The following is a 53,453-nucleotide window of genomic DNA, read 5'->3' as shown; positions in this document are numbered from 1 at the left end:
CTCATGGTTCTCCGCTCGATTGGTTCGTCCCCGACCGAACGGAAGGAGACCGCACGTGGCGGACCTGATACGGGGTGTCACTGGAATGCATTGATAGTCGACCTATTCGGAGCAAGGCCGGTTCCGGTCTCGTGGATCTTGTGACTCGGGAAGAATCAGCCCGGTGAAGTTCGGGGTGCTCGGTCCGGTGCTGGTCGACGGCGTGGAGGTCGCGGCGCCACGGCAGCGCGCCCTGCTGGCGATGCTCGTGCTCGACGCTGGGCGGATCGTGGGGCACGACCAGCTGATCGGCGGCTTGTACGCCGACCCGCCCGCCGGTGCGGCCAACGCGCTGCAGTCGCAGGTCTCGCGGCTGCGCCGGGCCGTGCCGGGACTGGTGATCGAGCACCACCCGGCCGGCTACCGGCTCGTCGCCGAGCCGTCCGCAGTGGATCACCTGCGGTGCGTCGAACTGCTGGAGGCCGGCCGGGCGGCGGACGCGCTGGCGTTGTGGCGCGGACCGGCGCTGGCCGACGTCGACGCGCCGTTCGTGCCGGCGGCGAGGCAGCGGCTGACCGAGGTGCTCCTGCGCTGCGCGTTGTCCGGCGGGACCAGCGAGCAGCTTCGCGGCCTGGTGGCGGAGCATCCGTTGCGGGAGGACGTGCGGGCGGCGTTGATGCGGTCGCTGCACCGCGACGGCCATCAGACCGAGGCCCTGGACGTGTTCGCGCAGGGCCGGGCACTGCTGGCCGACGAGCTCGGTGTCGATCCCTCCCCCGTGCTCGCGTCCGCGCACCTGGAGGTGCTGCGGGCCCAGGCGCCGCATCGGGGTGTGCCCGCGCAGCTCACCAGCTTCGTCGGCCGCGACGAGGACCTGCGGCGCGTGTCGAAGTGGTTGCGCGACAACCGGCTGGTCACGCTGATCGGCCCCGGCGGGACCGGCAAGACGCGGCTCGCCGTCGAGGTCGCGCATCGCGAACCGGGCGAGGTGGCGTTCGTCGACCTCAGCGCCACCGCCGACGTCGCCCGCGCGTTGCTCGACGGTCTCGGGATCCGCGAGGCCGGGTTGCTGTCGGCCGGGCCGCTCAGCGTCGAGGACCGGCTGCACGCGGCGCTGGCGGCGCGGGACGTCGTGCTGGTCGTGGACAACTGCGAACACGTCGTCGACGACGCCGCCCGCGTGCTCGGCGGAATCCTCACCACCTGCCCCGATGTACGGGTGCTCGCGACCAGCCGGGAACCGCTCGGCATCACCGGCGAGACCCTGAGCCCGGTCACCGCGCTGGACGACGAGGCCGCCACCCGCCTGTTCCTCGACCGGGCCCAGGCGGTGAAGCCGGGATTCCACGCCGACTCGGCCGCCATCGCCGAGGTGTGCCGGCGACTGGACGGCATCGCGCTCGCCATCGAACTCGCCGCCGCCCGCGTCCGGTCCCTGCCTCTGAACGAGATCGCCGCCCGGCTCGACGACCGGTTCCGGTTGCTGTCCAAGGGCAGCCGCACCGCCGCGCCCCGGCACCGCACGCTGCACGCCGTTGTGGAGTGGAGCTGGGACCTGCTCACCGACGCCGAACGCGACCTCGCCGCCCGCTTCACCGTGTTCAGCGGCGGCGCGGGCCTCGACACCGTCACCGCCGTGTGCCGATCCGATATGGACACTCTGACGTCGTTGGTGGACAAGTCACTCGTCGAGGTCGCCGACGACCGCTACCGCATGCTCGACACCATCCGCGCGTTCTGCGCCACCCACGCACCCGACCTCGGACGCGAGCACGCGCGGTGGTTCCTCGACCGCGCCCAGCAGGCCGAACCGCACCTGCGCTCCCACGACCAGATCCAGTGGCTCGCCCGGCTCGCCGCCGACCACGACAACCTCGTCGCCGCCGTCACCTGGGCCACCGCCCACGACCTCGGTCTCGCACTGGAACTCGTCGCCGCGCTCGCCACCTACTACTGGTTCCGCGGCCTGCGCACCGAAGCCGCCCAGCAGGCCGACGCCGTGCTGCACGCGTGCGGCGAAACCCCGCCACACGGCCGTGAGCAGGAGTACGCGCTGTGCCTGCTGATCGCGTGGCCGGTCGCGACCGGTGACCAGAGCGCCCGCATCCGCCAGGCCGACGCACTCATGGACAGGCTCCTCGACCCGCCGCGCTACCCGATCATGACCATGATGTGGGGCATGGCGCTGGGCGCGCCGGAGGACGACTCGCAGGTGTGGCACCGCCGCAACCGGCTGCTCGGCCAGGACCCGTGGAGCGCGGCCCTCGCGCTGGTCGGCGACGGTCTCGTGGCCCGCATGGGCGGTGACCCGGCGGCGGGCGCCGAGCTGCTGCACCGAGCCGCGGCGGCGTTCACGCGGGTCGGTGACCGGTGGGGCGCGGCACTGGCGTTCAGCCAGCTCAGCGAGATCGCCCTCGACCAGGGCGACGCCGCGCACGCCCTGATCCACATCGAACGCGGCCGCGGCCTGCTCGACGAGCTCGGCGCCACCGAGGACACCGCCGAAGCCGTCATCGCCCGCGCCCAGGCCACCCTGATGACCGGCGACCTCGACGGCGCGCGAGCCGACTTCGCCCTGGCCCTGTCACTGTCGCGGCGTGCCGGAGCGCTCGTGGTGCAGGCGGGCGCCCACCTCGGCCTGGCCGAACTCGCCCGCGTCACCGGCGACTACGCGACCGCCTACCTGGAGTGCGACCAGGCGTGGGAACGCTGCCCCGGCGGCTGGTACGGGCCTGATCAGATGCGCTGCCACATCGCCGTGCAACGCGGCCGCGTCGCGAAGGCCGAAGGCGATCGGGACGCGGCCCGCCGGCACTTCGAGGAGGCGCTGCGCCGGGCCGTGGGGCAGCGCAACCTCGTAACCGAGACCGCCGTCCGCGCGGAACTCGCCGCCCTGGCCGTGCCCTGAGCCGCCGCCACCACAACCACGCCGGCAGCCGGCGATGCTCGATGAACGTCCACAGGTCGTCCTCGGCCACCTCGTCCGGATGCCGGCGCAGCACCTCCAGGCATTCCCGCGACACCACCCCGTGGATCCGGGCCACGTGCGCCAGCGCCGCCGCGCCCTGACGGCGCACCTCGATGCGGTTGTGGTCCAGCGCGCGAGCGACACGGCGCAAGGCGACCAGCGGGTCCGGATACGACATCGCCAGGCCGATCACCGCGACACCGACCATGTCCTCGCCGCGGTCGAACGCCGCGTCGACCTCCTCAGGACGGCCGATGCCCATCAGCGCGGTGTAGTCGTGCCAGTTCACGCCCTCACCGCGCATCGCCCGGTCCAGCAGGAACCGCTGCCGGCCGTCGGAGCGTTCGCCGGTGCGTTCCCAGTCCGCGGCCAGGTAGCGCCACACCGCGGCGGTGTCGGCGCGCGAGGTCGAGGCCAGGATCCGGCACAGCTCCCGCACGTGCCCGGGTTCGCTGGCCTGCGCGAGCTCGCCCAGCACACCGGGCGGGCAGCCCAGGTCGTGCCACGCCAGCCGTGCCAGCGCCGGCACCTCGTCGACGTCCACCCAGCCGTCGGCCCCGCCCCGCCCGATCTCGGCAGGCGTCAGCGAGGCCCGATACCGGGCGTGTTCGATCGGGATCACTCTCAGACCTGCGGCACCGCGCGCAGCAACGCACGCGTGTAGTCGTGAGACGGGGTGAGCAGGACTTCTTCGGCCGATCCTTGTTCCACGATTGTCCCCTGATGCATCACCGCGACCCGGTCGGCGATCTGCCACGCCAGCCCTAGGTCGTGCGTGATGATCAATGAAGCAAGGCCCAGTTCCCGGCGCAACCGGAGCAACAGCGCCACGATCTCCCCGCGCACCGAGGCGTCCAGGGACGCGACGGGCTCGTCGGCCACCAGCAGACGGGGCTCCAGCACCAGCGCGCCGGCGATCACCGCGCGCTGCCGCTGACCCCCGGACAGCTCGTGCGGCAGCGACTCCAGATACAGGCTCGCCGGACGCAGCTCTGCCCGTTCCACAGCGGCCGTGACCAGGGATTCCTCATCGCCGGGAATGCCGTGCACGCGCAGTCCCTCCGCCACCGCGTCGAAGATCCTGTGACGGGGGTTGAGGGCACTGGAAGGATCTTGAAGCACCAGCTGGACCTGGCGGCGGAAGGCCTTGAGCGCCTTGCCCGTCCGCCCCACCTCGACGCCGTCGAAGATCACCCGACCGGAGGACGGCTTTCGCAGGCCCATTATGGTACGAGCCAGTGTCGTTTTGCCTGATCCGGACTGTCCGACCAGCGCCACGATCTCGCCCCGCCCGATCGTCAGGTCCACCCCGTCGACCGCGCGCGTCCGGCCGTAGTCCACGACCAGATCCCGCACCCGCAGCAACGGCTCCGGTGCCGGGGCGGGCTCGGCCCAGCGGTGCGCCGGGTCGCCGATCACCGGGAACGCCGCCGTCAGCGCCGCGGTGTGCGGGTGCCGGGGGTTCGCGATCACCTCACGGGTGCGGCCGCGTTCGACCAGCTCGCCGCGATGCATCACCGCGAGGTCGTCGCACGTCTGCGCGAGCACCGACAGGTCGTGGCTGATCATCAGCAGCCCGAGGTCCTGCTCGCGGACCAGCCGTGTCATCAGCGCCAGCACCTGGGCCTGCACCACGACGTCGAGCGCGGTGGTCGGTTCGTCCGCGACGACCAGCCGCGGTCCGCACGCCAGCGCCATCGCGATCATGACCCGCTGCTTCTGCCCGCCCGAGAGCTCGTGCGGATACGCCCGCGCCTTCTCCCGGGGCAGTTCGACCTGCTCCAGCAGATCGAGCGCGCTGCCGTTGACGCCGTGCAGGCGCATCGGTTCGGCGATCTGGTCACCGACGCGCCGCACGGGGTTGAGCGAGTGCATCGCGCCCTGGAACACGATCGACGCCGCCGCCCACCGCACCGCCCGCAACCGGCCCCACGACATCGTCGCCACGTCGTCGCCGTCGAGCAGGATCTCGCCGCTCACGCTCGCCGCCTTGGGCAGCAGCCGCAGCACCGACATCGCCACCGTCGACTTGCCCGACCCCGACTCACCCGCGAGCCCGAGCGTCTGACCGGGCGCCAGCGCGAGGTTCACGTCGTTGACGACGCATTTCGGTCCGTAGCGGACGGTGAGGTTCCTCAACTCCAGCAACGGGTTCACCTCTTCGGCGTCACGACGGCTTCGAGGGCGCGCCCGACGAGCGTGAACGCCAGCACCACCACCACGATCGCGAGACCCGGAGGCAGCAGGAACCACCACGCCCGCTGCGGCACCGCCCCGTGCAGCTGCGCCTGGTGCAGCATCGCGCCCCACGAGATCCGCGTCGGATCACCCAGCCCCAGAAACGCCAGCGTCGACTCCGCCACGATCGCCGACGCCACCGCCAGCGTCGCGTTGACCAGCACCAGCGGCACCACCGACGGCAGCACGTGCCGTCCGATCACGTGCGTGTGGCCGCCGCCGAGAGCGCGTGCGCGTTCCACGAACGGACGGGCCTCGATCGTCAGCGTCTGCGCCCGCACCATCCGTGCCGTCGCCGGCCAGCTCGTCAGCCCGATCGCCAGGATGATCGTGCCCAGCCCACGCGGCAGCACCGTCGACAACGCGATCGCCAGCACCAGCGCCGGCAGCACCAGGAAGAAGTCCGTGACCCGCAGCAACGCCCCCGCCAGCAGTCCGCCGAAGTGGCCGCTCAGGATGCCGGCGAGCGTGCCGATGCCGACCGCGAGCACCGCCGCCGTCAGCCCGACGAACAACGACGTCCCCGTGCCCTGCGCCATCAGCAACGCCACCGAGCGTCCGGTGTGGTCGGTACCCAGCCAGTGCCCGGAACCAGGCGGCTGCCACGCGCCGTCCGTCACGCGCGTGACGTCGAGGGCGTCGGCGGGCATCAGCAGCGGTGCGAGCAGGGCGATCAGCGCGGCCACGGCCAGGACCGCCGCACCGGCCACCCCGGCCCGCTGCGCCAGGAACCCCGAGTCGACTTTCCTCATACGACCTTCACCCGTGGATCCAGGACCCCGTGCAGCAGGTCCGCGAGCAGGTTCATCACCACGACCGCGCCCGCCGTCACCACCAGCAACCCCTGCAGCAGCAGGTAGTCCGGCCCGGTCAGCGCGTCGTAGAACAACAACCCCAGACCGGGCCAGGAGAACACCGTCTCCGTCGTGATCGCCCCGGCCACCACCAGCCCGAACCGCAGGAACACCAGCGTGATCGCCGGCAGCACCGCGTTCGGCACGGCATGACGGCGCCGCACCAGGTCGTCACGCAGGCCCTTCGCACGCGCCGTCGTCAGATACGGGGCGTGCATCTCCTCCAGCAGCGACGACCGCATCACCAGCATGTACTCCGCGCACACCACCGCGACCAGAGTGATCGACGGCAGCACCAGGTGATGGCCGACGTCGAGCGCCTGCGACACGAAGTCCGGCGCCGTGTCGGTGTCACGCATGCCCCGCGACGGGAACAGATCCCCCGTCACCATCATCAGCAGCATGCCGAGCCAGAACGTCGGCACCGCCCACAACGTCAGCGACACCCCCGTCGTGACCCGGTCGAAGCCCGAGTCACGACGCCACGCCGCCCGCACCCCGAGCCACAGCCCCAGCCCGACCGCGATCAGCGTCGCCGTGCCGACCAGCAGCAACGTCGGCCCCAGACGTTCTCCGATCACGTCGGCGACAGGCCGGCGGAACGTGAACGACGTCCCCAGATCGCCGTGCAGCAGCGCGGTGAGGTAGTTCCAGAACTGTTCGTGCAGCGGCCGGTCCAGGCCGAACTGCGCGCGCAGTTCGGCCTGCATCGCCGCCGTGGTCGGACGGCCGCGCGTCATGGAGACCACGGGGTCGCCGGGCACCACCCGGAACAGGAAGAATCCCAGCACCGCCACCATCAGCAGGCTGAGCGCGGCACCACCGAACCGACCGGCCAGACGCACCTACTCGCGCTCCCCCGCCGTGGCGCTGCGGCGCCGGGCCATCACGACCACCGCCGCCACCAGCACGGCGATCAGTGCACCGCCCAGCGCCAGCCCGGCCCACCGGCTGCCCTGGGCCTGCACGGCCCGTTCAGCCGGTTCGGCGCCGTAGTAGCCCCACATGCCGTTCTGCGCCATGATCACGCCGCCCTGCGCGGGCTGCGTCGTGAACTTCGCGAAGTGATCGGACCGGTAGCCCTCCAGCGCGTTCTCGTACGCCAGCACCACCGCGGGCACCTGGTCGTAGAAGCGGGCCTGCATCTGCTTGACGATCTCCACGCGCTTGCCCTCGTCGAACTCCGAGAGCTGCCGGGCGTAGAGCTTGTCGTAGGTCTCGTCGCAGAAGTAGGTGTCGGTCGTGCCGCCCTTGCCATCCGCGCCCGGTCGTTGCGCGCAGGTGTGCAGGCTCAGGATGAAGTCCGGGTCGATGTTCGTCGCCCAGCCGGAGAACGCCAGGTCGTAGGTGGCGGCGGTGGTCGCCTCGTTGAGCTGGTTGTCCGACACCAGCCGCACGTCCAGCGGGATGCCGATGTCGCCCATCGACCGCTTGAGGTACTCGCTGGCCTGCTCGTCGTAGGCCCGCCCCGCGCGCCCGATCAGTCTGAGCGGGAAGCGGGTGCCGTCGGCCTTGCGCGGGAAACCGGCGGCGTCGAGTGCCGCGTTGGCCGCGGCCGGGTCGAACCTGCGCTGCTCGGATTCGCTGGGCTGCCAGTGCCACTTGCCGAACACCGGCGGCACCAGGCCCGCGCCCTTCTCCGCGTACCCGAGGTTGACGCGCTGAACGAGGGCGTCGAGGTCCACGGCCTGGGCGATCGCCCGCCGCACCCGCACGTCGCGCAGCGCCGGGTTGCCGTCGCCGATCGGCTCACCGGTGCGGGTCTGCGCACCTGGGTTGATCATCAGCTCGGTGAAGCGGCGGCCCTGCGCCTTGTTGCGGGTCACCCCGGCCTTGCCGGCGAGCGAGTCGAACTGGGCCGGCGCCATCCGGTTGACCAGGTCGACCTCGCCCTTGCCCAGCGCCTGCACCGCGGCGTCGGAGTTCTGGAAGTACACGAAGTGCAGTTCGTCGAACTTCGCCGCGCCGCGCCAGTAGTTCTTGTTGGCCTTGAGCTTGATGAACTGCCCCGGCACGTGCTCGGTCAGCACGAACGGGCCTGAGCCCACGACCGGCATCTGGTCGTTGGCGTAGTCCTTGATGCTGCCGACCTTCTCCCACACGTGCTGGGGCACGATCGGGACGTCCAGCGCCAGCATCGTCACCTGCGGCGTCTTGGTGTGGACGACGACGGTGCGGTCATCGGGCGCGGAGACGTCCTGGAAGTTGCTGACGAAGCTGCCGTTCGCGGTCCTGGCGACCGGGTCGGTCAGCATCAGGTTGTAGGTGAACGCGACGTCGCGCGCGGTGATCGGCTGACCGTCGGACCACTTCTTGCCCTCGGGAATCGTGAAGGTCCAGGTGAGCCTGTCGGGCGAGGTCTCCCATCGGTTCGCCAGGCCGTCGGTCACCGTCTGGTCGGCCGCGGTGTACGCGGTCAGGTAGTCGTACATCAACCGGCCGATCTCCGTGCTCGACTGGAACACCGCGAGGAACGGGTTCATCGAGTCGATCTGCTGCACGATCGCGACCTTCAAGATCACTGGTGCCTGCGCTGTCGCAGGAGGCGCCGCAAGCCCCACAGTCGTTGCCACGGCAAGCAACGCGCACAACTTCACCCGCACGAAAACCCCTCTTCCCCAGCAGCCCACCGCTAACTTACCGAGATGTGCGGATCATGATCTCGGCGGACATGGAAGGCGCGACCGGAGTCACCTGGACCGGGGACGTCACCCCCGGTACCGAGCAGTGGCAACGGTTCCGGCGCCTGTTCACAGCGGACGTCAACGCCTGCGTCAGCGGCCTGGTCGCGGGCGGGGCACGGCAGGTGATCGTCAACGAGGCGCATTCCTCGCAACGCAACCTCCTGCTCGAAGACCTCCACGACCAGGCGAGAATGCTCACCGGCCGGCACAAGCCGCTGTCGATGATGCAAGGTATCGACTCCGATGTGGACGGAGTGGTCTTTCTCGGCTACCACACGGGTGCGGGCTCACGCGGCGTGCTCGCCCACACCTACATGGAGAACTCCATCACAGGCGTGTGGCTCGACGGCGTCCTCGCCTCCGAAGGACGCCTCAACGCCGCACTGGCCGCCGAATACGGCGTTCCCGTGCTGCTCGTGACCGGTGACGACCTGACCTGTGAGGACGCCGCGTCCTATGCGGCCCCGGCGTGGACGGTGGCGGTCAAGGAGTGCGTGTCGCGCTACGCGGCCGTGTGCCTGCCACCGGCGATGACTTCTTCACAGATCACAGAAGCCGCCACCGCCGCGATGGCCTCGGCCGGGCGTTCGGACGCTGTCGTGGCACCGCACCGCATCGAGGTCGAGTTCGACGCCTCGCACCTGGCCGAGGCCGCCGCCGTCGTGCCGACCGTGGACCTGATCGGGGTGCGCCGCGTCGGGTTCGACGCCGCCTCGATGACGGAGGCGATGAAGGCGTTCAAGGTCGTCACCCACATCGCGGGCGCGGCGATCGAGGACGTCTACGGCTGAGTCACAGGCCGGCTCGCGCCAGCACGCGTTCCATCTGTTCACGCGGCAGTCGCGGCGACCCCGCCGCAGCGCGGACGACCCGTTCAGCGGAGTCGTCGAGCAACGCGAGCAACGCCTCCTCGGGCAGGTTGCGGTGCCCGGCGACCGCCTGCCGCACGTTCACGTCAGGATCGGTGGCCAGCCGGACGGCGGTCCCCGCGGGCAGATCGGGGTCGCGGGGCGCCAGGCACCGCATGCGCGGGTCGGGATCGGTGGCGAACCGGCGCAACACCTCCACGGGGAACGTCAGCACGTCCGCGGGCCGCCACGGGGAGTACCTCGTCTTCCCCGGACCGAACTCGCGGTCGACGCGCTCCGCCGTCCGCACGTCCACCAGCTCAGGGGCGCGCTGGGCCATCGCCAGACGGACCTCGTACTCCTCGTCGGCCAGCAGCCGGGCGACCACCTCGGCGGGCAGAGGCCGCGGGCTGGAGGCCGCCGAGGCGCGCAGACACGGGTACGGGGAGTCGACGTGCGGCAACGGATCGGCGCGCACCCACTCCAGCCGAAGCATCCGCAGTTCGCCCAGCGCCACCGTCCAGTCGAACCGCGACCCGTCCCCGTCGACGTCCAGCAGGTCCAGCGACCGGGGCGCGGCGAGGACGTGCGCGTGGATGGCCGACCGCAGCGGTTCGGGGGTGTCCTGCCTCCCGAAGACTGCGAGCCTGACCCGTGCGTTCGGGTCCTCGCCGAGCGCGTCGCGCAGTTCGGGCGGCAGCCGCGGGTGTTTGGCCAGCTCCACCCGCACCTCCACGTCGGGATCCGCGCAGAGCCGGTGCGCCGTCCGCTCGTCGAGGGCCAGGTGCCGGACCACCCCGGCTCTGGTGACCGGATCAGCGAGGAGCGCGGGCATCAGGTCGGGCGGCGGCGCCGGGTGGGGGTGGTGGACCGAGCACGCCGACTCACGGACCTGGTCGTCCGAGTCGGTCAGCAACGTGCGCCGCACGTGCTCGGGTGCGTCGGGCCAGTGTTCACCCAGCGTCGCTCTGACCTTGGCGCTCGGGTCCGCCGCGAGGCGTGCCCGCAGGTCGTCAGGCACGGCCTCGTTCCTGGCCAGGTACTCGCGGACGTGGGGCTCAGGAGCGGCCAGCAGCAACTCGAACACCTCGCGCGAGGCCCGGCTCGACGCCAGAGCGGCCCGCACGGTGTCGTCGGGATGGCGTGCCAGCCGGAGCCGGAACGAGTCGGGCAGGCCGTCGTTGAACGCCAGCGACCACAACAGCCTGGGCCAGTCCGTGGCGATCATCTCGTCGATCAGCTCGGCGGTGAGGTCCGGCCGCGTGCCGATCTCACCCGACCCCTGGCGGTGGGCGATCAGGCGGCGGATCATGCCCTCGGGCAGCGCCGGGTTGAGCGCGAGCCCGTCCAGGGCCATCTGCAGGTGCACCGGTGTCCCCCTCACGATCGGCACATGCCCGTGACAATTCCACACCACGGCGGCGGATACGGTGGCGCTCATGACGCTGGACGTGGCGCAACTGTGCGCGCAGCTGATCCGCTTCGACACCACCAACCGCGGTGGAGGTGACTCCGCCGGTGAACGGGAGGCCGCCGAGTACGTCGCGGCGCTGCTGCAGGACAGCGGCGTGCGGCCGACACTGCTCGAACCGGCCCCGCGGCGCACCAACGTCCTCGCGCGCGTCCCCGGCACCGACCCGTCGCTGCCCGCCGTGCTGGTCCAGTCGCACCTCGACGTCGTGCCCGCCGATCCCGCCGAGTGGAGCTTCGACCCGTTCGCCGGGGAGATCCGCGACGGGTTCGTGCACGGCCGGGGCGCGGTGGACATGAAGGACATGGCCGCCATGACGCTGGCCGTGATCCACCAGTGGCACGAAGAAGGCCGTCGTCCGCGTCGTGACGTGGTGCTGGCGTTCGTGGCCGACGAGGAGGCCCAGGGCGCCTATGGGGCGCATTGGCTCGTGGAGCACCACGCCGCCCATTTCGCGGGTGTCGAGGCGGCGATCAGCGAGTCCGGCGCGTTCTCCTACGACGTCGACGGGGTGCGGCTGTACCCGATCGGGACCGCCGAGCGCGGCACGTCGCACATGAAGCTCACCGCCACCGGCCGCGCCGGGCACGGGTCGCGGCGCAACGACCAGAACGCGGTGACCGCGCTGGTCACGTCACTGGCCCGGATCGCGGCGTTCGAACACCCCGTGCGGCTCACACCGACCGTCGAGGCGTTCCTCGTGGGCGCCGGCAAGGCGCTGGGGGTGGAGGTCGACCTGGACGACGTCGACGGCACCCTCACCCGCCTCGGCCCCGCCGCGAAACTGGCCGAGAACACCGTGCGCTGCTCGGCCACGCCGACGATGCTGCAGGCCGGCTACAAGGTCAACGTCATCCCCGGCACCGCCACCGCGCAGCTCGACGTCCGCACGCTGCCCGGCACCGTCGACGAACTCGCCGCCACCATCGACTCGCTGCTCTCGCCCGGCGTGACCCGCGAGGTCCTCGAGGACCAGCCGCCCGTCGAGGCACCCGTCGACACGGCGTGGTTCACCGCCATGGCCGACGCCCTGCGCGACGAGGACCCCGCCGCGGCCGTCGTGCCGTACTGCCTGGGCGGCGGCACCGACGCCAAGGCGTTCAGCCGGCTCGGCATCGACTGCTACGGCTTCTCGCCGCTGCAACTGCCCGTGGGCTTCGACTACCGCGCGATGGCGCACGGCGTCGACGAACGCGTCCCCGTCGCGGGCCTGGAGTTCGGGGTGCGCGTCCTAGACCGATTCCTGTCGAGCTGACCGCCGCTCGATGAGCTCCTGCACCGCGCTGGGCAGCGTCGTCTCGAAGTCGATCAGCTTCGCCCACGTCGGCGTCACCACGATCCGCACCATGCCGTCGTAGAGCGACCGGACCTCGCGCTCCCACTCCACCCGCTGCTCGGGCGACATGTCGTAGCTGCCGTTCATCTGCAGGTACTCCTCCGGGATGCCCTCGACCTCGTCCAGCTCGACCGTGCCGCGGATCAGCAGGATCTTCGGCGGGTGCACCTCGGTGTCGATCGTCAGCGCCACCACCGGGTTCGCCCGCAGCGCGTGCAGCTTCGGCGCGTTCGTCGAGGTGCACAGCACGATGGTCTTGCCGTTCCAGGCGTGTGCGATCGGCACGGCGCGCGGCGTGCCGTCCTTGGCCACGTACGCCATCCGCAGCATGTCGCGGTGCAGCAACTCCTTGCTGTACGGCCGGTTGAGAACCTCGGTGATCTCGCTCTGCGTCATCGTCGTCATGCCCCGGGGACGGAGCGGTGACGACGTTCTCGACATCTCCGCCGAAGATTTCTTCTAGCGGGGTGGCAGCGGCAGCTCCATCGCGGGCAGGCCGTCGATGCTCGCGTTGTTGTAGGGCTTCTTGTTCGTGTACTCGCGAAACTCCTCATCGGTCTTGCGGCCGAAGTAGTCCGCGTGCAGGTCCCGTTCCGAGCGGTAGTCCATGAACGGCACCGCGAACCCGCAGGTGTCGCTGATCAGCTCCGCCGTCACCACGATCACCGCCCGCAGCGCTGGCCCGTCCGCCTCCCCGAACCCGGCCACCAGCTCGGCGAAGCGCGGGTCGTCGCGGAACACCGGCTCACCCCGGCCGTGCACGCGCACGATGTTCGGCGGCCCCTCGAACGCACACCACATCAGCGTGACCCGGCCGTTCTCCCGCAGATGCGCGATCGTCTCGGCGTGGCTGCCACCGAAGTCGAGGTAGGCCACCGTGCGGTCGTCGAGGATCCGCAACGTCCCCTGCCGGCCCTTGGGCGAGAGGTTGACGTGCCCGTCACCCGCCAGCGGAGCACTCGCCACGAAGAACACCTTCTGGTTCTCGATGAACTCCTGCAGCCGCGGCTCGATCCGCTCGTATTCCTTGCCCATGCGAAGCAGTATCGATCGCCTCGCGGAACCTGTCAGCCACCTTTCCCAGGTGATGAACGAGCTCCGGCGGCCCGGCGCGTGGACCGTCGTCGTCGCCACCCCGGCCAGGGATGCCGGGCACTCGACCGCGGCGGCCACGCCTGCCGGCAGGCCGAGTGTCACCGACCGATCACGCCTGGCCCGAGGCCTTGCGCGCTTCCAGTTCCACGCGGTCCCAGTGGGCTTGCCAGTCCTGCTCAGGCAGGTTCGAGTTGTTCGCCCGCAGCCCGGCGACCCCGTCGAGTCCCTCGCGCAGGATGTCCGCGTGCCCGGCGTGCCGGTTGACCTCGGCGATCTCGTGGATGAGCAGCAGGTGCAGCGTCACGTACTTGCGCTCCTCCGGCCACCACGGCACCACACCGGGCGCGTCCAGCGGCAGCTCCTCGATGCTGGTGTCGGCGAAGGCCGTCGCCCGCGCGAACAACGCCAGCACGTCCTCACGCGACTCCTGCGCGGTGGCGAACATGTCCGAGTTCGGATCGGCGTCGACGTCGAACGGCAGCTTCTCGGGGAACGGCCGGCCCAGGCAGTCGCCGAAGTAGCCCGCCTCGACCCCGGCCAGGTGTTTGACCAGGCCCAGCAGGTTCGTGCCCGTCGGCGTCAACGGGCGGCGCGCGTCGTACTCCGACAGGCCGTCGAGCTTCCACAGCAACGCCTCGCGTGCGACCTTCAGATAGCGGTGCAGGTCGGCTTTCGGATCAGAGGCCATGCCCGTCACCCTGGCAGAACCCGGTCCGCGGTGGCGGCGATTTCCTCCAGCCGGGCGCGGTGCCCCGCCCACCACCCGGCGGGCAGGGCGTCCGCCGTCGACCACCGCGGCGGATCGGGGAACGGCCGGTCGAACACGCGCCCGAAGTAGTTGAGCTCCACCCCGGCCGCGTGCTTCACCAGCCCCAGCAGGTTCGTGCCCGTCGGCGTCAACGGCCGCCGCGCGTCGTACTCCGACAGGCCGTCGAGCTTCCACAACAACGCGTTGCGCGCCGCGGCCAGATAGCGGTGCAGCAGTGCCTTCTCGTCCACATCACCCATCTCACCAGGTAACCCCATACGGATGGCGGGATGACAGCGTGCCTTCACACGCACTACACATTGCGGAGCCATGTCCCTGCCGTGGTACGAAAGGGTTGCCCTGCATGCGAAAGAGCCATCTCAGACCCCTGATCGGGGTCACCGTCGCCGCGAGCGTCGTGTTCGCCATGGGAGGCGTGCCCACCGGCGCGGCCCCCGGTGCCGAGGAAACGTCGACGAACTACCAGGTCAGCAACGTTCGCAGCGCTGAGCAGCGCAGCAAGCTCGCCAAGTCCGGTGCCGCGATCGACTCGGTCGAGGAGCACGGCATCGTCGTGATTACCGCGACCGCGCGCGAGGCGAAGAACCTGAAGGCACAGGGGTTCGAGGTCACCGAGCTGCCCAAGCGGATGGAGGCGAACGCGGCGGTCGGGCCGTTCGACTTCCCCGCGGCGGACTCGAACTACCACAACTACGCCGAGATGACGACGGAGATCAACAACGCCGTCGCCGCGTACCCGAACCTGATCAGCAAGCAGGTCATCGGCAAGTCCTACGAGAACCGCGACATCGTCGCCCTCAAGATCAGCGACAACGTCGGCGTCGACGAGAACGAGCCGGAGGTGCTGTTCACGCACCACCAGCACGCCCGTGAGCACCTCACCGTCGAGATGGCGCTGTACCTGGTCAACCAGTTCACGACCCAGTACGCGTCCGACGCGCGCATCAAGGGCCTCGTGGACACCCGCGAGATCTGGATCATCCCGGACGTCAACCCCGACGGCGGCGAGTACGACATCGCGACCGGCAGCTACCGGTCGTGGCGCAAGAACCGGCAGCCCAACGCCGGTTCGTCCAACGTCGGCACCGACCTCAACCGCAACTGGGACTACAAGTGGGGCTGCTGCGGCGGTTCCAGCGGCAGCACCGGTTCCGAGACCTACCGCGGCCCGAGCGCGGCGTCCGCGCCTGAGGTCAAGGTCGTGTCCGACTTCGTGCGCGGCCGCAACGTCGGTGGCAAGCAGCAGATCGGCGCGTCCATCGACTTCCACACCTACAGCGAGCTCATCCTGTGGCCGTGGGGCTGGACCTACGACGACGTCGCGCCCGGCCTGACCCAGGACCAGCGCGACACGTTCGCCACCATCGGCCAGTCGATGGCGCAGAGCAACGGCTACACGCCCGAGCAGTCCAGCGACCTGTACATCACCGACGGGTCGATTCCCGACTGGCTGTGGGGCACGCAGGGCATCTTCGCCTACACCTTCGAGATGTACCCCGGCAGCTCCGGCGGTGGCGGCTTCTACCCGCCCGACGAGGTGATCCCGGCGCAGACCTCCCGCAACAAGGAGGCCGTGCTGCAGCTGCTGGAACGCGCCGACTGCCCGTACGAGGCCATCGGCAAGGAAGCGCAGTACTGCGGCGTCACCCCGCCGGACCCCGGTGGCAAGTTCTTCGAGAACACCGCCGACTTCCAGATCGGGGACAACACCACGATCAACTCCCCGATCACGGTGTCCGGGGTGACCGGCAACGCGCCGTCGACCCTCAAGGTCGCCGTCGACATCAAGCACACCTACCAGGGCGACCTGAAGGTGGACCTGGTGGCGCCGGACGGCACCGTCTACGTCCTGCACAACCGCTCCGGCGGCGGCACGGACAACATCAACACCACCTACACCGTCAACGCCTCCAGCGAGGTCGCCAACGGCACCTGGCAGCTGCGGGTCAACGACAACGCCAACCAGGACACCGGGTTCCTCGACAAGTGGAGCCTGCAGTTCTAGGTCGGTGAGTCAGGGCGCCGGTACGCCGGCGCCCTGACTCTCGTAGTTCTTCACGTGCATCGAGTCGTGCATCCGCATGCCCTTGGAGTTCAGCTTCGCCACCGGCCGCACCACCCACGACGGCAACGACGTCAGCAGCTGCGCGCCTCGCACGAGCGCCGACACACCCAGCCGGGTGGACGGGATCAGCGTCTTCGCCACACCGAGCGCGAACGCCCTGCTGCGGTGCACGATGTCGCGCATCTCGTGCTCATACCGCGCGAACGCCGCCTCGTGGTCCGAACCCGCGCAGAGTTCGCCCGCCAGCACGTACGCGCCCAGCACCGCGAGGCTCGTGCTGCCACCGATCGCCGGACCGGGGCAGTAGGCCGCGTCGCCGACCAGCGCCACCCGCCCGCGTGACCACGTGTCCTCGCGCAGCTGGGTGATCGAGTCGAAGTAGAACGCCCCGTCGCCGTCCAGGTGTTCCAGCCACGAGTCGACCTCGGGATGCAGCGAGGCGAACGCCCCGCGCAGCAGTTCCTTCTGCCGCGCCACGTCCCGGTGGTGGTAGGAGAGCTCGGGCGAGCGGAACAGGAACACCGCGCGTGCGTCGTCCAGGTGCCGTGCTCCGTACACCGCGACCGAACGCCCAGGTCCGATGTGCCCGGTCATCTCACCCGGCACGCCCAAGTCCTTCGGCACGGACAACACGGCCAGATACGCGCCCACGAACGTCTTGTCGACCTCACCGAACACGAGGCGCCGCACGTTCGAATGCAGCCCGTCCGCCCCGATGACCAGGTCGAACCGCCGCGCCGCACCGGCCTCGAAGCTCACCTCGTCGCCGATGGACGTGATCGAGTCGCCGAACACGTACTCGACGTCGGCGCGCGTGGCGTCGTAGTAGATCTCGCTCAGGTCGTCGCGCATGACCTCGACATGCCGGTCCGACGCGGCCGCGAACAGCTTCGTCACATCGGCGCTGATCGGCTTGCGCGTGCCTTCCCGCAGGTACGTCAGCCGCGTGGTCCCGGTCGCCAGCGCCTCGATGCGCGGCAGCACCCCCATGCGTTCGGAGATGTCCATCGCCGGCTTGAACAGGTCCACCGCGTGCCCGCCGGTCTTGCGCAGCACCGGCGACCGCTCGACCACCGTCACGTCGTGTCCGTACCGCGTGAGCCAGTAGGCCAGCACTGGACCGGCGACGCTGGCCCCGGAAACGAGAACTCGCACGTCACACCACCTTACTTAACGGTCGGTAAGTGAACTGCCGCGAGCCTACACCCGCGACTTACCGATCGTTAAGTAAGATTCGGCGCGTGGCCAAGTCCGACACCAAGCAGCGGATCCTGCAGACCGCGCGGGAGCTGTTCGCCTCCCAGGGCGTGCAGCAGACCAGCCTGCAGGAGATCGCCGACCGCCTCGGCATCACCAAACCCGCGCTCTACTACCACTTCGCCTCACGCGAAGAACTCATCCGCAGCATCGTCACCCCGCTGCTCGACGACGGCGAGGGGTTCCTCGCGCGCATGGAGGAACGCGCCGAGGTAGAGCCGTGGGAACTGGTGGAGGGTTTCTTCGACTTCCACCACCGCCACCGCAAGGACATGATGCTGCTGCTCACCGAGCTGACCACGCTCGCGGAGCTGGGCCTGATCGACGTCGTGCTGTCCTGGCGCGCCCGCCTCACCTGCCTCGTGTTCGGGCCGGACGCGACGCTGGAACAGCAGACCAGGGCGGTGCTGGCGTTCGGCGGCATGCAGGACTGCACCATGCAGTTCCCCGACACCCCCGTCGACGAACTGCGCGCGGCGACCGTGACGGCCGCACGCGCGGCCCTGGGCGTCTAGACCTTCTCCGCCGCGGCGACGACCTCGCGTTCCTCGTCGCGGTTCGCACGGTACTGCTGGATCGAGTAGGCCACCGCGGCCGCCCACACCACGTAGATCAGGCCGTAGATCGGCCACTTCACCGCGTCGCTCGCGTCGATCCAGTCGCTGCGCAGCACCGTGCGGACGTTGGTCAGGATGATCACGCCACCGACCGCCGACCCCAGCACGCGCGGCGGGATGTGCCGCACCAGCCAGGCCGCGACCGGCGCGGCGACCAGGCCACCGGCCAGCAGCGCGAGCACCCAGGTGAAGTCGACGCCCTCGTTGCCGATGCCCACGAAGAACCCGGCGCTCGCGGCCACCGCGACGAGGAACTCGCTGGTGTCGATCGACCCGATCGTCCTGCGCGGCTCCAACCGGCCGCTGGCGAGGATCGCGGGCGTGCCCACCGGCCCCCAGCCACCGCCCCCGGTCGCGTCCACGAACCCGGCGACCAGACCCAGCGGTGCCAGGAACCTCTTGCGCAGCGGCTTGCCCAGGTTCGTGCGCGGCAGGCCGAACGTGGTGAACCGGATCAGCACGTACAGGCCCAGCGCCAGCAGCACGAGCGACATGACCGGCGCGGCCACCTCGGTGGACAGGCTCGACAGGAACGTCGCACCGGCGAACGCGCCCACGGCACCCGGGACGCCGATCTTCGCGACGACCTTCCAGTCCACGTTGCCGAACCGCCAGTGCGAGAACCCGGACGCCAGCGTCGTGCCGATCTCGGCCAGGTGCACCGTCGCCGACGCCGCGGCGGGGTTGGTGCCGATCGCGAGCAACAGGGTCGTCGAGGTCACGCCGTACGCCATGCCGAGGCTGCCGTCGACGAGCTGCGCGCCGAGGCCCACCAGCGCGAGCAGGATCAGTTGTCGCATGCCGGCCGTCCAATCCGTCGGGTGATGACCATGATCCGGACCAGAGCAAGATCAACCAACGATGTCCACGTGCCGGAACCCTTGGCGACCAACGGGGTTGCCCATTCGCCCCGACGTAGTCAAAAGACGCCGTTCGGTCGCTGTCGGCCGGCGTTCAGGTGGACGAACATCACGCGATGGCCCTTCGCCGCGCATGGGTGCTCCCGTTGACACCCATCGCCGTCGTACCGCTGATCTCGGCCGCCGCCGGACGCGTCTCCGGTGAACCCGCCGAACGACCGGGGTACTGGCAGTTGCAGCTGCGCGAGGGAGCGCGATCACGTCCCCTGCACGCCGCCATAGGATTCGGCTACACCTTCGTTTTTCACCGCCGTGACGCTGCTGCTCGCAGTGGTGTCCGCGCGGCTCGTTGACTAGATGAGAACGGACTCTCGAAACCGCTCTTGGCTCGGCTGAGCGCGGGGTAGGGTCCGGACACCGATTAACCGCCGGGAGAGACATGCGCGCCGTCGAGATCAGACCTGGGGTCCGGATCCGCTGGGTCGAAGTGCCGGGCGCCTCGCCCGCACGCGTCTACCTGCACGGACTGGGCGCCTCGTCGGCTCCGTACTACGCCGAAGCCGTCGCGCACCCGCTGCTGGCCGGGCGCCGCAGCCTGATGATGGACCTGCTCGGGTTCGGCATCAGCGACCGGCCCAGCGGCTTCGCCTACTCGCTGGAGGGCCACGCCGACGCCCTCGCCGTGGCACTGGCCAAGATCGGGCTGCGCCGCAGCGAGATCATCGGCCACAGCATGGGCGGCGCCGTCGCCATCGTGCTCGCCGCGCGCCATCCCGAGATGGTGCGCTCGCTCGTGCTCGTCGACCCCCACATCGACCCGCACACCCCGTCGCTCGGCGCGCCCGGCAGCCGGGGCATCGCCGCCTACGGGGAGGCCGACTTCCTGAGCCACGGCTTCGACCGCGTGCTGCGCGACGTCGGCCCGCACTGGGCCGCCACCATGCGCATGGCCGGCCGCGAAGCCCTCTACCGCAGCGCCGTCGACCTCGTCCGCGGCACCTCGCCGACGATGCGCAAGTTGTTGCTGGAACTGGAGATCCCGCGCGTCTTCCTGCACCCCGAGGACGCACCGCCCAGCGGCGGCCGCGAACTCGCCGCGTCCGGTGTCCAGCTCGTCTCCGTGCCGAACACCGGCCACAACATCATGATCGACAACGTCGAGGGCTTCGCGCGCGCCGTCGCCCAGCAGCGGCTGTCGGTCTAGTCCAGCTCACGGGCGATCGCGCCGGACAGCAGTTCCCGCGCGCGGTCCAGGGTCAGCGAGCCGCTGTGCCAGCGCTCGCTCAGGCCCTCGACGAGCGCGGTCAGCCGTTCGGCGGCCGCCGCGGCGTCGAGGCCGGGATTCGCCTGGCGCAGCAGGGTTTCGACGTCGGAGTTCCACGCCTCGGTGGCCGTGCGCAACGTCGCGCGCAGCTCCTCGTGGAACGCCGCGCTGGCCCGCAGCTCACCCCACGCGACGCTCGTCTCCCGCACGTGCGCGTCGTCCTGCAGCTCGTCCAACAGCATCCGCTCGACCTGGGTACGTGGATCGCCGGACTCCGCGCCACCGGTGTAGGACCGCGCCCGCTCGTTCACGTGCTCCAGCGCCGCCCGCAGAATCCCCGCACGGTCCTTGAAGTGGTAGTAGATCAACGCCGTGGACACCCCGGCCTCGGCCGCGAGCTTCTCGACGCGCAACCCGCGCACGCCGTCCTGAGCGATCACCCGCACCGCGGCCTCGAGCATCCCGGTCCTGCGCTCCGACAAGACGATGTCCTTCCTAACGGGGTTCCTGCTGCGTGGTGCAGTGGATGCCACCACCGCCCGACGCGATGCCGTCGATGTTGATCTGCACCACCGTACGTCCGGGGAACAGCCGCTCCAGCGTCGCCTTCGCCGCCGCGTCCGCCCGCAGGTCACCGAACTCCGGCCCGATCACCGCGCCGTTGCAGACGTAGAAGTTGACGTACCCGGCCGCGAAGTCCTCGTCGCGCACCCGCACCGTCTCCGGCCCCTCCAGCACCTCGACCCGCAACGGCCTGCCCGCGGCGTCGGTCGCGGCGCGCAGGATCTCCAGGTGGCGGCGCGTCACGTCGTGGTCGAACGACTCGGGGTTGTTGTCCAGCCCCGCGACCACCACACCGGGACCGGCGAAGCGCGCGTAGAAGTCCGTGTGGCCGTCGGTGATGTCCCGCCCGGCGATGCCCGGCAGCCAGATCACCTTCCTGATCCCGAGCAGATGCGCGAGCTCCTGCTCGACGTCGGACTTCGTCCAGCCCCGGTTGCGGTTGCCGTTGAGCACGCAGCTCTCGGTGATGATCGCCGTGCCCTCACCGTCGACCTCCAGCGCGCCGCCCTCCAGCACGAGATCCGTGCTGATCCGCTGCGCACCGGCCTGACCTGCGACGAACCCCGCGACCCTCGCGTCGCGGCGGTGCTCCTGCTTGCCGCCCCAGCCGTTGAAGTTGAAGTCGACCGCACCACCGCCGCGCACGAACACCGGGCCGGTGTCGCGCATCCACAGGTCGTCCAGCTCCGCGGTCACCAGCTCGACCCCCGGCAGCAGCGACCGGGCGAGGTCGAGGTCCTCGACGCGCACCAGCATCGACACCGGCTCGAACCGGGCGATCGTCGTCGCGATCGTGGCCTGGTCACGACGCACCTGGGGCAGCAGGTCGCCGCCCCAGATCCGCTCGCTGGCCGCGAACGCCGTCCACGTCCGCCGATGTGGCTGCCCTTCCTCGGGCATCACCCACGACTTCTCGCCCGTGGTGGCACCGCCGGTCTCGCTCGCACAGCCGGCGAGCAGACCGCTGATGGCCGCTGCCGCCGACTGCACGAAGTCGCGCCTGTTCATACCTCCACGGTAATCCTGACTGAAATTTCAGTCAACTCGTTCGAGCTGGTCAGGTCGTTGTCGGAATCAGCATCGACGGCTCGAATAGGCGCTCCAGCCGTCCTCCCCGAGCGAGACGACACCGAGCGCACGCGTGCAACTGGCGATCGTGGCGGTGGCCTTGGACCACACCTCGCGCTGGTCGATCCGGCCGATCACCTTGCCGTGGTTCGTGCCGTCGTCTGTCGTGACCGCGGTCGTGACGTGGAAGAGGTCGTACTTCGCGGCCCAGTCCGCCCACACGAAGACGTAGCCCCAGTTCTTGCCGCAGCCCGCGAACTGCTTGACCGACGCGGCGGTCTGCCCGCCCATCTGCACGTACGCGGTCGACCCGATCTGCTGGGCCGACGCACACCCCGGCGGTGTCTCGGCGTGCGCGACTCCGGGCGCGAGCAGGCCCGCGACGGCGGCCGCGATGATCAGCAATGCCTTTTTCATGAACGGCACGTTCGCAGCGGCCGCTGACACCGCCCTGACAGGTCAGCGGCGCCGGGCCGGCTCCGCGGACCAGTGCGACGGCCGGGTCAGCGGAGCCGGCAGCTTCGTCCTCGCATTGCCGCGAGCGGCGTTGACCTGTGGCTGGGTCAGGAACAGACACGTGCTCAGATCCGCACCCGACAGGTCCGCACCCCGCAGGTCGGCACCGATCATGTCCGCCCGCGACAGGTCCGAGTTCGTCAGATCCGCGCCGATCAGGTACGCGCCGCGGAAGTCCGCGCTGCTCAGGTTCTTGTTACGCAGCCGCGCGCCGATCAGGTCAGCGCCCCGGTACGACTTGGCGCTGGACCGCAGCCGTTCGCTGGTGCGCAGCAGCAGGACGTTCACCTTCGCCCGGATCTCCGCGACGTCGAGCGCCAGGACGTCGTCCGGTGCGGCGACGGTGTGCCGTTCGACCTCGGCGAACGCGGCGGCCAGGTCGTCGTGCGGGTCGAGGCGACCGGCCTCGGCGAGGTACCAGAGCAGTTCGTGCAGCTGCCGGACCACGGGAAACACCGCGAACATCTTCTCTCGTCCGGCGGTGCGCCAGTCGACGCCGCCGAACACCGTCTGCGACACCCGCTGACCCGCACCGAAGCAGTCGTAGACCGTGCAGCCGGCGTAACCCTTGGGCCGCAACTGGTCGTGGATGCCGCACCGGTGATCGGCCAGCAGGTTCCGGCACGGCGTGCCCGCGTCCTTGGTGGCCGCGAAGTCCGCCGACTTCGCGAACGGCAGCGCGACGCAGCACAACCCGAAGCAGTTGGCGCAGTCGCCTTTCAGTTCTTCCATCGCCGGGTCAGCCTACTGGGTCGCCGTTGAGCAGCCGGACCTCCGCGGTGACGGCCACCGCGTCCGCCGGACGCGTGCCCCGGTCGCGGTAGCGGAACAGCAGCCGCCGGATCGACGCGCCGATCTCCGTCATCTCCTGCGGCGTCACGTGGATGAGGGCGCTGAACGACTCGTCCGGCGCCGGCTCGTCCCCGTTCTCCCACCGCAGCTGCCACGGACGCGCCTTGCCACCCTGGTGCGGCGCCTCCTCGATCAACCCCAGCTCGGCGAGCCGCCGCAGGTGAAACGAGCACAACCCCGAACTCTGCCCGAGCAGCGCGGCGGCCTGGGTGGAGGTCAGCGTGCCGTGCTCGGCCAGCAGGTCCAGCAACGCGATGCGCACGGGATGGTCCGGAAGCGGCCGTCGAGACATGGACGCACCCTACCGATAACTTTGCAAAGACTGCTACTTTGCAAAGCATGTCCGAGATCCACCGAGGCGCACCGCGCCGCATCACCGTCGTCGGCGAAGAGATCCTGACCCGCCGCTGTCACGAGGCCACCGAGTTCGGCACACCCGAACTCGCCCGGCTGATCGAGGACATGTTCGCCACCAACCACGTCGCGGAGGGCGCCGCCATCGCCGCGAACCAGGTCGGCGTCGACCTGCAGCTGTTCGTGTGGGACATGCGCGACGAATGGGGCACCCACCACACCGGCCACATCCTCAACCCCGTGCTGGACGACCTCCCCGCCGACCAGCGCACGTTGCTCGAGGAACCCGAAGGCTGCCTGTCCGTGCCGGGCCCGTACCGCGTGGTCGCCCGCCCCGACCGCGCCGTCGTGCGCGGCCAGGACCAGGACGGCAACCCGATCGTCGTCGATGGCAGGGGCTACTTCGCCCGCTGCCTGCAACACGAGACCGACCACCTGCACGGCAGGCTCTACCTGGACCGCCTCACCCAGCGCGAACGCAAGTCCGCACTCCGCGAGATGGCCGCCTCTCAGGACGAGGTCTTCGCCCGCCGCGCCGCCCGCAACTCCTCCGCCGCCTCGTCCAGCTGACGCTCAGCCCGTTCGGCCCGCGTCAACGTCTGAGCACGCGCGTCCTCCACGACGGCGAGCGTCTGCCGCACCGCCGCCACCTGATCCGCGCTCTCCTGCCTGACCTGCGCGAACCGCGTCTCGAACTCCGCGCGTGACCGCTCCAGTTCCGTGCGGGCGTCCACTGCGGCCTGCTCGGCCCGTTCCGCGCGCACCACCGCCTGGTCACGAGCCTTGGCGGCCCGGCTGACGGTCTCCGCGGCCTCGGCGCGCGCCTTCTCGACCTGCGCCGCCGCGTCACTGCGAACCTGCTCGGCTGCCTTCACCTCGGCCTGGGCCCGCTCGGCCACCACCTGCGCTTCCGCACGAGCCCGGTCGATCTCGGCCTGCGCCTCGGCACGGGCTCGCGCGATGTCCGCCTGGGCTTCGGCACGTGCCTGTTCGATCTCCTTGGCCGCCTGCCGCCGAGCCTGCTCGGCGTGCTTCACCGCGTCAGCCTTGGCCTGCTCCGCCTCGCCCCGGATCTCCTCGATCAGGGCCGCCGCCTGCACCCGGACCTCGGCGATCGCCGCCTCGGCCCGCTCGCCGGCAGCTCGCGCGGCCTCCCGGGCCTCGTCTCGTTCGGTCACCGCCGTGTCCACGGCGTCGTCGGCTTCCTCCGCCGCCCGCACCGCCTGCTCGGTGGTCTCCTCGGCCACCTTGCGCGCCTTCTCGGCGTCGTGCCGGCGACGTTCGGCGGAGGCCAGTTCGGACCGCGCCTCCGCGACCCTTCGCGCGGCCTCGGCTTCGGCGGCCTGGATCTGGCTCTCGGCGACGCTGGGGTCCGCCATGGCGTTCAGCTCGCCGACGGCCCGTCCGAGGGTCTGCGTCATCTGCTCCGACAGCACCCGGAACCGGTCGAGAAGCTCTTCAGCCCTGATCTTGGCGGTACCCGAGACCCTGGGGAGATTCGTCACGGTGACGACCTCCAAGTTTTGCTCGGGGGTTTCCGCCAGCCGCTGCCGCTCCCTCCACGCCCTCCAGCGCGTGTGCTCCGGCAGGTCGCAGTACTCCGAGGGCCTGCCGGGCCCGCCACCTCGAAAAACGGGGCGCTCACAGCCGGGGAAGTTACAGCTCGTCTCCACGGCGATATCGTAGCAGAATTACGTGTGCAGTTACGTTATTCAACGCAACGCTACTCAATGGGGCCCGAAAAGTCTGGCCGCCGATAAGTGAACATTATCGGCGGCCAGAGATGGCGCGGTTGGTGCGGACGCTCCACGGAGGCTCGGCTCCAACCGGGGATGCGGAGGTACGCATCCGCCGACGAAGACATGTACCTCGATCCCAGGCGACCCGCAGGAATGGGAGGCGCGTTTCGGCGGCCAGCACGGCATCGTGCCAGCTTCTCCCCCGTGCGATCACGACCACGTAATTCCTGGTCACGCGGACTGTTGCCAGTCGTCCGGAGATGCTTGACACGGCCACCAGACACCTGGTCGAATCAAATCGAATCAAATCAAGTCGTTTTGAATCAACGACGTTTTGAACGGGGTTGACTGCCAGATGGACGTGGTGGCGGAGAGCACCGACTCAACGTCGACCGGACGGGTGCGGCTTGCCGCGGAACTGCGCGAGCTGCGTGGCCTCTACGGCATCTCGGGTCGTGAACTCGGCCGACGCATCGAGATGAGCCAGTCGAAAGTGTCCAGGATCGAGGCGGGAACCGTGCTCCCCTCGCTCCCCGAAGTGGCCGCGTGGGGCGCAGCGCTGGAGGCGTCCATCGAAATGAGGGAGCAGCTTGACGCGTTGACGAGGATTGCCCACCGCGAGGCGAGGCAATGGCCTGCCCTCCTACGGGACCGCGCCCACCTGCAGGACGAGGTCCGCGCACGGGAGGCCATGGCGGCCTGGGTACGCACCTACCAGCACTCGGTGGTGCCTGGTCTGCTCCAGACCGCCGACTACGCGAGGCGAGTCTTCTCCCTGTTCCAGGTGACGTACTCCGACGAGGACCTGAATGCCGCCGTCGCCGCCCGTCTGCTGCGACAACAGGCGCTCTTCGAACCCGAACGCCGTTTCGAATTCCTGATCACCGAGTCTGCGCTGCGCTGGCGACCGGGTCCGGCCTGGCTGCTGCTCGCACAGCTCGAACGCCTCGTCTCAATCAGCACGCTCGCCACCGTGTCGCTCGGCTTGATCCCACTCGGTGCCGAAGCGTCGACGACCCTGTCCCACGGATTCGTCCTCTACGACGGACGTGGCGAGAACCGCGAGACCTCCGTGGAGGTCGAGATGATCCACGGCCCTGTCGACGTGATGGACGTCAACAGCATTGAGCTGTACGAAAACCACTGGTCGCGGCTGGAGCACATGGCGGTCTTCGACGACCGAGCCCGCTCGTTGCTGCTCACTGTCGCTGAAGACATCCGCTCGTCCGCCGGGTGAGTGCGAGCGCCGCGGTGGCGCTCGCACCCACCCGGTCCGTCACCTGACTCCGAACTCGCCGGCCATCACGCCGTACAGGAAAGCGATCCACTCAAGGGAGGTGAACCACAACTCCGGTCCACTGGGGTTCTTCGAGTCTCGAACGAGCACGCCGTTCGAGATCATCGCCACCTCGACGCACGCGGTGCCGCCCTCGCTGAACGAGCTCTTCTTCCAGTTCCTGCCCGTGGTGTCCACGATTGCTTCTCCTGTTCCGCTCCGGCGCTTCCGTCGCATGAACAGAGATTGGGTCGCTGACCTGGCCAAACAGCTGGCTGCGCCGCTTAAAGCGACTGGCAGTAGAACTGCGCATCACTGGCAGGACTGCTGCACGGACGCAGATCCATCCCGAGAACTTCGAATCGAAAGGGACAAAATGACTAGTCCGCCAGTCGAGTTCCGGCTGTGGGGTCAGGTGGCGGTGCACCTCGACGGTGAACGCGTGCTCCTCGGCACCGAGAAGGAGCAGTGCCTGCTCGTCGCGCTCGCGATGAAGAGCGCCCCGGTGCAGCGAGACGCGCTGCCCGAGTGGCTGTGGGACGACCCGCCGGACGGCGCGGCGTCGGAGATAGATCGCTACATGACACGGCTGCGCAAACGGCTGATCATCGCTGGAGCTGGCGACTTGCTGGAAAGCAAGAACAGGATCTGCCGGTTGAACGTCATGGACACGCAGGTCGACGTGCGCCGCTTCGAGGCGTTGGTCGCCAAGGCTCGGACCGTCGTTGATGGCCAGGCGACCGCTTTGCTCGCGGAAGCGCTCGAGCTGGCCGAAGGAGTGCCATTGGCCGGGCTGCGGAGCCGAAGGATTGACGCCTACCGGGCGACTCTGCTCGAACGACGCCTTGCCACCCAGATCCGCCTCGCCGAGATCGAGATCCGGCTCGGGCGGTACCGCGAGTGCATACCCGGCCTGTTCGAGCTCTTTCTGGAGCACCCCGCCAACGCCGAGGTCACGCGACTCATGATGTCGTCACTGCATTTCGCCGGGCGTACGCAGAATGCGCTCGACGCCTTCGCCACACACCGCAAGCAAGTCGTCGAGAACGGGGGTCTCGAGGTGGATGCGGAGTTGAAGAAGCTGCAACGGCTGATTATGGACAACTCCGAGAGCTTGCGCCGCCCGGATCACGTCGTGCCGTTGCTTCCCGCACGAGAGACCCATCGAGCGCTCGTCGTGGTGCTGCGCCCCGATGACGCCGACCTGACAGCGCTGGAAACCGCGATCTCCCGGTCGTTCCGCAGGGATGGCGTCGACGTCTGCGTTGCAGACGACCAGTTGGTGTGCGTGGTGTCGGCCGACATTCCGCACACCGAAGTGGTCAACTCGTGGCTCGACCGGCTCGCCGCCGGGGTACGGGTCCCGGTGCGAGTGGGCGTCTCCGTTGAGGACGAGGACCTGGCCACCGAGTTGGCCGGTTCCGAGTACGCCAGGCGGGTGCTGGCCGCAGCCCGCGGCAAAAACCTCGTCGTGGTCGTGTCGGACGAACTGCACGAGTCGGTTGTGCGCCGCCGGGGAGCTCCGAACGAGCTGCGCTCCTACCGGCAGGTCGATGAACACCCAGGCGGCTGGGTGCGAGTGCCCGGCTTCTCGATGCCGCCGCGACCGATCCAGGTCGAGGAACGACGTGGCAAACCTCGCTCAGGAGACGTGTTCAAGGGGCCCATCGTGTACGTCCAAGACCACGCACAGATCGGTGAGCAGTTCAACGCGGCTGTGATCAACATGGGCACGAGGCGTCACGATGAGCGGTGAGGGTGCGGGCGGCGGAACCGACAAGCCGGCGGAGTCCGGCGCACCAGGAGCCGGACCGGCTAAGGGCGGCGAGCGAGGTGCCGGTCCCGCCAAAGGCGGAGAGAAGCCCGCGGCGGCCAAGGACAGCGCGGGCAACGGCAAGTCCACCTCGGAGAGCAGCGACCCGGACGCGCCGTACGGTTCGGACCACCGTGCGTTCGGCGAGGCGTACGACGAAGGCCGCTTCCTCACAACCGACGGCCCGATGGCGTTCATCCGGAACTCCGTGGCGGACCAGATTCACGTCGGAGACCAGCACCACCACTACTCGGTGGGTGGAGGTGGCGCGCGCCGGTCCGGTTCGGTGCACGAGGACGAGTTGGAGGCGGTGTGCGCCCGCTACGTCCCGGTGATCAGGTACGACGACATGAGGTCGACGTTGGAAGACCGCCGGGTCCTGGCGCTCTGCGGCGAACCAGGCACGGGCCGTTTCACCACGGCGGTACGCCTCCTCGCCGACGTGGGATGCGAAGTGATCTCGCGGTTCGACGCCGGACAGGACCTCGTCGCGTTGACGGCGAACGACTTCGAGTGCCGGCACGGCTATGTGCTGGAGCTTCTCGGCGCCGCAGGTAGCGCGACGAACGAGACCCAGCTCGACAAGCTGCGCGACCTGGTCGAGAAGAGCAGCAGCAACGTCGTCCTCATTATCGAACGTGACGAGCTCCAAGGCCGCCACCTGGGCAACTATGCCGTGCTGTACAGCCCGCCGGAGTCCTACCGGATTCTGGAGAGCCACCTCACGGAGGAAGTGCGCCAGGACGCCCAAGATGCGCAGACGCTGTTGCGTGAACTCAGTGAGTCTGTTCGTCTGCGCCGGGCGCTCGGCCGCGCACCGCGCCCGGTGGAGGTTGCTCAGATGGCCCGCCTTCTCGCCGAGTATGGCAGGGGCACCATCGGACTGGACGAGGTCGAGGCCCAGGCGGCCCAACTGGTGCAGCGACAGGTCGTGGAGTGGTTCGCCGCGCTCCCAGGGCTTCGCCCGGCCGAACTGGCCGACGCGCTGCGCCTGGCGGCGTTCCGCATTGCGCTCGCGGTGCTGAACAGGTCGCCATACAACATGGTCGCGGAGGCCGGCCGCCAGCTCGCCGACCTGTTCGCCAAGGATGTGAAGGGGGTGTCCACGACCGAGTCCTCGCTGTTCGCCGACGACCGCCAGAGCCGGCTGCCGAAATCGCGAGCCGAGGTGGTGGAGGGCTCGATGTCGGTGGGCCTGGAGCGCGTTCCGGTCGGGCTCGTGACGTACTCGGACGATCGTCTGCCGGTGTTGCTGCTCAGCTACGTCTGGAAGAACCACCATGGTCTGCGCAAAGTCATGGTCCAGTGGCTCAAGTCACTGAGCAAGGACGGTCGCCCGATGATCTGGGTGCGTGCCGCGCAGGCGACCGGGCTGTTCTGCTCGTTGGACTTCCATTCCACCTTCGAGGACATGATCCGCCCCGGCGCCGCGGCGATGGGCAAGCGCAGGAACCAGCGCAGGCTCTTCGCGGCCGTCGCGCTTGACCAAGCCGCTCGCGACGAACGGTTCGTGGACGCGATCGACGAGCGGCTCAAGTTCTGGCGTCGGCACGGCACCGTCGCCGAACGCTGGACCGCCGCCGCGGCGCTGGGCTACGACCTCGGGCGGCGCTCGATCGACTCGACCTTCGAGGAACTGCGCGTTCTGGGAACGCCGTCCGAGCAGCAGTCGGCTCTGGACGAGTGGACGGACTCCAGCCTGGTGCAGACGTCCGGTTACAGCGTTGCGAACCTGTTCGCGTTCGGCGAGGTGGAGCCCGTGCTGGGCAAGCTCGCCGAGTGGACTTCCAGCGAACGGCAGAGCGTCCGCAAGCTCGCCTGGTGGGCGATGCTCTACCTGATTCACATGCACGGCTTCTCCCTCGACCATCTGGGAATGTCGGCGGGACGAGTCGAACGCCCGACACCGAGGACGCGGGAGCACTGGCCGCTGCTGCTGGCGTTGCAGGACGAGCAACCGCACCTGGCAGGCCCGATCGCCGACCTGCTGCGGTGGGGCCTGCGGGGCCGGCGCGGTGACTTCGTGGCCAGGTACCTGTTCGGACCGTGGATCCGGGCAGCGGAGAAGGACGGTGAATGTCTGCGCGCGCTGATCTCCTTCGTGCCTCACCTGGTGCATGACGAGTTCGACGTCCGCCGACTCAACTACCTGGTCAACCGCCTGCGGCACGACTGGAGCGACCCGCTCAAGGACGACGCCGCCCGGCTGCTCGAATCCGCCATCCGCGCCCCCGCGTTCAGAGAGGAAGCGTCATGATCAAGCCGGATCCGAAGCCGGACTCCGAAGAGGTTCCCGCGCAGACCGAGCATCGGCCTCCGGTCGCCGAGCAGACCAAGGATCGCGAACGGCCGCCCGTTCCCGTCGCCGGTCCGGATTTCGGTAGCCCCGTCGTGGACGAGCTGCACGTCAGGCGGTTCGAACTGCTGTACCGGCGACTGCCGGTCGGAGCACAGGTCGCCCGTGTTTTCGTCACGCGTTCGGGCGCCTGTCTCACCTATCCGGCCACAGAACAGCCCACCACCGGGGAGTTGGTGTGGAAGAACATCCGCACGGTCTACGAGGTCGATCTCGGCGTACACGTGTCCACGGTCGAGGCTCTCCTGCCCAGCCGCGGCGACAAGATCTACTTCAAGGCGACCATCGACCTGGAGTGGAAGGTGATCAACCCGACGGAGGTCGTCCGGACCGGGGTCACCGACGTGCGTAAGGTCCTGTCCCCGCGCCTGCTCGCCCGGCTTCGGGCGGTGACGCGCCGGTTCGGAATCTCTGACGCTGCCGAGGCCGAGAACGACGCCAACAGGGAACTGAACGACGACTCTCTCGGCATGGACCGCGGCCTCTGGGTGCGGCCCCATATCCGCCTGGCCATGGACGACACGAGCCTCGAACAGTCGGACATCCAGCGGAAGGTCGACCACTTCCGGACGATCATCGCCTTGGGCGACTTCGACCAGTTCGCGTTGCAGCTCACCCTGAAGCCCGAGGATATCGGCTCGGTGGTCAAGGTCCTCGTCGACGAGCGGGACAGCCGCCTCCGGGCGACCTTCGACTTCATGAACCGCCTGCTCGAGTCCGACGCGCTCGACCGCTGGCAGATCGACGACCAGGTGCGGACCGCGCTGCAGATGGCGCAGGAGTCGATCTTCAGGGTGCTCACCGGCAGCGGGCAGCAACCGCGTCTTGTCCCCCCTTCTGAGACGATCGGGGAACCTCTGAGCAGCGTCAACGGCAGCGCGAGCCGATCATGACCCTCGCCGCGCGGATCGTCGGCCCGCTCGTTCCTCCGGGCCTGTTGTTCGTCGCGGCAGCGGTGGTATGTGCCTGCCTGGCCACACGCTGGGTGGCGCCGTTGCTGCTGCGTTTGGCGGCGTCGGCGCTGCGCACCGCCATCGCGATGATAGCCGTGCTGCTGATCTTCCCCGAGTACCGCTGGAGTGTCCGAAGCCGCCGCGCCGAGAAGCCGCCGTCGTCGTTCGCCTACACCTACGGAGACGTCGTCGGGCGGACCACGTTCTGGATCAACCGGCTGTTGTCGGCCGTGTTGCACACTGCGGCAGAGGCGGTAAAGGCGCTGCCCCCGCCGCTGGTTGGGGTCCTGAGCGGGTTGTTCGCGTTGGCGTTGTCGCTCGATCTCGTCATGCCCTGGTGACAGGGAACCGTGAGCGCGGCACTCGTTTGCCCAGCAGCCGACACAGATCTGCGGGTGCCTCCGCGAGGGAGATTCGTTCCTGAGCTAAAAGGCGCCCGTACGCTCTCCCGTGTCAGGCCGCAGCTAAGTGTCTACGCCGACGAACCGTCGCGCCCGTGGACCGGACCGAGAGCGCGATCGTGCTGTCGCGACTGCTGACACGGCCACGTCTGTAGCGAACGTTCAGTCACTCCGGCCAAGACGAAGATTGGCCTCGTCGGCGGCCGCGGTCATCCTCGCCAGGAACGTCGCGACGGTGCGGAGTTCGGCCGGCGGTGTCGTGTGGAGGACGTTCGCGATCTCGGTGCCGGCCAGGCCGAGGAACTCGCGGGCGCGCTGCCGGGAGGCGGGCGTGGGGCGGAGGGTGACGCGGCGGCGGTCGGTGCTCTCTCGCGTGCGGTGGACGTGGCCCGCGGCTTCGAGCCGGTTCAGCAGGATGGTGGTCGCGCCCGTCGTCATGCCGATCTGCCGGGACAACTGCGCCGGGGAGAGCGGGGTGCCCGTCTCGGCCGTCCAGATGATCTGGCCCAGCGCGTTGGCGTCGGCTCCCGGCAGTCGCATCCAGGTGGCGAGGTGCTGGTTGAGCTCACCGAAGTCGATCACCCAGTCGCGCAGGCGGTGCATCACCTCGATCTGCGCCGGCGTCCAGTCCGCGGTCAGCGGGTCGCTCTCTGTCATGCACACGCCTTCGCTCCGAAGTAGCTTTGTGACAAAGCTACTGGCAGGGGAGTTTCAGATGGCTGCACGACACGCGGTGATCTCCGGTGCGAGCATCGCCGGCCTCTCGGCCGCGTTCTGGTTGCGGCGCACGGGATGGCAGGTGACCGTGCTGGAACGCGCCGAGGCGTTCCGCGACGGCGGGCAGAACGTCGACGTCCGCGGCGTCGGACGCGAGGTGCTCGCCCGGATGGGGCTGGCCGAGGCCGTGAAGGCGCAGAACACCACCGAGACGGGCACGGTCTTCGTCGGCACGGACGGCCGCGTGCTCGCCGAGCTGCCCTCGAACGGCCCGGACAGCGCCACCGCCGAGTTCGAGGTCCTTCGCGGCGACTTCGCCCGCACGATCCTGGAGCACCTGCCGGAAGGAGTCGAGATCACCTACGGCGACGTCATCACCGAGGTCGCCGACGACACCGACGCGGTCACCGTCACCACCGCCTCGGGACGCGTCCTGAGCGCTGACCTGCTGGTTCTCGCCGAGGGAGTCCGCTCGGCCACCCGCGACAAGCTCTTCGGCGACCTGGTCGACCGCCGCGACCTCGGCATCTCCATGGTCTTCGGCACGATCCCCCGCACGCCCTCCGACGACAGCCGGTGGCGCTGGTACACCACCACGGGAGGACGTCAGGTCCACCTGCGCCCCGACAACCACGGCACCACCCGTGCCATGCTCGCCCACGCCCGAGCCGCCGACGTCACCCGGCTCGATCGCGCGGACGCACTGGCCGAGTTCCGGCGCCACTTCGCCGACGCGGGCTGGGAGGCCCGTCGCGTGCTCGACGGGTTCGACACCTCCGCCGACGTCTACGTCGACCACCTCACCCAGATCCGCATGGCCGTATGGCACCGCGGGCGGGTGTGCCTCGCGGGCGACGCTGCCTGGTGCGTGACCCCGATGGGCGGCGGCGGTGCCTCGCTCGCGCTCGTGAGCGGATACGTCCTGGCAGCGTGCCTGTCCACCTCGGGTGACCGGTTCGAGGAAGGGCTCGCGGCCTACGAGAAGTGGATGCGGCCGCTCGTCGACGACGTCCAGAACCTGCCGCGCTGGATCGTTCCTATCGCGTACCCCCGCACCCGGCTCGGGCTGGCCCTGCGCCGCCTGGCCGACAAGGCCATGACCTCGTCGCTGCTGTCTCCGCTGACGGCGAAGTTCACCCAGGTCGCCGACACGACCAGGGCTCTTCCTCTCATCGGGGCGGCGCACTCCTAGGACTCGGCCGGACACGTGTGATCACTATCGTCGAAGCGTGCTCTTCCCACTGGAACCCACGCCGATCCACGTGTCCGACGAGGTCCTCGACGACCTGCGCGCCCGTCTGGCACTGACCCGTTCACCGCTGGACGAGGGCAACGAGGACTGGTCCTACGGCGTCCCGGCGAGCTACCTGCGCGAACTGGTCGACCACTGGCGTGACGGGTTCGACTGGCGCAGGGCCGAGGCCGCCATCAACACCTACGAGCACTACGAGGTGACGGTCGCCGGCGTCCCGATCCACTTCATGCGCAAGCCCGGCCGCGGCGCGCGCCCGATTCCGTTGATCCTCACCCACGGCTGGCCGTGGACGTTCTGGCACTGGTCGAAGGTGATCGACCCGCTCGCCGACCACTTCGAGGTCATCGTGCCGTCGTTGCCGGGCTTCGGTTTCCCCGGCCCGCTCACCGGCTTCCCGGACGTCAACTTCTGGAAGGTCGCCGACCTCTGGCACACCCTGATGACCGAGACCCTCGGTCACGAGAAGTACGCGGCCGGCGGCTGCGACATCGGCGGCATCATCTCCAGCCAACTCGGCCACAAATACGCCGACTCGCTGCACGGCATCCACATCGGCTCAGGCCTGCCACTCGACTTCTTCACCGGCGACCGCGCCTGGGACTTCGCCCGCAACCGCCCCCTGCCCGACGACCCGGCCGCCCGCGCCCGCACCATCGAACTCGACCACCGCTGGGCACCCCACCTCACCGCGCACATGCTCGACGGCGCCACCCTCGCCCACGGCCTGAGCGACTCACCAGCCGGACTGCTCGCCTGGCTGCTGGAACGCTGGAACTCGTGGAGCGACAACGGCGGCGACGTCGAGTCGGTGTTCACCAAGGACGACCTGCTCACCCACGCCACGATCTTCTGGGCGAACAACTCCATCGCCACGTCCATGCGCTACTACGCCAACGCCAACCGCTACCCGTGGACGCCGTCGCACGACCGCATGCCGGTCGTGCAGGCTCCGACCGGCCTCACCTTCGTCACCTACGAGAACCCGCCCGGCATCCACACCGCCGACGAACGCGTCCAGGCGTTCAAGTCCGGACCGTTGGCCGGCTACTTCAACCACGTCAACGTGAACGCCCACGAGCACGGCGGCCACTTCATCCCGTGGGAGAACCCGGACGCGTGGGTGAGCGACCTGCGTCGCACGTTCAGCGCGCTACGGGGAAGTTGAAGTAGGTGTCGGGGAACGGCTCGTCGTTGAGCGTGAAGTGCCACCACTCCTCGGCCAGGTTGCGGAACCCGGCACCGAGCATCGCCGCCTTCAGCAGCTGCCGGTTCTCCCGCGCCTGCCCGGTCACGCGCGGGTCGTCGGTGTGCGAGAGCGTGTCGAAGCAGTCGTAACCGGTGGCCATGTCGACGGTGTTGTCGGGGAACCGGTCCGGCGCCGCGCAGTCCACCAGCCGCTCGCCCGGCACGTACGGACGCTGGTGCCGTGCAGGGAGCTTCACGATCGTCAGGTCGAGCGTCGACCCGCGGCTGTGGCCCGACTTCTCGGCGATGTAGCCGTCCTCGAACAACCGCGTCTTGTCGACGCGCGGGTAGAACTCGGGCTTCATGCGCTGGTCGGCGAGGTCGCGGGCCCACCGCACGAAGTGGTCGACGGCGCGTTGCGGGCGGTAGCAGTCGTAGACCTTGAGCGTGTAGCCCTGTTTGAGCATCCCGCGCTGCACGGTCCGCAACGCCTTCGCGGCCTGCTTCGTGAGGATGCACAGGGGCGCGCGGTAGCCGTCGATGCGGGTGCCGACGAAGTTGTGCGCGGTGTAGTACCGGATGTCGTGCTGGATGGTCGGGTCGACGTCGCGCAGCACGACGAACCCGCTGGTGGCGTGGGCGGGCGTCGCGACGGCGATGGTCAGCAGCAGGGAGAGCAGCAGGGCTCGCATGGAGTTCATCCAAGCAGTGCGCTAGGCCGTAGGCCACGCCCGAAGCACCGAATCAAGGGCGTCCAGCGCGCGCAGCCACGACGCCTCGACCCCGCGCGGATGGCTGTGGAACGCTCCGGCGCGTTCCAGCGACACGTACCCGTGGAACGTGCTGTGCAGCAGCCGGATGGCATCGGTCTGGTCGGGTTCCCACAGGTCGTAGCCCCGCAGGATCGCTCGGGTCATCTCGGAGTGCTTGCCGGCCGCGCTGGTCGCCGCCGTGTCCGGGTCGAGCGCCATCTGCGTCGCCGAGTAGCGGCCGGGGTGTTCGTGGGCGTAGCGGCGGTAGGCGTTGGCGAACGCGACCAGGGCGTCCTTGCCCGAGCGGCCCGCGATCGACTCGGCCACCTGGTCGGCGAGTTCGGCCAGTGCCAGGACGGCCAGGCGGACGCGCAGGTCCTGGGCGTTGCGGATGTGCGAGTAGAGCGAGGCGTCCTTCACGCCGAAGTGGCGGGCCAGGGCGGACACCGTCACGTTCTCGAAGCCGACCTCGTCCGCCAGGTCCGCCGCCGCCTGCGTGAGGCGGTCGGCCGTGAGCCCCGCACGTGCCATCCGTCACCCTTCCTAGGGTCCATAATGATTTGCCTAGGACCTCTAGGTAAGCCTAGCGTCCCTGCTATGAAGCCGTTGACCGAACACGACATACGCGCGTCCTTCGTCAATTCCACCAAGGGCGAGGCGAAGCGCATGCACGTACCCAGGGATCTGGGCGAACGGCCGTGGGACGACCTGGACTTTCTGGGGTGGACCGACCCGGCCGCGCCCGACCGCTCGTATCTCGTGATCGAGCTGGACGGGCGGCTCACCGGCATCGCGCTGCGGCGGGCGCAGCAGGCCGGGCGGGCTCGCAAGACGATGTGCTCGTGGTGCCTGACCACGCATTCCGGCGACGGCGTGTCGCTGATGTCCGCGCGCAAGGCCGGCAAGTCCGGGCAACTGGGCAACACGGTCGGCGTCTACGTCTGCGCCGACCTGCGGTGTTCGCTGTACCTGCGCGGGAAGAAGAGCGCGGGGCCCGGCTCGCGGTTCAAGGAGTCGATCACGGTCGACGAACAGGCCGAACGGATGGTGTCCGGGGTCCGCGCGTTCCTCGATCGAGTGAACTCGTAGGTGTCAGAGTTCGAGGACGAGCTCCGCACTGCAGGCGCGGGCGCAGGGCCACGGGTCGCCGCATTCGGTGCAGCCGGTCGTCGCGGGCAGGTGCGTGTCGAGCACCTGGACCGCCCTCGTTCGGTAGCGCTCCAGGTCGGAGTCCCAGTTGTGGCGGGAGCCCGCGGTCGCACTCGTCATGGTCATCAGTCCTCGGGTTGAGCTGGTGGACACAGCATGCACCTGTGACGGCGCTCACGGGCGGCAATTTCGCCAAACACGACGAACGGATTCGAACGACGAATCTGAGTGGCGTCGAGGAGCATCATGTCCGCATGGACATATCGGCGTCGCTGGCCGCGGCCGGGCGTGGTGACCAGGCGGCGTGGGACGCCCTGGTCAGGCAGTTCAGCGGCCTGCTGTGGTCGATCGCCCGCAGCTACCGGCTGGGCGACGCCGACGCGGCGGACGCGGTGCAGTGCACCTGGATCAAGCTCGTCGAACACCTCGACCGCATCGCTGAGCCCGAACGACTCGCCGGGTGGCTCTCGACGACGGCGCGGCACGAGTGCCTGCAGTTGCTGCGACGCGCCGGGCGCCTGCCCGAACCGGCCGAGGAGATCGCCGACTCCCCCGACCCCGCGCCGGCCGTCGACCACGCCCTGCTCGCCGGTGAACGCAACGCCGCGCTCTGGCAGGTCTTCGAGCAACTGCCCGACCGCTGCCGCCGCCTGCTGCGGGTGTTGATGGCCTCGCCGCCGCCCGCCTACACCGAGGTCGCGCTGGCGCTGGACATGCCGGTCGGCAGCATCGGGCCGATCCGCCAGCGCTGCCTGGGTCGCTTGAAAGTGCTGGTCAGGGGCAACGAGCTGCTGGAGGGCCGGTCATGAACGACGACGACTTCCTCGACGTCCTGCGCGCCGCCGCCGACGAGTTCGATCCGGTCCCCGCGGGCGTGCTGCGCGACGGCAGCGCCGCCCTGGCGTTGCGGACACTGGACGCCGAACTCGCCGAGCTGGTCGAGTCCGAGGCACTGGTGCGCGGCGACGGACCGTTGTCGCTCGCGTTCGAGTCCGACCGGGTCACGGTCAGCCTGGAGATCATCGACGACGTGGTGCGCGGGTTCGTCACCGGCGCCGAGGGCGAGGCGGTGGTGGAGACGCCCCGGTCGCGCCGGGCGGTGCCGATCACCGACGGCTGGTTCATGGTGACCGAGGTGCCGCCGGGCCTGGTCCGCATCCGGGTGACGGCGCTCGACGGCACGGCCGTCGTCACGCAGTGGGCTCGCGGTTGACCTGCGTTTCCACCCGGCCCGCTCCCTCTTCCCCGACCCGAAAGAGAGTGCGACACCTCCATGACCTGCTTCATTCTCCCCGCGCACCTGCTGATCGAACTCGCGGAAGCCGGCAACGTCGACTTCCGCGACGCCGTCAGAACCCTGCTCGCCTCCGCGACCATGCGCGCCCGGCGCGCCGCGCTCATGGAGGCAGTGCAGTTCCTCGACCTCGACGCCGCCCAGTTGCGCCCGGCCGACGAGTTCAAGGCGGTCTACGACGTCCAGGGCGGCGACGAACGCGCACTGCCCGGCGTCCTGCGTCGCAAGGAGGGCGACGGCGCGATCAACGACGCCGCCGTCAACGACGCGTTCGACAACGCCGACCGGACCTACGACTTCTACCGCGACGTCCTGGACCGCCACAGCGTCGACGGCAACGGCCTCAAGCTCGTCTCATCCGTCCACTTCGGACGCGATTTCGACAACGCCTTCTGGGACGGCACCCAGATGGTCTACGGCGACGGCAGCGGCCAGGTCTTCCAGTTCGGAGCCCTCGCCCGCGACATCAGCGTCGTGGCTCACGAGATCACGCACGGCGTCGTCGAGTACACGGCCGGCCTGCGCTACCGGACGCAGTCCGGCGCTCTCAACGAGTCGATGGCCGACGTCTTCGGTTCCCTGGTCAAGCAGCACACGCTGGGCCAGTCCGCCGACCAGGCCGACTGGCTGATCGGCGGGGGCATCCTCGGAACGCAGCTCCAGGGCGTCGCGCTGCGGTCGATGAAGGACCCCGGGCACGCCCACCAGCTCGACCGCCAGCCCGCGCACATGCGCTCCTACGTCGACCTTCCCGATGACGGCAACCCGCGCAACGACAACGGCGGCGTGCACATCAACTCCGGCATCCCCAACAAGGCCTTCCACCTCACGGCCACGCGGCTCGGCGGCAACGCCTGGGACCGCGCGGGCAAGGTCTGGTACGACGCGCTCGCCACGAAGCTCGGCGCGGACTCGGACTTCGCCGACGCCGCCGCGGCCACCACCGCGAGCGCGCAGGCGTTGTTCGGCAGCGACGTGGCGAACGTCGTGCGGGAGGCGTGGAACGACGTCGGCGTGCGCTGAACCGGTTACGCCGCCTGCGTGATCGCGGCGCCACCGACTTCTTCGAGGATTCGAGGAGCAGGGGGCGACTCCGTCACCTCGCCGTGGGATGACTCCTGGCCAGGCGGAGGAGCGGTGCCCATTGGTGAGCCGTGAGCGGGAGTTCGACGGACGGGGACTTGCTGTCCCGGATGCCGGCGCCACGGCCCACTTCCACGCAGTTCATGTCGGGAGTGCTGTAACTACTCTTCCGCCACCTGGTCACCGCAAGCCTCCCCGCCGATGATGTCGGTGATCAGCTTCCTGGTTTGTGCCTCGTCCAACGCCGTCCGTCCGAGTGACTTCAGCACGTCTTCGTAGAGACCGACCGAAGGCTGATCTTCCAGGAACACGGTAGCGCCCTCGCTCTCCACGAAAACGATCGGCGGGATCTTCTTGAAGGTCAGCACGTCGAACGACCCAGCGAGTCCGGCATGTGGGCCGAGCGCCGTTGGAATCACACGAAGCGTGAGATAGGGCCTGACTGACACACGAAGCAAATGGTGAAGCTGATCCGCCATGACGTCTGGACCTCCCACCGGAAGCCGAAGCGCCTGCTCGTGCAGATAGATCGTGACCGACCGACCGCCGTCAAGAGCGGCGTCCTGGCGTGCGATCCGATTGCTGATCACAGCGGGGCGTTCCTCGATAGACAACCGCGTCGATGCGTTGACTATGCGTGTGATGTAGTCGGGCGCCTGCACCAGGCTGTGCACGACGTTCATCGACCAGCCCGTCACGCTTGTCGCTATCTTCTCGTGTTCGCGCAGTGTGCGCGCTCGGTCCGTGACGCCGGATTTGGCGGGCTGCAACCAGTCCCGTTGGTGCGTTTCGTGGTGCAGGGCCATCAGGTGGTCGAACTCGTCGGGCGGCGTGCGCAGAAGACCCAGCAGCTTGGCCAGGTCGACGTCGCTCACGCCTTCCTTGCCGTTGACCAGTTCCGAGACTTTGGCTTCCTGCCAGCCCAGCAATTCGGCGGCGGCCCGGTTGGTGAGGTCGGCCGCCCGCAGCAGCGCCCGGATCGCGTCACCGAACTCGCGGCCGCGCACCGTTGATCTCCGCAAAGGCATGCAGGGACGGTAGAGGCGGCGTTCCGTTTGGCTCCACTCATTCGCCGCAGGTCAACCTGAAAGCATGCTGTTTGGACATCTTCCAAAGTCATGGGCGTGGTTGGGTGGGCGCATGATCGGCGTTCTCGGCAACGGATCCGCACCTCGGCTCGTCGTGTTCGACCTCGACGGAACCCTGTATCCGAAAGAGGCGTACGCGGAGCAGGTGCTGGCCGTGATCGGCCGGATGTTCGTGGAGTTGCAGGGCGCTTCCGAAGCGCACGCGGAGGCGAAGGTGGCCGAACTGCGGGAGGCGATGCGGACGAACTGGTCCGGTACGTCGACGACGTCGTTCGTGCGGGCCAACGGGTTCGACGTCGCGCAGTGGCTGGAGTACCGCGAGACGCATCTGTCCATCGCGGACGGACTGCGCCGCGACGACGGTGTCGTCCGGGAGCTCGGCAGGCTGCGCAAGGTGGTGCCGATCGTGTTGCTCACCAACAACACGAGGGGGTCCATGGAGGCCATTCTCGGCAAGGTCGGCATCGGGACCGAGGGGTTCACGGAGGTGTTCAGCTCCGAGGACTCGCGTGACACGCCGAAGCCCGATCCCCGCGCGTTCCAGGTGGTGCTCGACCGCCTCGGGGTGCCGGCGGAGGGGACGTGGAGCGTCGGGGACCGGGTGGACATCGACATCGCCCCGTTGCAGCGGCTCGGTGGCTCGGGCATCGCCGTCGACGGGCCCGCCGACCTGGGTGCGGCCGTCGATCACCTCATCGGGCTGGTGCGCCGGGCTTGATGGTGCCGTCGGGGAGGAACCAGCGCGAGTCGCGGGTGGTCGTGGAAGTTGATTTCGGCCTGCAGGCCGCAGATCGTGGCCTAGGTCGGCGCGACGGCGCGGCGCACGCTGTCGCGCAGGAAGTCCCGTCGCCGGTCGTGGGTCTCGGCGGGTTCGTCGCTCGAGGCCGCGTAGACGTTGCTGACCGGTGACCACGCCATCGACATGGCGATGACCATGGCCATGAGGTCGAAGGGGTCGCCGTCCCGGATCAGTCCTGCCCGCTGCGCGTCGGTGATGGCCTTGAGCTTGTTCTGGTCGAGGCGATCGGTGTCGGCGACGAGGTGGCCGGTGGGGCGTCGTTCCAGGCGGGCCCAGGTCGCGAGCCGGATGAGGTCGGGGCGCTCGAGGTATTCGTCGTAGAGGCGCACGGCCCAGTCCGCCAGGTCGGCGGCGTCGATGGGCACGACGTTGACGATCCGCTCCAACGAGCCGAAGAAGATCGCGTCGAACAGCCCTTCCTTGTTGCCGAAGTAGGCGTAGAGCTGGGCCTTGTTGGTGCGCGCCGCGGCGACGACGCGTTCGATGCGGGCTCCGGCGATGCCGTGCTCGGCGAACTCGCGGGTGGCCACGTCGATGATGCGTTGCCGCGTGGCCGCGCCACGGGCGGTCAGCTGCTGGTCGGACATGACCGAACTGTATCGACAGAACAGTCGGTTTACTTTGCCGCCCCTCCGGGGGTAGCGTGAAATAGACCGAACAGTCTGTTTAAGGAGAGTCATGCGCAGCACCACCGGCTGGCAGGCCGACGGCCCCACCAAGCTGCACGAGGTGCCGATCTCCCGGCGTGCCCTGCGGCGAGACGACATCGCGATGCGGGTGGACTTCTGCGGCGTCTGCCACACAGACCTGCACGCCGTACGCGGGCACAACGGCGAGGACGTGCTCGTGCCGGGCCACGAGTTCACCGGCGTGGTGATCGAGACCGGTCCGGACGTGACGGCGTTCCAGGTCGGCGATTCCGTCGCCGTCGGCAACATCGTCGACTCCTGCGGCGTGTGCACGATGTGCACGGCGGGTCAGGAGAACTTCTGCCGTGAGTTCCCCACGCTCACCTACGGCGGCACCGATCGCCACGACGGGACGACGACGTTGGGCGGTTTCTCCCGCGAGTACGTCGTCCGCGACCGGTTCGTCCATCCCCTGCCGTCCGGGTTGGACCCGGCGGCCGCGGCGCCGCTGCTGTGCGCCGGGATCACCGTGTGGGAACCGCTGCGCGCCCTGGGCGTCGGTCCGGGGAAGCGCGTCGCGGTGGCCGGTCTGGGCGGGCTGGGCCACCTCGCGGTCAAGTTCGCCGCAGCCCTGGGTGCCGAGGTGTCGGTCGTGAGCCGGTCGGCGGACCGCGCGAGCGACGCGATCCGACTGGGCGCCCGTGACGTCGTCGTCTCCACCGACCCGGACAGCGCGGCAGCGTCGCGCGACCGGTTCGACGTGCTGATCGACACCATCCCCGTGGCCCACGACCTCGCCCCCTACCTCAGGCTGGTGGCCGTGGACGGAACGCTGAGCCAGGTCGGCTACCTCGGCGCCGTCACCGTGGAGACGATGGACCTGCTCGTCGGCCGCAAGAAGCTGAGCTCCGGAGGCAGCGGCGGCCTTCCCGCCACCACCGCCATGCTGGAGTTCTGCGCCGCCCACGGCATCGTCGCCGACGTCGAGACGCTCCCGTCGGCCCGTGTGACCGAGGCGCTCGACCGGCTCGAACGCGGGGACGTCCGCTACCGCTTCGTCCTGGACCTGTCCGACCTCGACCGGAAGTGACCGGCACGAGTTCGCTGCCGTCTTGGGCCTAAGCACCTGGACAGAAGTTCTGTCTCCGAGCGGCCTCGCACGCGAGGTTGATGAGGGCTTGGTTGTCGCGTGGCGGCGAGGTTGGTGCCGAGCACGCGCCGGAACTCATCGAGATGCTGCCGCTCGCGTGGAAGTCGAGCGGTGCCAACTCCTCTGGCACGGGCTCTCCGGCGATCACCAGCCTGTCCGATTCGTGCAACTTCTCCCCCCATGCGCACGAGCCTAGGCCGGGAATCGCTACTCTGGATCACGTGCCCGGCACCCCCAGCTCGCGAACCCGCGCGTACCTCGCGCGGGTTTTCGCCGTGCTGGCGCTGGTGGCCGGGGTCGCGATGATGCAGGGCACCCCGTGTGAGACGGAGTTCGCCTGGACCGCGCAGTGCCCCACGTCGAGCACGCACGTTGTCGTCCACTCCGACCTGGCCGACGACGGCGGGCTGATCGAGGGCATCCTCGTCGCGGGCGCCTGCCTGGTGGTGGCGCTCGCCGTGCTGATCGGGTTCGCCGTGGCGCGGCGGTCCGGCTCGTTCCAGATGCTCACAGCGCGCCTGCCTGCTGTTCTCTCTCCCCCTTCACGTCGGCTGGAAGTGCGGCTGGCGCAGCTCTGCGTGCTGCGCGCCTAGATCGAACCCGTTCGCCGGTTCGGTCCATCCCGCCTTCGTGGAGGTTTCTTCGTCATGTCCAAGAACGCTCGTCTGTCCCTGATCATCGTCGCCGTCGTGGCGGTCGTGGTCGCCGGTTTCTTCCTCTTCAGCCGCAACGACACGACCGCGGCGCCGCAGTCCGCCGACGGCAGGGTGACCGTCGTCGAGTACCTCGACCTCGAGTGTCCGTCGTGCCGCGCCGCCTACCCCGGCGTGGAGAGGTTGAAGACCGAGTACGGCGACCGCGTGACGTTCGACGTGCGGCACTTCCCGATTCCCAGCCACCGCAACGCCGAGCTCGCGGCCGTCGCGGTCGAGGCGGCGGGGGCGCAGGGCAAGCGGGACGACATGTTCCGGCTGATGTTCGACTCGCAGCAGGAGTGGGGCGGGCAGCAGACGTCGCAGCGCGCGGTGTTCAGCGGGTTCGCCCAGCAGCTCGGGCTCGACGCGACCGCCTTCGAGAAGGCGCTCGACGACCAGGCGCTGCGCGACCGCGTCCTCGCCCAGCGCACCGAAGGCAGCAAGGCGGGCGTGACCGGCACGCCGACGTTCTTCGTCAACGGCACCAAGTTCACCGGCGCGCCCACCTACGACGGCCTCAAGGCAGCGATCGAGAAGGTGCGCTCGTGAACCGGATCGTCGCCTGGGTGCTGGCGGTCGGCGGGTTCCTCGGGCTCGTCGCGTCGTTCGTGCTCACGATCGAGAAGATCGCGCTGCTCAAGGACCCGTTCTACGTGCCGACGTGCAGCATCAACCCGGTGCTGAGCTGCGGCTCGATCATGAAGACCGCGCAGGCCGAGGTGTTCGGGTTCCCCAACCCGCTGATCGGCGTCGCGGGCTTCGCGGTGGTGACGACGCTCGGCGTGCTGCTGGTCGCCGGGGTGTCGTTGCCGTCGTGGGTGTGGATCGGGTTGCAGGTCGGGGTCACGTTCGGCGTGCTGTTCGTGCACTGGCTGATGTTCCAGTCGCTGTACGAGATCGGCGCGCTGTGCCCGTACTGCATGGTCGTGTGGGCGGTGATGATCCCGATCTTCTGGTACACGACGCTCCGCAACATCCGGCCGTCGTTCCAGTTCCACAGCGTCGTGCTGATCCTGTGGTACCTGGTGATCGCGGCCGGAGTGTTGCAGGCGTTCTGGTTCTACTGGTCGTCCCTGTTCTGAGAAGCACCGGGAACGTCAGCCGTGGGCGGGAAGGCCGCCCACGGCGCTGAGGACGGTGCCGTTGACGTAGCTGGCCTGCTGGGACGCCATGAAGGCGACAGCCTCGGCGATCTCCTCGGGGTCGGCGAGGCGTTGGAGCGCGACGGACTGTCCGACGGACTCGAAGGCCTCGCCGAAGCCGGCCGTGCCCTCGGTGCGGGTGGGGCCGGCGGCAACGGCGTTGACCCGGACACCGGCGGGCCCGAACTCAGCTGCCCAGACTCGGGTGAGGGATTCGAGTGCCGCTTTGGTGGCGCCGTAGACGCCGCTGCCCGCACCGGGGGTCGTGGCGGCGCCGCTGCTGATGTTGACGATCGCTCCGCGGCCGCGTTCGACCATGCCGGGCGCGAGCGCCTGGACGAGGAGATAGGGGGCGCGGAGGTTGACGGCGACGTGGACGTCGAAGGTGGCCTGATCGGTGTCGGCGGTGCGGGCGAAGCGGAAGATGCCCGCGTTGTTGACCAGGACGTCGACGTCTCCGGCGCGTTCGGCCAGCGCGGTCACCTCGGTGGGGTCGGACAGGTCTGCGGGCTCGAAGCGGACGCGGACGCCGAGGGCTTCGATCTGCTGGAGGACGCGGGCGGCACGTTCCCGGTCGCGGCCGTGCACGATGACGTCGGCGCCGCGGCCGGCCAGCGCGAGTGCGGTGGCGCGGCCGATGCCCGCCGTGGCGCCGGTGACCAGAGCGGTCTGGTGGACGAGGTCCTTGCTCATGTTCGGGCTTCTTTCTCCGCGGTGCCGTGGGCCTGACAGCAGCTTCAGGCCGTTCGCCCGGATCCGCGAAGAATCTTGCCGCGGTGGCAAGGTTGGGGGCATGGATGACGAGACCTCGTCGACGATGGCGGCCGTCGGACCTCGCCTGAAGGGGCTTCGCACCCAGCGCGGTCTCTCGCTGACCGCCCTCGCGCAGACCTCGGGAATCTCCCTGAGCACGCTCTCCCGCCTGGAGTCGGGCCACCGCCGCCCCACCCTGGAACTGCTGCTCCCGCTCGCGCGCGTGCTGCGCGTGGACATCGGCGAGCTGATCGGAGCGCCCCCGACCGGCGACCCCCGCGTGCGCCTCACACCCGTCACCCGGCACGGCATGACGATGCTGCCCCTCGCCCGGCGCGCGGGCAGCCCGCAGGCCTACAAGCTGATCTTCTCGCCGAGGACGCGCTCCCCGGAACCTGAGCGGTCCAGTCACGAGGGCTACGAGTGGATCTACGTGCTCGACGGGCGCCTGCGGCTGCTCCTGGGCGACAACGACCTGGTCCTGGGGCCCGGCGAAGCGGCGGAGTTCGACACCCGGACCCCTCACTGGTTCGGCAACGCCGACGAGCATCCCGTCGAACTCCTGAGCCTGCTGGGCCGGCAGGGAGAGCGGGCCCAGCTGCGGGCCCGGACCCTGCCGCGTGACTAGCTACCCGCTACAACCCAGTCGCCGAAAGGCGCGTCCGGGCCGACTGCCGTCTGCACGCGGTACCGCAGGCGCATGTCGGCCCCGAGGACGAACACGCGCACGAGTCCTTGTGCGTCCACCACAGCTGATGGACCGACTTCGACGTAACCGCCGAGGTCGGTCCACGGCGTGAAGTTCCCGGCCGCGTCCTGACGCACCATGCTCAGGCCGTAGTCGTTGTTGCGTGCGAAGGCCAGCGTTCGTCCGCCGGAGGTCACCGCGGCGATCGGGCCGAGGCCGCCCATGCCGCCGATGTTCGCCTGTGTGGTCTCCCAGGTGCCGTTGGGCGTCTGTTCCCGCAGCGTGCCGACAGAGCCGTCGTTGGTGCGGCGGCTGAAGACCCGGACCCGGTTCGCGTCCAGCGCCACGCCGACGGAGGCGGAGCTCTCCGCTCCGGTGGTGAGCGCCTGGTAGATCGTGGAGCCACCGACGTTCTGGTACCAGTGGAACGTCCGGCCGTTGCCGTCGCCGAACACGTGCATGCGCCCGCCCGGCGCCGTGATGGCGGAGAGCTGGGACATCGCCTTGCCGTTGCCGCCGGTCGCGGTGGCCCACGTGCTGCTGAAGCCGGTGCCCTCCTGCCACTTGTTGCCGAGCGTGCCGGACCTGTTGACCACGAACAGTTCCAGCAGGCCGTTCGACACGGCCAGCACCGGTGTCTGGTAGGCGGGCGAGGCGTTGTTGGGGTTGCCGAGCGAGGTCCACGCGCCGAAGCTCTGCGCGCCGGCCGCGGTCTGCGTGCACGTGCGGATCGCGGCCGTGTCCAGGTCGAGGACCGCGAGCTGCAGGCGGTTGTCGCCGCGCATGGCCACCGCGACGCCCGGTGCGAACGAGCCGTTGAGCAGGGCGGTGGGGCCGACCCACGCGCCGCCGTTCGGCTGGCGCCACCACATCAGCGAGTCGCCCGCGACGATGAACGCGTGCACGGTGCCGGCACTGTCCATCGTGGACCACTGCGGCGCGACGGGCCAGCGTTCGTAGGAGCGCGACATGTGCACGTCGAACGTGTTGCCGGTCAACGGGTCCATTGCCTTGTACTTGTTGTACGCGGCGGTCTTCGGGGTGCGCAGCGCGGCAGGCACGTTCGCCGGAGCCTGACGGGTGTTGTAGCAGCGGTAGCGGACCAGCAACGCGAACGCACGCCCGGTTGGGCCCATGTAGGACTTCACGGCCTTTTGCGCGAACTTCGCCGCGTAGACGTGGTCGAGGTGTTCCGGCATGCCGTTGGCGTAGCGGACGTCGTCGGGGAACGGGTCCTGACAGCGCACGACCGTCGCCTGGTACTGCTGCAGGAGTCCTAGCAGGACGTTCACCACGTCGGCGTGCTTGTAGGTCTGCACGCGGTTGGCCGGGCTGCCGGTGGGGACGATCGTGCTGGTGCTGTACGAGGTGTTGGTCCAGAGGTTCTGGATCGCGTCCAGGTGCAGGTCGTCGCCGCCGTCGGGCAGGTTCAGGTAGATCAGCTGCACGGTCGGCTTGCCGTCGAGGGTGTTGACCTCGACCGTCTTGCCCGCGACGACCAGCGCGGTGCGCGTCCACTGGCTCGCCACCCCCGCCAGCGACGCGTAGGCGTTGCGCTGGCCCTTGTGCAGCTCCGCGGACAGCTGCTCGCGGGTCAGGTCGTCGGTGCCGTTGAACTCGTCGGCGGTGAGGATGATCGTCCTCACCGGACACCCGGACAGGATGGCGGGCTGGATGTCCGGGTTGATGAACAGCAGGTCGTCGTCGGAGTGCGCGACGATGTTCACGAAGCTCGCACCCGTCGGCGCGGCGGCGTGCGCGGTGCCGGTGTTGACACCGACCGCCGTCAACGCGGCCGCGGCGCCGCCGGCCTTGAGAACCGTACGTCTGCTGATCTTCGGCATGAACGACCTCCCGGTGTACCGATGCCCGGACTTCGGTCGCCAATGAATCTTTGTTACACGTGGGTCGTGCGCAGCAATTCGCGCAATCCATCGATGCCGGTGAAGTGGTGCCCGCGCATCCCGGTCAGCTCGGCGGCCCGCACGTTCTCCAGCCGGTCGTCCACGAACAGGATGTCGTCGTCGCCCAGCGCGTCACGGCACCACTCGAAGGCCGCGCGTTCCGGCTTGGCGTGCCCGATGCGGCACGAGAACGCGCGCACCTCGAACAGGTCCAGCCACGCGTGGGTGTGCTCGAAGTTCCGCGCGTGGTCCTCGGGGATGTTGGACAGCAACGCGATGCGCTGATCCGCGTTGTGCATTTCGTGCAGCAGCGCGACCATCTCGTAGTCGACGCGGCTCCAGCTCGCGACGTCCTTCTCCACGAGCGGCGGATGGCCGACGAGCGCCCAGTACTCCTCCGCCGTCACGTCGCCGCGGTCGTAGCCGGGCCGGTGTGCCCAATAGGCGTCCCAGAAGTCCGCGTCGGTGCTCATCGTGGCCATGACCTCGGGCGACTGGTCGCGGGCGATCACGCCGAACATGTCGAACAGCACGATCATGCCGTCACCACCGTGACGCCCGCGGCGGTCAGGCCGTCGTCGCCGTCCGCGTCGGTGACCACGGCGTGCAGCGCGGACACCGGGGCGACGTGGGCGAGGGCGGTGCGGGTCAGTTTCGAGGCGTCGACGGCGGCGATCACGCGCCGGGCCGAGGTGATGGCGGCTCGTTTCACCGAGGCGTCCTCCAGGTCGAAGGCGGTCATGCCGTGTGCGGCGGACAGGCCGCAGCAGCCGATCACCGCGGTGTCGAAGCGCAATGCCTGGAGCGAGGCCAAGGTCAGCGGGCCGGTCAGGGCGAGCTCGCCGGGGCGGGGACGGCCGCCGGGCACGAGCAGCGTGAGCGTCGACGACGAAGACAGCGCGTTCACGGCGTGAAGCGACAACGGCATGACGGTCACGCGCCGGTCGTGCAGCAGGCGGGCCACCTCGAGGCAGGTGGTACCGCTGTCCAGCACGACGGACTCGCCGTCCGCGATCAGACCGGCCACGGCGGCGGCGATGCGGCGCTTGGCGTCCATGTTCTCGTCCGAGCGCAGGGCGAACGGCGGTTCCTCACCGCGCAGCAACAGGCTCCTGGCGCCGCCGCGATAGCGTTCTAGAACGCCCTGAGCTGCGAGGACCTCCAGGTCGCGGCGGATGGTCATCTCGGAGGCACCGGTCATCGTCGCCAGGTCCGCCACCCCGAGGGAGCCGGCGTCGCGGACCGCCTCGGTGATCTGCTTCAGTCGGGACACGGCCGTGATTGAACACGAGTGATGTTCGAAACTCAATCTTTCGAACAGACGAACCGTTCGTTAGCTTGTGCATGTGAACGCTCTCAGGGCCGCGCGGGTGGCCACCTTCACGTACTTCGGGCTCAACGGGTTCCTGCTCGGTCTGTGGCTCGTGCACATCCCCACGGTCGAGGACCGCACAGGCATCGACCACGCCGAACTCGGACGGTTGCTGCTCCTGCTCGGTCTGGGCGCGTTCATCGGCATGCGGCTCGGTGGCAAGTTCACCGACCGCGTGGGCGTGAAACTGGTCGTGCCCGCCGCGGGCGTGTTCTGCAGCGTCACGGCCTTCCTGCCCGGTGTGGCCGTCAACCAGTGGACGCTCGGTGCGGCGCTGCTCATCTTCGGTCTCGGCAACGGGCTGATCGACGTCAGCATGAACGCGCACGCCGTGGTGGTGGAACGGCACTACAAGCGCCCGGTCATGTCGGCGTTCCACGCGACGTGGTCCCTCGGCGGTGTCGCCGCCGCGTTGACCGGCGCACGTACGTTGAGCTGGGAACTCTCCCCCGCCACGACCCTCGGTGCCGCCGCCGTGCTCGGCGTCGTCGTCAGCCTGGTGACCGCGAGGCTGCTGCTCGACGAGAAGGAGGAGCAGCACGCCGCCGCGCAGACCGGCAAGCGCACGGTGCCGCGCCGGATCTGGATCATGGCCGTGCTCGCCCTGCTGGTGATGCTGAGCGAGGGCGCGGCCAACGACTGGAGCGTGCTGCACCTGCAGGACATCCTCGACGCCCCACCGCAGATCGCGGCGCTCGCCTACGGAGCGTTCGCCACGACGATGACCGTCGGACGGCTGCTCGCCGACCGGATCACCGCGAAGGTCGGCCCGGTCGCGGTGCTGCGCTGGGGCTCGGTGATCGGCGCTGCGGGCATCGCGACCGCGGCGCTCTCGCCGTGGATCTGGCTCGCGCTGGTGGGCTGGGCGATCGCCGGCATCGGCCTGTCGGGCACGGTGCCGCAGCTCTTCAGCGCCGCCGGGCACGCCGAACCCGGTGCGGCGGGCGCCAACGTCTCGCGCGTGGCCGGGCTCGGCTACCTCGGCGTGCTGGCCGGACCGGCGGTGATCGGCTGGCTGACCCACGTCGTGCCGCTCAACATCGCGTTCCTGCTGCCGGTGGCGTTGTGCCTGGTCGCGGCAGCCTCAGCGAACGTTCTGCGCACCGATTCCGCCGAGGAGAAGGTCTCGGCGTAAGAATGCCCGCATGGATCTTGCCGAACTGGATCTCACCACCGCACATCTGGCCGACGCCTGCATCCGGGCGAACATCCCGGTCCGCACCGTCACCCTGACGCCGGTCATCCCCGGCTCCAGGACCTGTGGCCGCGTGCTGCCCGCCCGGCACGCCGGCAGCGTCGACATCTTCCTGGAGGCCATCGAGCGCAGCGAGCCCGGCGACGTGCTCGTCGTCGACAACGACGGCCGCGCCGACGAGGCCTGCGTGGGCGACCTGATCGTCCTCGAGGCGCAGCAGGCCGGGCTCGCGGGCGTGGTCATCTGGGGACTGCACCGCGACACGCAGGACATTCGCGCGATCGGGCTGCCGGTGTTCAGCCTCGGCGCGAACCCCACGGGACCGTTGAGTCTGCGCGACCGTGCGCCCGAGGCTCTCTCGACGGCCGAGATCGACCAGTGGACCGTCACCTCCGACGACATCGTGTTCGGGGACGACGACGGCGTGCTGTTCGTGCCGGCCTCGGACGCGGAGTCGCTCATCGCGAAGGCGCGCGGCATCCGGGACGTCGAACGAGCGCAGGCGGACCGCGTGCGGCAGGGTGAGTCCCTGCGCAGCCAGCTGCGGTTCAGCGAGTACCTGGCGAGCGGCCGCACGTTCCGCGAGCACCTGCGCGAGATCGGCGGCGCAGTCGAGGAGTGAGGCCATGATCCCCGGGACATCGATTGTGGGCAGATACAGGGCTCGTGCCGACGCGTTCGAGGCGAAGGTCGCGAACGTGCGCTCGGACCAGTGGGTCAACCAGTCCCCGTGTGCACAGTGGACGGCGCTTGAGGTCGTGGACCACGTCATCGAGATGCACGGCGTGATGCTCGGCCATCCGATCCCACGCACCGAAGACCCGCTCACGGACTTCCGCGAGGCCCGCCGCCACCTCCAGGAAGCGCTGGAGTCGGACCGGGCGCACAGCGAGGTCTCCACGCCCGCGGGCCCGATGACGCTGGAAGACCACGTCGACCAGGTCGTGAGCGACGACCTGGTGCTGCACGGCTGGGACCTCGCCCGCGCCACCGGCCAGGACGAGACCATCCCCGCGACCGACGTGGAACGCCTCTGGGCCACCGCGACCGCCGTGCCCGCCGACCTGATGGAACGCTTCCGCACACCCGGCGCGTTCGGTCCCGGCATCGAGGTCTACGGCGCCGAGATCGAGGTGCCGCAGGACGCTCCGCTGCAGGACAGGCTGCTCGGGTATGTGGGCCGGGACCCCATGTCGAAAAATCTCTGAGCACTTCGACGAGTCCGTGTAGGGCAGCCGCTGAGAGGAACGGACATGGACTGGACCCTGGAAGTCATCGTCGTACCGGTGTCGGATCTCGACCGGTCGAAGCAGTTCTACTCCGAGCAGCTCGGATTCAAGGTCGATCACGACACGACGTTCAACGAGGACACGCGGGTCCTGCAGCTCACCCCGCCCGGCTCCGGCTGCTCGATCGTCATGGGCAAGGGCATCGTCAAGGGTGAGCCGGGGACGCTGAAGGGCGTGCAGCTCGTCGTGTCGGACCTGGAGAAGGCCCGCGCGCAGCTCGTCGAACGCGGCGTCGAGGTCGGCGAGATCGTGCGGATGAACGAGGCAGATGGAGGGTCGTTCATCTTCTTCGACGACCCGGACGGCAACAGCTGGGCCGTGCAGGAGATCAAGGCCCGCGCTACCGGTGGGGAGTGGAAGTGAAGTACATGCTGGTCAGCTACGGCGGCAGCCAGGAGGACTGGGAAGGCCTGGCCGCGTGGTCCGACGAGGACATGCACCGCATGATCGCCTACATGCGCGACCTGGACGCCGAACTGCGCGCCTCCGGTGAGCTGCTGCAGTCCGAGGGACTGAGCGGCCCGGCGCGGGCGTTCGTGGTGCGCGGCGGCGACGACGGACCGGTCGTGGTCGACGGACCGTTCGCCGAGTCCAAGGAGGTCATCGCCGGGTACTGGGTGGTCGACGTCGACAGCCGGGAACGGCTGCTGGAGATCGCCCGCAAGGCCTCGGCGTGCCCGGGGCCGGGCGGGAAGATCCTGAACCAGCCGATCGAGGTGCACCCGATCATGAGCGCACCCGACGTGGACCCGGACACCCTGGCGCCGTACCAGAAGTAGCGGTGAGGGGCCGAGCGAACCCGGCCCCTCACACGGTCACTTCAGGTCGTACGCGCGGATGATCGTCTGCTGGACGTCACCGCCCGCGTCCGCCGCCCGAGCCTTGAACGACACGTTCTTGGCGCCGTGCGGGTGGATCAGCGTGACCTGCCAGCCGGCGTGCGTCTTGCGCAGCGGCACCGGCTTCCAGGTCTTGCCCTCGTCGTAGGACACCTGCACCGCGGGGTCCTTGATGTTCGTGACGGGGCCCGTTCCGTTGCGCTCCACCGTGATCGGCACGGTGACGACGCGTCCGGCGCGGTTGTTCGCGTCGAGCTGCGGCGCGAACCGGACCGCGA

General features: G+C 69.4%; 60 protein-coding genes and 1 pseudogene (2 of these 61 cut by a window edge). 30 read left to right on the top strand and 31 right to left on the bottom strand.

Annotated features, from left to right (window positions below):
* Nucleotides 1-5, bottom strand: partial view of a choice-of-anchor P family protein gene (locus ACIRG5_RS22440; RefSeq protein ID WP_402907426.1) — the beginning only. Its footprint begins 2,119 nt before the window's first position; the window shows 5 of its 2,124 coding nt (coding positions 1-5); its start codon is at nucleotides 3-5; its stop codon lies off the left edge, out of view.
* 158 nt (nucleotides 6-163) lie between these two features.
* On the opposite strand from ACIRG5_RS22440, the gene ACIRG5_RS22435 reads away from it, so the two are divergent.
* Nucleotides 164-2,887 (top strand): BTAD domain-containing putative transcriptional regulator, encoded by a 2,724-nt coding sequence (locus ACIRG5_RS22435; RefSeq protein WP_402907423.1) that lies wholly within the window; start codon nucleotides 164-166, stop codon nucleotides 2,885-2,887.
* 684 nt (nucleotides 2,888-3,571) lie between these two features.
* Here ACIRG5_RS22435 and ACIRG5_RS22430 read toward each other — a convergent pair.
* Genes ACIRG5_RS22430 through ACIRG5_RS22415 form a run of 4 tightly spaced genes read right to left on the bottom strand, consistent with a single transcriptional unit; the run spans nucleotide 3,572 to nucleotide 8,561 of the window.
* Entirely contained in the window at nucleotides 3,572-5,104 is a 1,533-nt protein-coding gene (locus ACIRG5_RS22430; protein ID WP_402907420.1) for an ATP-binding cassette domain-containing protein, read from the bottom strand.
* The gene (locus tag ACIRG5_RS22425; protein WP_402907417.1) at nucleotides 5,101-5,937 is read right to left on the bottom strand and encodes an ABC transporter permease; all 837 of its coding nucleotides are present in this window, start codon (nucleotides 5,935-5,937) and stop codon (nucleotides 5,101-5,103) included. Before ACIRG5_RS22425 ends, ACIRG5_RS22430 begins: the two co-directional genes overlap by 4 nt.
* Complete coding sequence (locus tag ACIRG5_RS22420; RefSeq protein WP_402908168.1) at nucleotides 5,934-6,839, bottom strand: ABC transporter permease; 906 nt, start codon at nucleotides 6,837-6,839, stop codon at nucleotides 5,934-5,936. The genes ACIRG5_RS22425 and ACIRG5_RS22420 overlap by 4 nt, the downstream gene beginning before the upstream one ends.
* Nucleotides 6,840-6,884: 45 nt before the next feature.
* Complete coding sequence (locus tag ACIRG5_RS22415; protein ID WP_402907414.1) at nucleotides 6,885-8,561, bottom strand: ABC transporter substrate-binding protein; 1,677 nt, start codon at nucleotides 8,559-8,561, stop codon at nucleotides 6,885-6,887.
* Nucleotides 8,562-8,686: 125 nt separating this feature from the next.
* Here ACIRG5_RS22415 and ACIRG5_RS22410 point away from each other — a divergent pair, with 125 nt between their 5' ends.
* Nucleotides 8,687-9,514, top strand: coding sequence for a M55 family metallopeptidase (locus tag ACIRG5_RS22410; protein ID WP_402907411.1), 828 nt, complete (start codon nucleotides 8,687-8,689; stop codon nucleotides 9,512-9,514).
* 1 nt (nucleotide 9,515) lies between these two features.
* Here the strand turns inward: ACIRG5_RS22410 and ACIRG5_RS22405 are convergent, their stop codons facing one another.
* Nucleotides 9,516-11,012: a hypothetical protein gene (locus ACIRG5_RS22405; protein WP_402907409.1), complete on the bottom strand. Its 1,497-nt coding sequence runs from the start codon at nucleotides 11,010-11,012 to the stop codon at nucleotides 9,516-9,518.
* Here ACIRG5_RS22405 and ACIRG5_RS22400 point away from each other — a divergent pair.
* Entirely contained in the window at nucleotides 11,011-12,297 is a 1,287-nt protein-coding gene (locus ACIRG5_RS22400) for a M20/M25/M40 family metallo-hydrolase (protein WP_402907407.1), read from the top strand. The genes ACIRG5_RS22405 and ACIRG5_RS22400 overlap by 2 nt on opposite strands.
* Here ACIRG5_RS22400 and ACIRG5_RS22395 read toward each other — a convergent pair.
* From ACIRG5_RS22395 to ACIRG5_RS22380, 4 genes are all read right to left on the bottom strand, one after another.
* Complete coding sequence (locus ACIRG5_RS22395; RefSeq protein WP_402907404.1) at nucleotides 12,274-12,774, bottom strand: pyridoxamine 5'-phosphate oxidase family protein; 501 nt, start codon at nucleotides 12,772-12,774, stop codon at nucleotides 12,274-12,276. The two genes, ACIRG5_RS22400 and ACIRG5_RS22395, sit on opposite strands and share 24 nt — an antisense overlap.
* 63 nt (nucleotides 12,775-12,837) lie before the next feature.
* On the bottom strand, nucleotides 12,838-13,413 hold the full coding sequence (locus tag ACIRG5_RS22390) for a pyridoxamine 5'-phosphate oxidase family protein (protein WP_402907401.1): 576 nt from the start codon (nucleotides 13,411-13,413) through the stop codon (nucleotides 12,838-12,840).
* A gap of 169 nt (nucleotides 13,414-13,582) precedes the next feature.
* The gene (locus ACIRG5_RS22385) at nucleotides 13,583-14,161 is read right to left on the bottom strand and encodes a DinB family protein (RefSeq protein WP_402907399.1); all 579 of its coding nucleotides are present in this window, start codon (nucleotides 14,159-14,161) and stop codon (nucleotides 13,583-13,585) included.
* Nucleotides 14,162-14,166: 5 nt separating this feature from the next.
* Nucleotides 14,167-14,481, bottom strand: coding sequence for a DUF664 domain-containing protein (locus ACIRG5_RS22380; protein ID WP_402907396.1), 315 nt, complete (start codon nucleotides 14,479-14,481; stop codon nucleotides 14,167-14,169).
* 131 nt (nucleotides 14,482-14,612) lie between these two features.
* Here ACIRG5_RS22380 and ACIRG5_RS22375 point away from each other — a divergent pair.
* Nucleotides 14,613-15,839: pseudogene (locus ACIRG5_RS22375) on the top strand (M14 family metallopeptidase); the annotation flags it as partial.
* Nucleotides 15,816-16,247 carry a proprotein convertase P-domain-containing protein gene (locus ACIRG5_RS22370; protein WP_402908166.1) on the top strand — a complete coding sequence of 144 codons (432 nt, stop codon included), beginning with the start codon at nucleotides 15,816-15,818 and terminating at the stop codon, nucleotides 16,245-16,247. The pseudogene ACIRG5_RS22375 and the gene ACIRG5_RS22370, both read left to right, overlap by 24 nt.
* A gap of 9 nt (nucleotides 16,248-16,256) precedes the next feature.
* On the opposite strand, the gene ACIRG5_RS22365 is transcribed toward ACIRG5_RS22370, so the two are convergent.
* On the bottom strand, nucleotides 16,257-17,462 hold the full coding sequence (locus tag ACIRG5_RS22365; RefSeq protein WP_402907393.1) for an FAD-dependent monooxygenase: 1,206 nt from the start codon (nucleotides 17,460-17,462) through the stop codon (nucleotides 16,257-16,259).
* Nucleotides 17,463-17,548: 86 nt separating this feature from the next.
* Between ACIRG5_RS22365 and ACIRG5_RS22360 the strand changes: the two genes are divergently transcribed.
* On the top strand, nucleotides 17,549-18,079 hold the full coding sequence (locus ACIRG5_RS22360; protein ID WP_402907391.1) for a TetR/AcrR family transcriptional regulator: 531 nt from the start codon (nucleotides 17,549-17,551) through the stop codon (nucleotides 18,077-18,079).
* On the opposite strand, the gene ACIRG5_RS22355 is transcribed toward ACIRG5_RS22360, so the two are convergent.
* A complete protein-coding gene (locus ACIRG5_RS22355) occupies nucleotides 18,076-18,981 on the bottom strand; it encodes a sulfite exporter TauE/SafE family protein (protein ID WP_402907388.1) in 906 nt (301 codons plus the stop codon). The two genes, ACIRG5_RS22360 and ACIRG5_RS22355, sit on opposite strands and share 4 nt — an antisense overlap.
* Before the next feature lie 499 nt (nucleotides 18,982-19,480).
* Here ACIRG5_RS22355 and ACIRG5_RS22350 point away from each other — a divergent pair, with 499 nt between their 5' ends.
* Nucleotides 19,481-20,245 (top strand): alpha/beta hydrolase, encoded by a 765-nt coding sequence (locus ACIRG5_RS22350; protein WP_319980564.1) that lies wholly within the window; start codon nucleotides 19,481-19,483, stop codon nucleotides 20,243-20,245.
* On the opposite strand, the gene ACIRG5_RS22345 is transcribed toward ACIRG5_RS22350, so the two are convergent.
* The 5 genes from ACIRG5_RS22345 to ACIRG5_RS22325 form a co-directional block, all read right to left on the bottom strand.
* Nucleotides 20,242-20,787 carry a TetR/AcrR family transcriptional regulator gene (locus ACIRG5_RS22345; RefSeq protein WP_402907385.1) on the bottom strand — a complete coding sequence of 182 codons (546 nt, stop codon included), beginning with the start codon at nucleotides 20,785-20,787 and terminating at the stop codon, nucleotides 20,242-20,244. The two genes, ACIRG5_RS22350 and ACIRG5_RS22345, sit on opposite strands and share 4 nt — an antisense overlap.
* Before the next feature lie 13 nt (nucleotides 20,788-20,800).
* On the bottom strand, nucleotides 20,801-21,877 hold the full coding sequence (locus ACIRG5_RS22340; RefSeq protein WP_402907383.1) for an agmatine/peptidylarginine deiminase: 1,077 nt from the start codon (nucleotides 21,875-21,877) through the stop codon (nucleotides 20,801-20,803).
* Between the two features lie 66 nt (nucleotides 21,878-21,943).
* Nucleotides 21,944-22,354, bottom strand: a complete 411-nt coding sequence (locus tag ACIRG5_RS22335; RefSeq protein WP_402907381.1) for a hypothetical protein — start codon at nucleotides 22,352-22,354, stop codon at nucleotides 21,944-21,946.
* 42 nt (nucleotides 22,355-22,396) lie between these two features.
* Nucleotides 22,397-23,185: a pentapeptide repeat-containing protein gene (locus tag ACIRG5_RS22330; RefSeq protein WP_402907378.1), complete on the bottom strand. Its 789-nt coding sequence runs from the start codon at nucleotides 23,183-23,185 to the stop codon at nucleotides 22,397-22,399.
* A 7-nt stretch (nucleotides 23,186-23,192) separates the two neighbouring features.
* Entirely contained in the window at nucleotides 23,193-23,597 is a 405-nt protein-coding gene (locus ACIRG5_RS22325) for a helix-turn-helix domain-containing protein (protein ID WP_402907375.1), read from the bottom strand.
* A 47-nt stretch (nucleotides 23,598-23,644) separates the two neighbouring features.
* Here ACIRG5_RS22325 and def point away from each other — a divergent pair, with 47 nt between their 5' ends.
* Nucleotides 23,645-24,229, top strand: coding sequence for a peptide deformylase (gene def / locus ACIRG5_RS22320; protein WP_402907372.1), 585 nt, complete (start codon nucleotides 23,645-23,647; stop codon nucleotides 24,227-24,229).
* Here the strand turns inward: def and ACIRG5_RS22315 are convergent.
* Entirely contained in the window at nucleotides 24,169-25,164 is a 996-nt protein-coding gene (locus ACIRG5_RS22315) for a hypothetical protein (RefSeq protein ID WP_402907369.1), read from the bottom strand. The two genes, def and ACIRG5_RS22315, sit on opposite strands and share 61 nt — an antisense overlap.
* 589 nt (nucleotides 25,165-25,753) lie before the next feature.
* Here ACIRG5_RS22315 and ACIRG5_RS22310 point away from each other — a divergent pair.
* Nucleotides 25,754-26,635 (top strand): helix-turn-helix domain-containing protein, encoded by an 882-nt coding sequence (locus ACIRG5_RS22310; RefSeq protein ID WP_402907366.1) that lies wholly within the window; start codon nucleotides 25,754-25,756, stop codon nucleotides 26,633-26,635.
* Nucleotides 26,636-26,674: 39 nt separating this feature from the next.
* On the opposite strand, the gene ACIRG5_RS22305 is transcribed toward ACIRG5_RS22310, so the two are convergent.
* A complete protein-coding gene (locus tag ACIRG5_RS22305; RefSeq protein WP_402908164.1) occupies nucleotides 26,675-26,800 on the bottom strand; it encodes a DUF397 domain-containing protein in 126 nt (41 codons plus the stop codon).
* 109 nt (nucleotides 26,801-26,909) lie between these two features.
* Between ACIRG5_RS22305 and ACIRG5_RS22300 the strand changes: the two genes are divergently transcribed.
* The 4 genes from ACIRG5_RS22300 to ACIRG5_RS22285 are packed head-to-tail and all read left to right on the top strand — an operon-like array spanning nucleotide 26,910 to nucleotide 32,137.
* Nucleotides 26,910-28,430 carry a BTAD domain-containing putative transcriptional regulator gene (locus ACIRG5_RS22300; RefSeq protein ID WP_402908162.1) on the top strand — a complete coding sequence of 507 codons (1,521 nt, stop codon included), beginning with the start codon at nucleotides 26,910-26,912 and terminating at the stop codon, nucleotides 28,428-28,430.
* Nucleotides 28,420-30,744 (top strand): hypothetical protein, encoded by a 2,325-nt coding sequence (locus ACIRG5_RS22295; protein WP_402907364.1) that lies wholly within the window; start codon nucleotides 28,420-28,422, stop codon nucleotides 30,742-30,744. The genes ACIRG5_RS22300 and ACIRG5_RS22295 overlap by 11 nt, the downstream gene beginning before the upstream one ends.
* Nucleotides 30,741-31,736, top strand: a complete 996-nt coding sequence (locus ACIRG5_RS22290) for a hypothetical protein (RefSeq protein WP_402907361.1) — start codon at nucleotides 30,741-30,743, stop codon at nucleotides 31,734-31,736. Before ACIRG5_RS22295 ends, ACIRG5_RS22290 begins: the two co-directional genes overlap by 4 nt.
* Nucleotides 31,733-32,137, top strand: a complete 405-nt coding sequence (locus ACIRG5_RS22285) for a hypothetical protein (protein ID WP_402907358.1) — start codon at nucleotides 31,733-31,735, stop codon at nucleotides 32,135-32,137. Before ACIRG5_RS22290 ends, ACIRG5_RS22285 begins: the two co-directional genes overlap by 4 nt.
* Before the next feature lie 222 nt (nucleotides 32,138-32,359).
* Here ACIRG5_RS22285 and ACIRG5_RS22280 read toward each other — a convergent pair whose 3' ends face one another.
* Nucleotides 32,360-32,854, bottom strand: a complete 495-nt coding sequence (locus ACIRG5_RS22280; protein ID WP_402907355.1) for a MarR family winged helix-turn-helix transcriptional regulator — start codon at nucleotides 32,852-32,854, stop codon at nucleotides 32,360-32,362.
* Between the two features lie 58 nt (nucleotides 32,855-32,912).
* Between ACIRG5_RS22280 and ACIRG5_RS22275 the strand changes: the two genes are divergently transcribed.
* Together ACIRG5_RS22275 and ACIRG5_RS22270 are read left to right on the top strand one after the other, a co-directional pair.
* Nucleotides 32,913-34,106 (top strand): FAD-dependent monooxygenase, encoded by a 1,194-nt coding sequence (locus tag ACIRG5_RS22275; protein WP_402907352.1) that lies wholly within the window; start codon nucleotides 32,913-32,915, stop codon nucleotides 34,104-34,106.
* A 37-nt stretch (nucleotides 34,107-34,143) separates the two neighbouring features.
* The gene (locus tag ACIRG5_RS22270; protein ID WP_402907350.1) at nucleotides 34,144-35,334 is read left to right on the top strand and encodes an epoxide hydrolase family protein; all 1,191 of its coding nucleotides are present in this window, start codon (nucleotides 34,144-34,146) and stop codon (nucleotides 35,332-35,334) included.
* Here ACIRG5_RS22270 and ACIRG5_RS22265 read toward each other — a convergent pair.
* Nucleotides 35,312-36,046, bottom strand: a complete 735-nt coding sequence (locus ACIRG5_RS22265) for a M15 family metallopeptidase (protein WP_402907347.1) — start codon at nucleotides 36,044-36,046, stop codon at nucleotides 35,312-35,314. The genes ACIRG5_RS22270 and ACIRG5_RS22265 overlap by 23 nt on opposite strands.
* A 21-nt stretch (nucleotides 36,047-36,067) precedes the next feature.
* Nucleotides 36,068-36,637, bottom strand: coding sequence for a TetR/AcrR family transcriptional regulator (locus ACIRG5_RS22260; protein ID WP_402907344.1), 570 nt, complete (start codon nucleotides 36,635-36,637; stop codon nucleotides 36,068-36,070).
* Nucleotides 36,638-36,703: 66 nt separating this feature from the next.
* Here ACIRG5_RS22260 and ACIRG5_RS22255 point away from each other — a divergent pair, with 66 nt between their 5' ends.
* Nucleotides 36,704-37,195, top strand: coding sequence for an FBP domain-containing protein (locus ACIRG5_RS22255; RefSeq protein WP_402907341.1), 492 nt, complete (start codon nucleotides 36,704-36,706; stop codon nucleotides 37,193-37,195).
* 3 nt (nucleotides 37,196-37,198) lie between these two features.
* Here ACIRG5_RS22255 and ACIRG5_RS22250 read toward each other — a convergent pair whose 3' ends face one another.
* Nucleotides 37,199-37,375, bottom strand: a complete 177-nt coding sequence (locus tag ACIRG5_RS22250) for a hypothetical protein (protein ID WP_177320742.1) — start codon at nucleotides 37,373-37,375, stop codon at nucleotides 37,199-37,201.
* A 134-nt stretch (nucleotides 37,376-37,509) separates the two neighbouring features.
* Here ACIRG5_RS22250 and ACIRG5_RS22245 point away from each other — a divergent pair, with 134 nt between their 5' ends.
* The 3 genes from ACIRG5_RS22245 to ACIRG5_RS22235 are packed head-to-tail and all read left to right on the top strand — an operon-like array spanning nucleotide 37,510 to nucleotide 39,572.
* Nucleotides 37,510-38,064, top strand: a complete 555-nt coding sequence (locus tag ACIRG5_RS22245) for an RNA polymerase sigma factor (protein ID WP_402907338.1) — start codon at nucleotides 37,510-37,512, stop codon at nucleotides 38,062-38,064.
* On the top strand, nucleotides 38,061-38,468 hold the full coding sequence (locus ACIRG5_RS22240) for a hypothetical protein (RefSeq protein ID WP_330275734.1): 408 nt from the start codon (nucleotides 38,061-38,063) through the stop codon (nucleotides 38,466-38,468). The genes ACIRG5_RS22245 and ACIRG5_RS22240 overlap by 4 nt, the downstream gene beginning before the upstream one ends.
* A gap of 60 nt (nucleotides 38,469-38,528) precedes the next feature.
* Nucleotides 38,529-39,572, top strand: coding sequence for a M4 family metallopeptidase (locus tag ACIRG5_RS22235; protein ID WP_402907335.1), 1,044 nt, complete (start codon nucleotides 38,529-38,531; stop codon nucleotides 39,570-39,572).
* 73 nt (nucleotides 39,573-39,645) lie between these two features.
* Here ACIRG5_RS22235 and ACIRG5_RS22230 read toward each other — a convergent pair whose 3' ends face one another.
* Entirely contained in the window at nucleotides 39,646-39,777 is a 132-nt protein-coding gene (locus ACIRG5_RS22230) for a DUF397 domain-containing protein (RefSeq protein WP_402907333.1), read from the bottom strand.
* 16 nt (nucleotides 39,778-39,793) lie between these two features.
* Nucleotides 39,794-40,639 (bottom strand): helix-turn-helix domain-containing protein, encoded by an 846-nt coding sequence (locus ACIRG5_RS22225; RefSeq protein WP_402907331.1) that lies wholly within the window; start codon nucleotides 40,637-40,639, stop codon nucleotides 39,794-39,796.
* Nucleotides 40,640-40,772: 133 nt separating this feature from the next.
* Between ACIRG5_RS22225 and ACIRG5_RS22220 the strand changes: the two genes are divergently transcribed.
* Nucleotides 40,773-41,438 carry an HAD family hydrolase gene (locus tag ACIRG5_RS22220; RefSeq protein ID WP_402907328.1) on the top strand — a complete coding sequence of 222 codons (666 nt, stop codon included), beginning with the start codon at nucleotides 40,773-40,775 and terminating at the stop codon, nucleotides 41,436-41,438.
* A gap of 80 nt (nucleotides 41,439-41,518) precedes the next feature.
* Here the strand turns inward: ACIRG5_RS22220 and ACIRG5_RS22215 are convergent, their stop codons facing one another.
* On the bottom strand, nucleotides 41,519-42,106 hold the full coding sequence (locus ACIRG5_RS22215) for a TetR family transcriptional regulator (protein ID WP_402907325.1): 588 nt from the start codon (nucleotides 42,104-42,106) through the stop codon (nucleotides 41,519-41,521).
* Between the two features lie 91 nt (nucleotides 42,107-42,197).
* Between ACIRG5_RS22215 and ACIRG5_RS22210 the strand changes: the two genes are divergently transcribed.
* From ACIRG5_RS22210 to ACIRG5_RS22195, 4 genes are all read left to right on the top strand, one after another.
* Complete coding sequence (locus ACIRG5_RS22210; protein ID WP_402907322.1) at nucleotides 42,198-43,238, top strand: NAD(P)-dependent alcohol dehydrogenase; 1,041 nt, start codon at nucleotides 42,198-42,200, stop codon at nucleotides 43,236-43,238.
* Between the two features lie 281 nt (nucleotides 43,239-43,519).
* Nucleotides 43,520-43,891 carry a hypothetical protein gene (locus ACIRG5_RS22205; RefSeq protein ID WP_402907319.1) on the top strand — a complete coding sequence of 124 codons (372 nt, stop codon included), beginning with the start codon at nucleotides 43,520-43,522 and terminating at the stop codon, nucleotides 43,889-43,891.
* A gap of 54 nt (nucleotides 43,892-43,945) precedes the next feature.
* Entirely contained in the window at nucleotides 43,946-44,542 is a 597-nt protein-coding gene (locus tag ACIRG5_RS22200) for a DsbA family protein (RefSeq protein WP_402907316.1), read from the top strand.
* A complete protein-coding gene (locus ACIRG5_RS22195; RefSeq protein WP_402907313.1) occupies nucleotides 44,539-45,075 on the top strand; it encodes a vitamin K epoxide reductase family protein in 537 nt (178 codons plus the stop codon). The genes ACIRG5_RS22200 and ACIRG5_RS22195 overlap by 4 nt, the downstream gene beginning before the upstream one ends.
* A 15-nt stretch (nucleotides 45,076-45,090) precedes the next feature.
* On the opposite strand, the gene ACIRG5_RS22190 is transcribed toward ACIRG5_RS22195, so the two are convergent.
* Complete coding sequence (locus ACIRG5_RS22190; protein ID WP_402907310.1) at nucleotides 45,091-45,828, bottom strand: SDR family NAD(P)-dependent oxidoreductase; 738 nt, start codon at nucleotides 45,826-45,828, stop codon at nucleotides 45,091-45,093.
* A 100-nt stretch (nucleotides 45,829-45,928) separates the two neighbouring features.
* Here ACIRG5_RS22190 and ACIRG5_RS22185 point away from each other — a divergent pair, with 100 nt between their 5' ends.
* Complete coding sequence (locus ACIRG5_RS22185) at nucleotides 45,929-46,516, top strand: helix-turn-helix domain-containing protein (protein ID WP_402907308.1); 588 nt, start codon at nucleotides 45,929-45,931, stop codon at nucleotides 46,514-46,516.
* Here the strand turns inward: ACIRG5_RS22185 and ACIRG5_RS22180 are convergent.
* Genes ACIRG5_RS22180 through ACIRG5_RS22170 form a run of 3 tightly spaced genes read right to left on the bottom strand, consistent with a single transcriptional unit; the run spans nucleotide 46,513 to nucleotide 49,753 of the window.
* Nucleotides 46,513-48,420: a twin-arginine translocation signal domain-containing protein gene (locus tag ACIRG5_RS22180; protein WP_402907305.1), complete on the bottom strand. Its 1,908-nt coding sequence runs from the start codon at nucleotides 48,418-48,420 to the stop codon at nucleotides 46,513-46,515. The genes ACIRG5_RS22185 and ACIRG5_RS22180 overlap by 4 nt on opposite strands.
* 53 nt (nucleotides 48,421-48,473) lie before the next feature.
* Nucleotides 48,474-49,019, bottom strand: coding sequence for an HAD family hydrolase (locus tag ACIRG5_RS22175; RefSeq protein ID WP_402907302.1), 546 nt, complete (start codon nucleotides 49,017-49,019; stop codon nucleotides 48,474-48,476).
* The gene (locus tag ACIRG5_RS22170; RefSeq protein WP_330275757.1) at nucleotides 49,016-49,753 is read right to left on the bottom strand and encodes a DeoR/GlpR family DNA-binding transcription regulator; all 738 of its coding nucleotides are present in this window, start codon (nucleotides 49,751-49,753) and stop codon (nucleotides 49,016-49,018) included. Before ACIRG5_RS22170 ends, ACIRG5_RS22175 begins: the two co-directional genes overlap by 4 nt.
* 73 nt (nucleotides 49,754-49,826) lie before the next feature.
* Between ACIRG5_RS22170 and ACIRG5_RS22165 the strand changes: the two genes are divergently transcribed.
* The 5 genes from ACIRG5_RS22165 to ACIRG5_RS22145 are packed head-to-tail and all read left to right on the top strand — an operon-like array spanning nucleotide 49,827 to nucleotide 53,115.
* The gene (locus ACIRG5_RS22165; protein WP_402907299.1) at nucleotides 49,827-50,987 is read left to right on the top strand and encodes an MFS transporter; all 1,161 of its coding nucleotides are present in this window, start codon (nucleotides 49,827-49,829) and stop codon (nucleotides 50,985-50,987) included.
* A gap of 10 nt (nucleotides 50,988-50,997) precedes the next feature.
* Entirely contained in the window at nucleotides 50,998-51,669 is a 672-nt protein-coding gene (locus tag ACIRG5_RS22160; protein ID WP_402907296.1) for an RraA family protein, read from the top strand.
* A 4-nt stretch (nucleotides 51,670-51,673) separates the two neighbouring features.
* Entirely contained in the window at nucleotides 51,674-52,255 is a 582-nt protein-coding gene (locus ACIRG5_RS22155; protein WP_402907294.1) for a TIGR03086 family metal-binding protein, read from the top strand.
* Between the two features lie 45 nt (nucleotides 52,256-52,300).
* Entirely contained in the window at nucleotides 52,301-52,699 is a 399-nt protein-coding gene (locus ACIRG5_RS22150; RefSeq protein WP_319980523.1) for a VOC family protein, read from the top strand.
* A gap of 5 nt (nucleotides 52,700-52,704) precedes the next feature.
* Nucleotides 52,705-53,115 carry a YciI family protein gene (locus tag ACIRG5_RS22145; protein ID WP_402908160.1) on the top strand — a complete coding sequence of 137 codons (411 nt, stop codon included), beginning with the start codon at nucleotides 52,705-52,707 and terminating at the stop codon, nucleotides 53,113-53,115.
* Between the two features lie 36 nt (nucleotides 53,116-53,151).
* On the opposite strand, the gene ACIRG5_RS22140 is transcribed toward ACIRG5_RS22145, so the two are convergent.
* A protein-coding gene (locus tag ACIRG5_RS22140; protein WP_402907292.1) for a S8 family peptidase crosses the window boundary here: on the bottom strand, nucleotides 53,152-53,453 show its 3' end. The gene runs 2,854 nt beyond the window's last position; the window shows 302 of its 3,156 coding nt (coding positions 2,855-3,156); its start codon lies off the right edge, out of view; its stop codon occupies nucleotides 53,152-53,154.

Source organism: Lentzea sp. NPDC102401, from assembly GCF_044765805.1.
Taxonomy (GTDB): domain Bacteria; phylum Actinomycetota; class Actinomycetes; order Mycobacteriales; family Pseudonocardiaceae; genus Lentzea; species Lentzea sokolovensis.
Note: the sequence above shows the minus strand (reverse complement) of the source record. Positions and strands in the feature narration are given on the sequence as shown.

Excerpts from the sequence above, each read along its gene's own strand:
- ACIRG5_RS22405 (WP_402907409.1), bottom strand. The coding sequence starts at position 11,012 with ATGAGCGCCACCGTATCCGCCGCCGTGGTGTGGAATTGTCACGGGCAT.
- ACIRG5_RS22335 (WP_402907381.1), bottom strand. The coding sequence starts at position 22,354 with ATGAAAAAGGCATTGCTGATCATCGCGGCCGCCGTCGCGGGCCTGCTC.
- ACIRG5_RS22230 (WP_402907333.1), bottom strand. The coding sequence starts at position 39,777 with ATGAACTGCGTGGAAGTGGGCCGTGGCGCCGGCATCCGGGACAGCAAG.
- ACIRG5_RS22420 (WP_402908168.1), bottom strand. The coding sequence starts at position 6,839 with ATGGTGGCGGTGCTGGGATTCTTCCTGTTCCGGGTGGTGCCCGGCGAC.
- ACIRG5_RS22290 (WP_402907361.1), top strand. The coding sequence starts at position 30,741 with ATGATCAAGCCGGATCCGAAGCCGGACTCCGAAGAGGTTCCCGCGCAG.
- ACIRG5_RS22145 (WP_402908160.1), top strand. The coding sequence starts at position 52,705 with ATGCTGGTCAGCTACGGCGGCAGCCAGGAGGACTGGGAAGGCCTGGCC.
- ACIRG5_RS22260 (WP_402907344.1), bottom strand. The coding sequence starts at position 36,637 with ATGGCACGTGCGGGGCTCACGGCCGACCGCCTCACGCAGGCGGCGGCG.
- ACIRG5_RS22395 (WP_402907404.1), bottom strand. The coding sequence starts at position 12,774 with ATGACGCAGAGCGAGATCACCGAGGTTCTCAACCGGCCGTACAGCAAG.
- ACIRG5_RS22265 (WP_402907347.1), bottom strand. The coding sequence starts at position 36,046 with ATGCGAGCCCTGCTGCTCTCCCTGCTGCTGACCATCGCCGTCGCGACG.
- ACIRG5_RS22285 (WP_402907358.1), top strand. The coding sequence starts at position 31,733 with ATGACCCTCGCCGCGCGGATCGTCGGCCCGCTCGTTCCTCCGGGCCTG.
- ACIRG5_RS22190 (WP_402907310.1), bottom strand. The coding sequence starts at position 45,828 with ATGAGCAAGGACCTCGTCCACCAGACCGCTCTGGTCACCGGCGCCACG.
- ACIRG5_RS22245 (WP_402907338.1), top strand. The coding sequence starts at position 37,510 with ATGGACATATCGGCGTCGCTGGCCGCGGCCGGGCGTGGTGACCAGGCG.
- ACIRG5_RS22330 (WP_402907378.1), bottom strand. The coding sequence starts at position 23,185 with ATGGAAGAACTGAAAGGCGACTGCGCCAACTGCTTCGGGTTGTGCTGC.
- ACIRG5_RS22210 (WP_402907322.1), top strand. The coding sequence starts at position 42,198 with ATGCGCAGCACCACCGGCTGGCAGGCCGACGGCCCCACCAAGCTGCAC.
- ACIRG5_RS22385 (WP_402907399.1), bottom strand. The coding sequence starts at position 14,161 with ATGGCCTCTGATCCGAAAGCCGACCTGCACCGCTATCTGAAGGTCGCA.
- ACIRG5_RS22220 (WP_402907328.1), top strand. The coding sequence starts at position 40,773 with ATGATCGGCGTTCTCGGCAACGGATCCGCACCTCGGCTCGTCGTGTTC.
- ACIRG5_RS22180 (WP_402907305.1), bottom strand. The coding sequence starts at position 48,420 with ATGCCGAAGATCAGCAGACGTACGGTTCTCAAGGCCGGCGGCGCCGCG.
- ACIRG5_RS22295 (WP_402907364.1), top strand. The coding sequence starts at position 28,420 with ATGAGCGGTGAGGGTGCGGGCGGCGGAACCGACAAGCCGGCGGAGTCC.
- ACIRG5_RS22400 (WP_402907407.1), top strand. The coding sequence starts at position 11,011 with ATGACGCTGGACGTGGCGCAACTGTGCGCGCAGCTGATCCGCTTCGAC.
- ACIRG5_RS22305 (WP_402908164.1), bottom strand. The coding sequence starts at position 26,800 with ATGATCTCGAACGGCGTGCTCGTTCGAGACTCGAAGAACCCCAGTGGA.
- ACIRG5_RS22325 (WP_402907375.1), bottom strand. The coding sequence starts at position 23,597 with ATGTCTCGACGGCCGCTTCCGGACCATCCCGTGCGCATCGCGTTGCTG.
- ACIRG5_RS22240 (WP_330275734.1), top strand. The coding sequence starts at position 38,061 with ATGAACGACGACGACTTCCTCGACGTCCTGCGCGCCGCCGCCGACGAG.
- ACIRG5_RS22175 (WP_402907302.1), bottom strand. The coding sequence starts at position 49,019 with ATGATCGTGCTGTTCGACATGTTCGGCGTGATCGCCCGCGACCAGTCG.
- ACIRG5_RS22300 (WP_402908162.1), top strand. The coding sequence starts at position 26,910 with ATGAACAGAGATTGGGTCGCTGACCTGGCCAAACAGCTGGCTGCGCCG.
- ACIRG5_RS22350 (WP_319980564.1), top strand. The coding sequence starts at position 19,481 with ATGCGCGCCGTCGAGATCAGACCTGGGGTCCGGATCCGCTGGGTCGAA.
- ACIRG5_RS22280 (WP_402907355.1), bottom strand. The coding sequence starts at position 32,854 with ATGACAGAGAGCGACCCGCTGACCGCGGACTGGACGCCGGCGCAGATC.
- ACIRG5_RS22355 (WP_402907388.1), bottom strand. The coding sequence starts at position 18,981 with ATGCGACAACTGATCCTGCTCGCGCTGGTGGGCCTCGGCGCGCAGCTC.
- ACIRG5_RS22160 (WP_402907296.1), top strand. The coding sequence starts at position 50,998 with ATGGATCTTGCCGAACTGGATCTCACCACCGCACATCTGGCCGACGCC.
- ACIRG5_RS22150 (WP_319980523.1), top strand. The coding sequence starts at position 52,301 with ATGGACTGGACCCTGGAAGTCATCGTCGTACCGGTGTCGGATCTCGAC.
- ACIRG5_RS22390 (WP_402907401.1), bottom strand. The coding sequence starts at position 13,413 with ATGGGCAAGGAATACGAGCGGATCGAGCCGCGGCTGCAGGAGTTCATC.
- ACIRG5_RS22310 (WP_402907366.1), top strand. The coding sequence starts at position 25,754 with ATGGACGTGGTGGCGGAGAGCACCGACTCAACGTCGACCGGACGGGTG.
- ACIRG5_RS22250 (WP_177320742.1), bottom strand. The coding sequence starts at position 37,375 with ATGACGAGTGCGACCGCGGGCTCCCGCCACAACTGGGACTCCGACCTG.
- ACIRG5_RS22235 (WP_402907335.1), top strand. The coding sequence starts at position 38,529 with ATGACCTGCTTCATTCTCCCCGCGCACCTGCTGATCGAACTCGCGGAA.
- ACIRG5_RS22425 (WP_402907417.1), bottom strand. The coding sequence starts at position 5,937 with ATGAGGAAAGTCGACTCGGGGTTCCTGGCGCAGCGGGCCGGGGTGGCC.
- ACIRG5_RS22275 (WP_402907352.1), top strand. The coding sequence starts at position 32,913 with ATGGCTGCACGACACGCGGTGATCTCCGGTGCGAGCATCGCCGGCCTC.
- ACIRG5_RS22340 (WP_402907383.1), bottom strand. The coding sequence starts at position 21,877 with ATGAACAGGCGCGACTTCGTGCAGTCGGCGGCAGCGGCCATCAGCGGT.
- def (WP_402907372.1), top strand. The coding sequence starts at position 23,645 with ATGTCCGAGATCCACCGAGGCGCACCGCGCCGCATCACCGTCGTCGGC.
- ACIRG5_RS22185 (WP_402907308.1), top strand. The coding sequence starts at position 45,929 with ATGGATGACGAGACCTCGTCGACGATGGCGGCCGTCGGACCTCGCCTG.
- ACIRG5_RS22215 (WP_402907325.1), bottom strand. The coding sequence starts at position 42,106 with ATGTCCGACCAGCAGCTGACCGCCCGTGGCGCGGCCACGCGGCAACGC.
- ACIRG5_RS22255 (WP_402907341.1), top strand. The coding sequence starts at position 36,704 with ATGAAGCCGTTGACCGAACACGACATACGCGCGTCCTTCGTCAATTCC.
- ACIRG5_RS22380 (WP_402907396.1), bottom strand. The coding sequence starts at position 14,481 with ATGGGTGATGTGGACGAGAAGGCACTGCTGCACCGCTATCTGGCCGCG.
- ACIRG5_RS22155 (WP_402907294.1), top strand. The coding sequence starts at position 51,674 with ATGATCCCCGGGACATCGATTGTGGGCAGATACAGGGCTCGTGCCGAC.
- ACIRG5_RS22200 (WP_402907316.1), top strand. The coding sequence starts at position 43,946 with ATGTCCAAGAACGCTCGTCTGTCCCTGATCATCGTCGCCGTCGTGGCG.